The sequence below is a fragment of the Vreelandella maris genome, assembly GCF_013371085.1.
Taxonomy (GTDB): Bacteria; Pseudomonadota; Gammaproteobacteria; order Pseudomonadales; family Halomonadaceae; genus Vreelandella; species Vreelandella maris.
In genome coordinates this window covers 1-57,671 of record NZ_JABWCV010000020.1, presented here as the reverse complement: position 1 = coordinate 57,671, position 57,671 = coordinate 1, and the positions used below count along the sequence as shown (strand labels likewise).

Genomic DNA, 57,671 nt, shown 5'->3' with positions numbered 1-57,671 from the left:
ACCAAAGTTCCCGCCCCCGCCTCGCAGCCCCCAGAATAGGTCGACGTTTTCTGATTCGCTGGCATGTAGCTGTTGGGTTGTCCGTCTGCCGTGATGACATCCACGCCGAGCAGGTTGTCGACGGTCAGGCCGTATTTTCGGCTGAGCCAACCGAAGCCGCCCCCCAGGGTCAGGCCGGCCACCCCGGTGGTGGAGTTGATGCCCAGCGGTGTGGCGAGCCCGTATGCTTGGGCAGCGGTGTCGAATTCAGCGAGGGTACAGCCAGGCTCAACATGGCCTTGATGATGTTGTTGATCGATGTCTACTTTCTTCATCGGTGAGAAATCGATCATCACACCCTCATTGCAGACCGCATTGCCGGCAATGTTGTGCCCACCGCCACGAAGGGAGAAAGGAACACTATGTTGGCGTACGAAGTTTAGGGCGTGAACTACATCGGCAGGTGACGTGCAGCGAGCCACCATGGAAGGCCCGCGATCAATCATGGCATTCCATATCTGGCGCACTTCGTCATATTGAGGATTGTCAGGAAGAAGGACACTTCCTGCGAAACCGGTCTTGAACTCCTTGATTGCGGTTGGCGTAAGCTGGCTCATGACGACCACCATGAAGTGGGTACGGCGGTGCGCAGAAGGCGGGGTAGTGAGGAATACAACCTGGCTGGTGATTTGCCGTATGCCTCACAGTGGCCGCATTAGGGCATTTCTCCAATCTCAAATCACAGTATAGTCACGCCTGTTAATAAGGTCGTTTATTTACCTGGACATGTATATCAGAACGAGGCGGTATCAATCTTCATTGTCGTAATGAATAATCGAGAGCAGTTTGATGGGGACGTCTAACAGTTGCTCCGGCCCATGCGGTACGGCGGCATCGAATGCCAGGCTGTCGCCGGGGCCCATTTCATAAAACTGTTTGCCGTGTCGGTATAGAAGTCGTCCTTCAAGCAGGTAGATAAACTCGTGCCCGGCATGACTGAAGTTCGGGAAAACTTCGCTGGCATCGTCCATAGTGATCAGAAAGGGTTCGTAGCGCTTGATCGGCCCCTGGCGATAGCTGAGCAGATGATAGGTGTGGCCGACTTCGGTACCGGTGCGCACAACTTCCATGCCTTCTCCGGACTTTACGTGTTGCGCCCCCCGGCCGCCGATATCAAAATCGCTGAACAGCTTGGATATCGGCAGGTCGATGGCGTTGCAGAGGCGGCTTAGGGTGTCCAGGCTGGTCGACACTTGGGCGTTTTCGACCTTGCTGATCATCCCTTGGCTGAGTTCTGCAATGCGCGCCACGTCGGATATCTTGTAGCCTTGTGAGATGCGCTTACGTTTCAAAGCTCTGGCGATATGTTGCTCCAGGCTAAGGCGCGTTTCATTCTTGTCGGTGGTAATTTTTTCGCTCATAACCTTACAGGGCAATGTTTGTGCCACATTAGACGTGAATATGAAAAATAAAATACGTATATGAAATTATAAACCACGGAACGAAGCAGTGCCGCTTTATTGCTGACTCACATCCACGCTTTAGCGGCCTTGACATTAACCGGCTATCGAGAAGCTCATGCGCTTGTTTGGTGCGCGCAGCCCTCAGCTGCGCCACACACTGACCTGTATGCCGTGCATTATCAGGCTGGTTTGCTGCGCCTTTCAATGCTGCCCAGCTCGAAGGAAATACGCTCGGCGGTCGCTAATAATTGTTGTTTGAGATCTGTCATATAGGCGTCGCCATCGATCAAGGCGTCAGGGCCTGAAACGTTGATGGCCGCTACAATGCGCCCCTGATAATCCTTTAGCCCGGTGGCGATGGCGGTGGCATAGTCGGAGCGGTGAATGACCCAGCCTGTCGTGCGGTCGTTGGCAATCGCCTGTTTCAGTTCGGGGAGCGTGCGAGGTGCCGGAGCGGGGTAGCCATCCAGGCGCACGTGCTGATAAAGGGCATCGAGTTCGGGTTCGTCAAGATCCGTCAGCAGGACTCTGCCCATGGCGCAACTGTGGCAAGCGATGCGCGTGCCCACGGGCACATTCACGGAAAGCCGCTGCGACGCAAAGGAGCGGTATATATACACCGCATCCTGACCTTCGCGCACACTAAGGTGGCAAGACATCGACACTAAATTGCGCAGAGCATTCAGGTGCGGCATGACGATATCAACGATGTCTCGGCTAGCAAGATAGCTGAAGCCGTGGGAAATGACCTGGGGGCCTAGTTGATAGGTGTTCTTGGCTACTTTCTCTAAGTAGTTCATCTCGGTCAGGGTGGTCACGATACGGTAAATGGATGACGTAGTGACCTCCAGCGCATCGGCAAAATCCTGGGTGGTGAGTATCCGGTGCTGACTGTCGAAGAGTTCGAGGATTTTAAGGCCTCGATAAAGCGCGGGAACCGTATAGTCGATCTCTTTGCTGGAATGTGTCGCCATAGCCGTAATAAGGTTCCTGACTGAATGGATTCGGTGTGTGAACAGCCTGGTGGCTTCCCGTCGCCACCAGGCTGTTCAGCCTGCATTACGCTGGATGATGATGACGCAACGCCATGATATTAAGCTCTTTCCCCTCGAATTCCTGCATCGCATCAAGAAGAATAGGCCAGAAATAACATGCCGAAGCGCTATCCACCAAGAGATAGAGGCAGGAAAGATCCGCTTGGCTGGCGTTGATAATGATGGCATTGGCCCGCGCGACAGAGGTTTGAGCGACGTGGCCCGGGGCAAACGCTTTAGGTGACAAATCAACGCCGCACAGCTTCGCCATTACATCGCTGGCATGGGAGCCGGTCAAGGCAAGCCAAGCGTGCGTATCCTGGCGGGGGAGAAGATAGGCATCAGGCAGACGATGGGCACGCTCGGCCGCCTGCCACGCTAGCTCATCGCGGCTGATGCGCTCGCCGTCATCGGCAAAGCTGCCCAGCAGCAGATATTCGCTGGCGGATAGCTTGGCTACTAGGCTGCCATCTTCTTGGCGTAGCGCTTGATTGGGCGCAGCGGGTAGCTGGTAGTGCTTCTCGCTGAGTATCGTTGCTGCCTTCTTGCCGCGTAACCCGACCCGTGCCAGCGCGGACAGATCCGTTAACCCGCAAGCGGGCGCGACGGTAGTTGGCTCGACCTGTGTTTCATCCTGCCCAGCCTTGATCGCATAGCCGCCCAGGTGTTGCCACCCGGTCGCGTTGGGCTGGTTGGCCTGGTGAAGATGGTAAAGCGGCGTACGCTTGGTGGTGAGAGTGTCTTCCAGAGTCGCCATGGTTTACATCTCCTGTCGGCTGTTGTTGGCATCGTAGAACGGCAGTTTGACGACCTCGGCGTTAACTTCATCGCCGCCTTCAACACGAATGGTGATATGGCTGCCGGGCGTCGCTTTATCGGCGCCAGCGTAAGCCAGGCCGATGATCGCGTCCTGACTAGGTGAGTATTCACAAGAGGTCACGTTGCCGGTGATATCGCTGCCTTCCAGCACAAGGTGGCCTTCCAGCGGCTTGGCGGAGGTTGCCGGTAATCGGAAGCCGACCAGGCGGCGCTTGGCGGGCTGCTCATCGAGAATATCCACGGCACGGCGGCCGACAAAGAACGGCTTTTTGCGATTGACCGCCCAGCTCATGCCGATCTCGGAAGGGTGGCTCATGCCGTCGGTATCCTGGCCAATGATGACATGGCCTTTTTCAAGGCGTAGCAGCCGCTGGGCTTCGACGCCAAAGGGGCGGATACCGAACTCTTCGCCCGCTTTCATCAGCAAGTCCCAGAGGTACTCGCCATAGCGTGACGGCACATGAAGCTCATAGCCCAGCTCGCCGACGAAACCTACCCGCAGCAGGCGCGCTGGCGCTTCACCGGCTTTACCTTCACGCAGCTCCAGGTAGGGGAACGCTTCAGGCGAAAGATCCACCTCGGTGCAGACTTTTTCCAGCACCTTGCGCGATAACGGCCCGGCGACATTCACCGCCGCGTAAGCTGACGTGACATTGGCGATATCCACGTCCAGGCGCCATTGGGCATTCCACTGCAGCATGCTCTGATACACGCGCGCCAAGCCGCTGGTGGTGGCGGTAACGTAAAAGTGATTCTCGCCAAGGCGGCAGGAAACACCGTCATCAACCACGACGCCCTGCTCATTGGCCATGGCGGCGTAACGGGTACGCCCCACCGGCTGCTTGAGGAAGCCGAAGGTGTAGATACGGTTGACGAACTCCGCGGCGTCCGGCCCGCGCACCTCGATGCCGCCCAGAGTGGAAACATCGATCAGGCCGACCTTTTCCCTGACATGAATCGCCTCTTCCTGCATGCAGCGGTCACGATCCAGGTGGCCACTCGTTGCCGAGGGGTAAAAGGCCGGGCGTTGCCAATCGCCCGCTGGCATCATCTTGGCGCCGAGTTGCAGATGGCGCTGGTGCAGTGGCGTGACCCGGAAGGGGTCGAAACTGCGACCGGCCAGGTGGGAAAGGGTTTCAGCGGTGAACGGTGGGCGCGCGGTGGTAACCCCGGTTTCGCTGACGGTGCGGCCCGTGGCGTCGGCGACCAGGCGCGCGGTGGGCAGCGCCGAATGGCGGCCTTGCGAAGGGCCCATGCCGACGGTTGAGAAACGCTTGACTAGCTGCACGTCTCGATAGCCGTGGCGCGTTGCGTTGATGATATCGCGAATTTGCAGATCTTCATCAAAATCGACGAATTCCTTGCCCTTGGGGTGGGCAAAAATGGGCCAGGGAAAGTTTACCTGCTTCGGCGCTCCCACCAGGGGAGCGGCTTCAGTAGCTGGCAGGTCGAGGCTGTGCAGCGCCTGGGTACCGGCGATGACGCCGTCTTGCAGTACCTGGTCAAGATCGTGCAAGCCGTTGACCGAGCCCGCCACGTACAGGTGCTTGGGCAGGTTTGAGAGGGAAAATTCAGCCACATCATCGTTATAGGTCAGCTTGCCACCCGCCTGACACAACAGTTGATACATCGGCATATAGCCAGCGGCCATGCACAGCAAATCGCATTCCAGCGTTAGGCTATCGTCAGCCACCTCGCCACGGCGGGTGATGCGCCGCACATCAACACCGGTCACGTGGTGCAGGGTTTTGTCGTGTAGCGCCTCGAATACGGTGTGCTCAACATGCAGCGGAATACCATGCTGGTTGATTGTTTGGGTGAGGCGGGTGTCGACCGGCCCAGCGCGCATATCCACCAGCGCCGCGACCTCAATTCCCTGTTCGTGCAAGTCGAGTGCTGCTAGGTAGCCATCGTCATTGCCAGTGAGCACGACGGCGCGTTTACCAGGGCGTACCGCGTAATGGCGAATCAGCCGCTGGGCGGCGCTGGCCAGCATGACGCCAGGCAAATCGTTGTTGCGAAAAATCGCCGGTTGATCAAACGCGCCAGCGGCAACGATGCACTCCTGGGCGCGAACCTTGTACATCCGAGTGCCCTGGATCACGGGCAGGAAGTTGTCGGTAAACCAGCCATTGCAGGTGGCTTTGCACAGCACATGAATATTGACATGCGCTTCAACCGCCGGGATCAGCGCTTCGCGTACTTGACCGGCACGCACGCCTGCATCATCGAAGCGGGCGTAGGTTAGCGCGCCACCCAACTGAGATTGCTGTTCAACTAGCAGCACCTTTGCGCCCCCTTCAGCGGCGGTCAAGGCCGCCTTCAGGCCCGCCGGTCCACTGCCGACCACAACCACATCGGCAAACAGGTAGGCCTTGTCGTGATAGCTACCGGTGGCATTAAGATCGTATCTGCCCAGCCCGGCCTTCTTGCGAATCAGCGACTCCCAGAACTTCCAGGCACCTTTAGGCTTATAGAAGGAGCGGTAATAGAAGCCCACCGGCATGAACTTGGAGAACTTGCCCAGCTTCATGTCGCTGTCGTGATCCAGGCTGCCGCTGTAGTTCTGGCCGGTGACGGCCAGGCCTTGGCTGAGCGGGTGCGTATCCGCCAGCACATTGGGCTCGTCGGGTAGCTGAACCAGTGTATTGGCGTCCTGGCCTGCCATGGTCAGCGGGCCACGAGGTCGGTGATACTTGAAGGAGCGCGAGAGCAGGTAGCGGCCATTGGCGATCAGCGCGCTGGCTAGCGTATCTCCTTCTACCCCATGGTAATTCGTGCCTTCGAACTGAAAGGTGATCGGCTGCTGGCGATTGATGAGACTACCCATCGGGGCCGGGAGGCGTGTTGGCATGGTCTGAATATTTTCAGGTGAGACATGGCGGTTCATGAGCGTTTCTCCTCGACGGCAAACTCGATGCGCTCCTGGAAAATTTCCTGGGGATCAAAGGTGCGCAGAATTTCATCGGTGACGGTGTGCCGCTCGGCAAGAAACCAGTAGCTGGAGGCAACATGCATCCACCACTCGGTGATAACGCCCGCGGTGTTGTCGCTGTAAAAAACGTAGTCTGCCCATTCGCGGTCGCTACAGGTGGTGGGGTTCGGCATGGGTTTTAGCTCCCCGCCATGGATGAATTCGCTGATGTTGCGTGGCCCGTTGAGCGGGCAATTCATGATTTTCATTGCGTTTGCCCTCTCGTTAGTGGCTGGCCGCCGTGGCGCCCATTTCATTGACTTGCTGGAAGTTAGCAAAGCGCTCCAGGCGGAACGGTTGAATCAGCTCGGGCACTTTGCCGCCGCTGGCGACCATTTCCGCCATGGTCTTGCCGCAGATGGGCGTCGCCTTGAAGCCCCAGGTGCCCCAGCCGGCGTCCAGGTAATAGTTTTCGATCGGACTCTCGCCCATGATCGGGCTGTAGTCGGGGGTCATGTCGGTAACCCCGCCCCACTGGCGCATTAGCTTGGCCTTGGCCAGAAACGGGAACATCTCGATGCCGCTGGCAATCAGGCTTTCCTTCATTTCCAGCGTGGAGCGCGTGTTGTAGAGGGGGTAGGGGTCTGACCCACCGCCGAAGACCACTTCGCCGCGGCTGGTCTGCTGAACGTAGCAGTGCAGGGCGGAAGAGCTGACCAGCGGGTCCAGAAAAGGCTTTACGGGTTGGGTGACCATCGCCTGCAGGGGATAGCTGATGATGGGTAGCCGGAAACCGGCTTGCTTGGCCAGCACGGAGCTATGGCCAGCAACAGCCTGAACGGCGCAGCCGCACTGAATGGTGCCGCGGTTGGTCTCGACGGCGGTGATACGCCCGCCTTCGATGACCAGGTTACGGACTTCCGTCAGTTGATGAATTTCAACGCCGCGCTTGGCCGCTTCCTTGGCATAGCCCCAGGCCACGGCGTCGTGGCGAGCCGTGGCACCGTCGCGGTGCCAAAGTCCCGCGAGCACGGGCAGGTGGCCAGGGTCGAGGTTCAGCGAGGGCACCAGCTCACGAATCTGCTGGCGGTCAATCATGTCGGTACGCCCACCGAAATGCTTGTTGACCTCGGCCCGCTGGCGGAACGAGCGCACCGTGGCGTCGGTGTGGGCTAGAGTCAGCTGGCCGCGCTCCGAGTACATGACGTTGAAATCGAATTCGTTGGATAGATTCTGGAAAAGTTTGACCGACTCGCTGTAAAACTTGACTCCTTCTGAGGTCAGGTAATTGGAGCGGATCACGGCGGTGTTACGCGCCGTGTTGCCACCGCCAAGATAGGCTTTCTCAAGTACTGCTACATTGGTGATGTTGTGATACTTGGCTAGGTAATAGGCGATCGCGAGGCCGTGGCCGCCGCCACCGATGATCACCACATCGTAGGAGGGCTTGAGCTCCTTGGGTGGCGGCAGATCCACATCAACGGGGTAGTCCGATGACAGGCCATATTTAAGCAGTCCAAAAGGCATGGAGATGCCCTCCTGTATCGTATTAGGTAAGTGCTGGTTGGCCCGCTTGACGGTGCTGCCGCTTGGTCGCTGCGACGGTATTCTGCATCAAGTAGGCAATCGTCATGGGGCCGACACCGCCGGGCACCGGCGTAATGGCTTTCGCTACTTGGCTGGCGCTTGCGAAGTCCACGTCGCCGACCAGGCGGGTCTTGCGCTCCCCTTTATTCTCGCCATCGACCGCCTGCTCAACGCGGTTGATCCCCACATCGATCACCACCGCGCCGGGCTTGAGCCAGCTGGCATCGATCATTTTCGGGCGACCCACCGCGGCGACGACAATATCGGCCTGGCGGGCGATGGCTTTGGGATTGACGCTACGCGAGTGCAGCAGCGTCACCGAGCAGTGGGCGTGCAACAGCAATGAAGCCATGGGTTTGCCAACGATGTTGGAACGCCCCACGATCACGGCGTGCTTGCCAGTTAAATCGCCACAGGTTTCCTGCAGCAGCCGCAGGCAGCCGCTGGGGGTGCAGGGCGTCAGCACATCGCGCCCCTGTACCAGGCCGCCCACGTTGGCGTGATGGAAACCGTCGACGTCCTTCAGCGGGTCTATGGCCTGAATAACGGCTTCTTCGTCGATCGTATCCGGTAGCGGTAGTTGCACCAGAATACCGTTGACCTCGGGGTCTTTGTTTAGCGTGTCGATCAACGACAGCAGTTCGGCTTGGCTCAATGTTGTGTCGAAGCGGTGTTCGAATGAATGAATACCGACCGCTTCCGCCTTGCGAATCTTATTTCTTACGTACACGTGGCTGGCGGGGTCTTCGCCAATCAGCACAACGGCCAAGCCGGGGATGGTGCCTTCGGCCGCCAGGTGTTTAACGCTTTCGGCGACTTCGGCTAGCACCCGCTCGGCACAGGCTTTGCCGTCAATGAGAGTCACAGAGGCTTGGGTCGTTGTGCTCATTGGAAAATCACCGTCTTGTTCTGATCGAGAAAGACACGGTGCTCAAGGTGGTACTTGACCGCACGAGACAGGGCGATGGTTTCGGTGTTGCGGCCAACGGCGACCAGGTCCTGGGGGCGATAGGTATGATCTACGCGCTGAACTTCCTGGTCGATGATCGGCCCTTCGTCGAGATCCGACGTCACGTAGTGAGCGGTAGCACCGATCAGTTTCACGCCTCTCTCATGCGCCTGATGGTATGGCTTGGCGCCTTTGAAGCCCGGCAGGAACGAGTGGTGAATATTGATCGCACGTCCGCTCAGCTTCTGGCACAGGTCATCCGATAGGATTTGCATGTAACGCGCCAGCACGACCAATTCGGTCTGGGTTTCTTCGACGATATCCATGATGGCCGCTTCCTGCTGTGGCTTGGTCTCCTTGGTGACGGGCAGATAGACAAAGCGAATCCCCTCCCGCTCGGCCATGGGGCGAAGATCCAAGTGGTTGGAGACGATGGCGGTGATTTCCATGTCCAGCTCACCCTTTCCATGGCGGTACATCAAGTCACTTAGGCAATGGTCAAACTTGCTCACCATCAGCAAGACACGCATCGGCTGTGAAGAGCTGTGAATCTGCCAGTCCATCTCAAAAGGCTGCGCCACCCCCGCGAAATCATTGCGTAGTGTCTCGATGTCCGGCGTAGTGCCCTCATTGAAGCGAAACTTGGCGCGTAGAAAGAAGCGCTTCAGCTCTTCATCGTCGTATTGGGCCAGTTCACTGATATAACAGTTGTTTTCGCTGAGATATGAGGTTACTGCCGAGATGATGCCGGATGTCGCTGGGCAAGAGACGCGAATAATATAGTTATCATCATGAATGCTCATTTTTTCTCCTATATAAAATAATATATTTATATTTGGATATAATTGTCTTTTTTATCCAAATAAAATAGAAATAAAATCCTTATTTCATAGAGTAGCTTTGTATTTGTGTTTTTGTCGAGATGGTTATCCAAGCGCTCTATCCGTTCTGTTCAGTCATCAAGGCCACGCTGCTCAAGTCATCAAACCCGCTTTCCCAAGCGAGGCCATTGGCGTAATATCAGCGCTTCATTCTTTTAAGGAAATAATAATTCCTTTCAGTAAAGCAAAAAGCTTGCCATGTGCGGGCGTGACCAGGACAAACGGTGCATATCTTGCTTTATTTCATATAAAAAACAATTAATTAATGAATGAATTTTAAGTAAGCAAAAACGGAAATTTTCAGGTTTTATTTTTTATATGTGTTTTATATGTGCGTTTTGTGTTCGTTGTTGGTGCGATTTTTAGATGATGTGCACTGTTACGGCGCGGGATACATAAAAGCGATGGAGCGGAAGTAGAGTCGGCAGGGGTGCTGATAACAAACAATAAAATATTTAATTTTTTATAAACAATCACTTAGGGTTGTCTGATTGCGATGGAGAAGGCGGTGAAATGATATTGGCACACTAAGTGCTTTTCCTTTTGGGAAATATAGTTTCTTGAAAGGAATTATCACGAGGGTAATAATATGTCTCCAGAAGCTGCCGTTAAATTTATCAAAGATAACGATGTGCGCTATTTGCTGGCTCAATTTGTTGATATTCACGGCGCGGCTAAAACCAAGTCAGTGCCGGCGAATTGTTTGATGGACGTGGTAGAAAAAGGTGCTGGTTTTGCAGGCTTCGCTGTTTCTGGCCTAGGTATGGAGCCGCATGGCCCTGATTTTATGGCGAAAGGGGATTTAAACTCGCTTTCGCTGGTGCCGTGGCAGCCTCGCTATGCGCGCATGGCTTGCTGTGGCTATGTCAACGACGAGCCTCATCTGCTTGATAGCCGTGTCGTGTTGCTTAAGCAATTAGAGCGGTTAAGTGACAAGGGATGGACGCTAAACACCGGTTTAGAGCCTGAATTTTCATTGTTTAAACGTGGGGCCGCAGGAGAACTGCTGCCTGTAGACGAGAGTGATACGCTCGCCAAGCCCTGTTACGACTATAAAGGCTTGTCGCGGTCTAGAGAGTTTCTGGAACGCTTGGTGGAAGCACTGCAAAGCGTTGATTTCGATATTTATCAAATCGACCATGAAGATGCCAATGGGCAGTTTGAGATCAACTATACCTACAGCGATGCGCTGACATCCGCTGACCGTTTCACCTTTGTGCGCATGGCCGCCGGTGAGATTGCCAATGAACTGGGCATGGTGTGCTCCTTTATGCCCAAGCCGCATGCCGACCGGCCGGGCAACGGTATGCACTTCCATCTCTCGATTGCCGATCAAGACGGCAAGAACGTCTTTGGCGATGACAGCGATCCGCAGAACCTGGGGCTTTCCCCCACGGCGTATCACTTTCTTGGCGGCCTGCTGCATCACGCGCCAGCGCTGTGTGCCTTCGCGGCACCCACGGTTAACTCTTATAAGCGTCTTGTCTCGGGCGGTTCAAACAGCGGCGCAACGTGGGCACCTGTGTTCATTACCTATGGTGATAACAACCGTTCAGCCATGGTGCGTGTGCCTTATGGTCGTTTGGAGTTTCGTCTGCCGGATGCTGGCTGTAATCCTTATTTGGTGCATGCCGCTCTTATTGCTGCTGGCCTCGATGGCATTGACCGCCAGCTGGATCCCGGCAAAGCACAAAATATCAATTTGTATGAACTGACGCCCGAGCAGTGTCGCGAACAAAAGATCGATATTTTACCCCAGTCACTCACTGAGGCGATTGACGCCCTGGAAGCAGATTCCGTGCTGCGTGAAGGGCTTGGGGAAGCAATTACCGACGAGTTCATCAAGGTCAAACGTGAGGAGTGGGCTGAATACAGCAGCCAGGTCAGCGATTGGGAAATCCAGCGCTACGCGGAATTTTTCTAATGATTGAGTCTTATCGAAACGTAAGACATGCACTGACGAATAAGCCGAGGTAATGCTATGTGTGGAATTGTTGGGCTTTATCTGAAAAACCCTGAACTGGAAAGCCGGCTGGGTGAACTGTTCGAGCCGATGCTTATCGCCATGACAGACCGCGGGCCGGACAGTGCCGGCTTTGCTGTTTACGGTGATGAATATGACGCTGGCGTCAAACTGACGCTGCAAAGCGACGATGCCGATTACGATTGGCAGGCCTTGGCCGACCGCCTGGAGGCTGCCTTTGGTAGCCTGGACTCGTGGTTCCAGAATGCCAACGTGGCCGTGCTTAAACTGGCCAGTGAAGAAAAGCAGGTGCTGAGCTGGGTGGCTGAAAACGCCCCGGACGTCAGGGTGATGAGTGCCGGACAAAGTATCGAGATTTTAAAGGGGGTCGGGCTTCCTACTGAAGTGGCGGCGCGTTATAACCTGAAAAGCATGCGTGGCAGCCATGCGATTGGCCACACGCGCATGGCCACCGAAAGCGCTGTCACGCTACAAGGCAGCCATCCGTTTTCGACCGGGCTGGATCTGTGCCTGGTGCATAACGGCTCGCTTTCCAACCATAACCGCCTGCGCGATAAGCTTAAGCGCCAAGGCATCAGCTTTCAGACCGACAACGACTCGGAAGTGGCTGCTGGCTACTTGACGTGGCGTATGGCCAAGGGTGAAACCCTGAATCAAGCCCTCAAGAGCGCGCTTAAAGATCTGGATGGCTTTTTTACCTTTACTATTGGCACCCGCGATGGTTTTGCCGTGGTACGTGACCCTATCTCCTGCAAACCTGCGGTGATCGCGGAAACCGATGATTACGTCGCGATGGCCTCCGAGTATCGCGCGTTAGCCGATCTGCCAGGCATCAAGGAAGCCAAGGTGTGGGAGCCGGAACCGGCGAAAATTTATGTGTGGGAACGTGATGGTGCAAAGGTGGAGGCCGCCTAATTTATGAAAACATACGACCTTTCAAGCGACAGCCTGCGTGAACTCAACCAGGCACTTCACGATGCGGACATAACTGCCAGCGAGCGTGAATGGCGCGTTGCTAATCCGAACGGGGCGCACAATATTGCCTGCGGATTAAATGATGCTATTAGCGTCGATATTGATGGTCACGCGGGGTATTACTGCGCGGGGATGAACCAGAAGGCCAATGTCACCGTGCATGGCAACGTCGGTGTTGGCGTTGCTGAGAACATGATGTCCGGCATGGTGCATGTTAAAGGCGATGCGTCCCAATCGGCGGGCGCCACGGCTCACGGCGGCCTGCTGGTGGTCGATGGCAACGCGTCGGCGCGCTGCGGCATCTCCATGAAAGGTGTCGATATTGTCGTCAAAGGCAATATCGGGCCCATGAGCGCCTTTATGGGCCAATCGGGATGCTTGGTGGTGTGCGGCGATGCGGGTGAAGCGCTGGGGGATTCGATTTATGAAGCGCATATCTATGTCAAAGGGTCGGTCACTTCCCTGGGCGCTGATTGCATCGAAAAAGAAATGCGCCAAGAGCACTTGGATGAAGTAAGCGACCTGCTTAAGCGTGCCGGAGTTGAGACTGACCCTGCTGCCTTCAAGCGCTATGGGTCGGCACGCCAGCTATACAACTTCAAAGTCGATAACGCCTCGGCCTACTAATCAGGAGCCTGACATGACCGATAAACAGAGTAATCCGGCACTGAGAGAGTCCGCGACCTTTGGTCGAGACGTCATCGCCGAGATCCAGCGCGCCGCCGAAACCGGTATTTACGATATTCGCGGTTGGGGGGCAAAGCGTAAGGTTCCGCATTTTGACGACCTGCTGTTTCTGGGGGCTAGCATGTCGCGCTACCCGCTGGAAGGCTATCGTGAGAAGTGCGGTACTGACGTTACCTTGGGTACTCGCTACGCCAAGAAGCCGATCGTGATTGATACGCCGGTCACCATCGCGGGCATGAGCTTTGGGGCCTTGTCGGCGCAGGCGAAAGAAGCCCTGGGGCGCGGCGCATCCGAGGTAGGCACCTCAACTACCACTGGCGACGGTGGGATGACGGCGGAAGAGCGCGGCCAATCCACCAAACTGGTCTATCAGTATCTGCCATCGCGTTATGGCATGAACCCTGATGACCTACGCAAAGCCGATGCCATTGAGATCGTGCTGGGCCAAGGCGCCAAGCCAGGTGGCGGTGGCATGCTGCTCGGGCAGAAAATCTCGGATCGCGTCGCACAGATGCGCAACCTACCCATGGGTATCGATCAGCGTAGCGCCTGCCGTCACCCTGATTGGACCGGGCCGGACGATCTGGCTATCAAAATCGCTGAGCTGCGAGAGATCACCGATTGGCAGGTACCTATCTACATTAAGGTGGGCGCCACCCGTACCTACTATGACGTCAAACTCGCCGTCAAGGCGGGCGCTGATGTGGTGGTGCTCGACGGTATGCAGGGCGGAACAGCAGCAACCCAGGATGTGTTTATCGAACACGTAGGCATTCCCACCATGGCGGCCATTCCGCAAGCCGCCCAGGCGCTGCAGGAAATGGGGGTTCATCGTGAAGTGCAGTTGATCGTTTCAGGTGGGATTCGTAACGGTGCTGACGTTGCCAAAGCCATTGCTTTGGGGGCTGACGCCGTGGCAATCGGTACCGCGGCATTGATCGCGCTTGGCGATAACCATCCGCGCTACGAAGAAGAGTACCAGAAGCTCGGGTCTGCAGCGGGCTACTATGATGACTTCCAGGAAGGCAAGTGCCCAGCGGGTATTTCCACTCAGGATCCCGAGCTGAGCAAACGTCTGGATCCGGTGGCTGCCGGTAAGCGGTTAGCTAACTATCTGCGAGTAATAACACTAGAAGCGCAGACACTAGCAAGAGCCTGTGGAAAATCTCATCTCCATAACCTGGAGCCGGAAGATTTGGTCGCTTTGAATATCGAAGCTGCAGCGATGGCCAGGGTTCCGCTTGCCGGTACCAACTGGATTCCAGGACAACAATTCTAAGCCATGCGCTTTCACGTACCTGGACAAGGCACCGTTAGATAGCATGTAGCCTTCACCTGTTATGGGTGGAGGCTCTGTAATGTGCTTTTTGCACCAAAAGGTTCTGTCTAAAACCTAAAAATCACTAAAACGGCTCGTGGTTATCATGAGTGGCTTCTACGTGTTTGGCAATCAAGTGTTTTGTTTCTTGGCATGAATAATGCTTCTTGAGTACTGTTTAATAAAATACTGCGTTTGGTAAAAGAGCTGAAATTACACTGGAGCGATTGCTGCTTTTACGAGCTTGCCGCTTAGAAGAAAAGGGGTTAAGTGATTAAGTCCGACCATTTCAACTTACAACTTTAATGATTGCTTAAGGGGAATAAAATGAACGAAATAAGTTTAGAGCTCAGTTATGCGCTTGATACTTTTTATTTTCTTGTCTGTACGGTGTTTGTCATGTTTATGGCCTGCGGCTTTGCCATGTTGGAAGCAGGGCTCGTCAGGTCGAAGAACACCGTTGAAATACTCACCAAGAATGCGATGTTGTATTCGGTGGCCTGTATCGTCTTTCTGATAGTTGGCTATAACGTCATGTATCCCGCTAACCCGATCAGTAGTGTGATCTCTGGCTTGGATTTCATGTTGGGCAGTGATCATAGTTTGTCGGATATTTCCGCTGGGGAGGGGTCGCCTTATTACTCTTCCATGGCCGACTTTATTTTCCAGGCAGTGTTTGCGGCAGCCACCATGTCGATTGTTTCTGGGGCGATTGCTGAACGTATGAAACTGTGGCCGTTTTTGATTTTTGCCTTATTCATGGTGGGGGTGATTTACCCCGTGAATGGCTTTTGGAAGTGGGGCGGTGGCTTCCTTGATGAGATGGGCTTCCAGGATTTTGCCGGGTCTGTCGTGGTACACATGGCGGGCGCCTCTGCCGCGCTGGCTGCTGTCTTGCTGGTTGGCCCGCGCAAGGGGCGGTTTGGCCCCAATGGCGAAGTCAGGGCTATTCCGGGTGCCAACCTGCCCATTGCCATGCTGGGTATGTTCATTCTGTGGATGGGCTGGTTTGGGTTCAATGGTGGTTCAATGCTGAAAATTGCCAGCGTAGACGACGCCAATGCGGTCGCCCGTATCTTCGTCAACACCAATACGGCCGCCGCATCGGGCATGGTGACAGCAGCGCTGCTTTATCGCTTGATGTTTGGCAAAGCGGACATGACCATGGTGATAAACGGCGCCCTGGCCGGGCTGGTGTCGATTACCGCTGAGCCGCTCTTGCCCAACCCAGGAATGGCTGTGGTGATTGGTGCTATTGGTGGAGTTGTAGTGGTGTTCTCTGTATTGGGGCTTGATCGGTTGAAAATCGACGACCCGGTCGGCGCTATTTCGGTGCATGGAAGCGCGGGTATTTGGGGGATTCTGGCCGTAATTTTGACTAATCCAGGTGCGTCATTTATGACCCAGCTGATCGGTGCAGTTGTTGTATTTGCCTGGATGTTTGGGGCTAGTCTGCTGGTGTTGTGGATCATCCGTATGACGATGGGCTTACGCGTCAGCGAACAAGAAGAATTCGAAGGGATGGATATTCACGAATGCGGCATGTCTGCCTATCCGGAATTTGTTTCTTCGAGTACTCAGGAAGCGGGCACGGCGGATAAACGGGATAAGCCTGCTAAAAATAAGTTGTCCGAGATAAGACCAGCTCTGCGCTAATATGTTAAATAACACCAAGAACTCGTGGTAAAGCGCTGTGGGTTCTTGGTTTTTTTGCGCGTATGAATGAAAAGCTTATCGATTTATGAAACTCGGCGTACACCTTCTTATGCCGTCGGTTCTCATCCTTTAGCACCTTTAGTTAAGGAGAATCTGGATTTAATAGGTATGCTTATTATGCGGTCAGATGCAGAAACGTGGAGGGTCTTTTGCCAAGGTGATCACCTTGGTTTGTGAAGACGCACAGATAAGGCAATGCCGCCAAAAGTCAAAAAAGTCCTAAAATCGGAAATTTTATAATCACGGATGTGGCCGCCTTGAAGATAGAGATGGGCATCGGTCGGTGTAAATGGGGATAGAGTGGAAAGAGCTTTAGTGCTTTATGTTTTCGTAAGTATTTGTTTTTTGAAATATAATGGTGTTTGTTATTAGGTTTTTAAGTGGATAACCTCATCAGCAAGGCTTGAAATTAGCCTCCAAAGCCGAGGGACGCAGGTTCAAATCCTGCCGGGCGCGCCAAATTGTAAAAAAAGGGGCCTGCGAGAAATCGCAAGACCCTTTTTTGTGTATGGGGCTTATGAGACCAAATTTTCGTCGGTGGCTGGCCAATAGAAAAATAGCTATTTTTGATCCCGTCCAATAGCCTTTCCATTTTACAAGGGTTGGATGCAGACTCTGAGTGCAACACTCGTTAATGAACAGCGGGTGGATTGTCTTGATGCTTCGCTAACAGCTCACCCAGCACTTCAATCGGACACCTAAAGTCAAATCGCTTCCGAGGTCGCATATTCAGCTGTAGCGCAATAGCATCTAGCTCTTCTTGAGTGTGCCGAGAGAGATCGGTTCCTTTCGGTAAATACTGTCGTATCAGGCCGTTGATATTTTCATTGCTACCCCGTTGCCATGGGCTATGTGGATCACAAAAGTAGATAGCAACGCCCGTTGCCTGGGTGATGTCCGCATGTTTGGCCATTTCCCGCCCCTGGTCGTACGTCATGCTTTTACGCGCCGCTAGCGGCATCCGGTTGAGCGCTGCGCTAAACCCTGCCACCGCCGAGGTGGCCGTTGCATCGTTGAGTTTGGCTAGAATGACGTATCCACTGCTCAGTTCGACTAGCGTGCCAACCGCAGAGGCATTGTTCTTACCTTTGATTAAGTCGCCTTCCCAGTGTCCTGGCATGGCACGCCTTTCGATCTCTGGTGGTCGAAGGTGGATGCTCACCATATCGGGTATTTGCCCACGCCGATCAACCTGGCCACGACGAGGTTTACGCGTTGATTTACCTTGGCGAAGGCAGTGGATCAACTCTTTCTTAAGCTCACCCACAGGTAACGCGTAAATGGCGCTGTAAATCGTCTCGCGACAAACGTAAGCATCTTCAAATCGGGGCATGATCATGCGTCGGAGCTTGCCTGCGATTTGCTCTGGAGACAAGCGGTAGCGGAGCATATACATGACCAGCTCAAAGCGACCCCTGCCCAGAAGCAGCTTGGGCTTAGGGCGGCAAGCAACACGCCTGGCACAACGATGGGTGTGTGCATGACGAGCATGGTAAGTACCGCGCTGAGTTTGATTGCGACGTACTTCGCGGCTGATGGTGGATGGAGATCGTTGCAGCATATTGGCTATTTGTCGGAGGCTCATCTCCTGCCAAAGGCTGACCTGAATGGTGGAACGCTCTTCGATACTGAGTTCTGTATAAGCCATAAATCCAACACCTTACTAAAATTTTAAGGTGTTGCACTCAGTTTCTGCGGCCAAGAGGTGATTCTCAATACGTAACGACCTTTTCCAGTCTTATTATATTTCCATACTTCTTTTGTCTTTTTTTTAAGCACTTTCTGGTCAATTTTTAATAGCTTTCCTTGAGAGTCGATTGATTTTGTCAAAGAATTTTTTTTCATTAATTTATCAACAAGTTAAGTGCCATTATATTTCTTCATTAAAGCTTGTTTTCTCGTTTTGTTCTTCTAAAAACTTAATGCGCAGAATCCAGCTGTAGCTAATATTAACCACCAGTACCTTACCATTATGAATTATCTATCTAATTTTTATTGGCTATTTATGCTGCAGACTATAACCGGCTTCAGCTAGGGATAGTTTTAAGAAAGCGCTTCAGAAGTCCCATCGGAGAAAATAACATTCAATACCTTGAAGCTGACCTTCATATCCTTAAGGTCTGTTCCTAGCATCCATTGGTGTTCTTCCATGAATTGATTGTAGTTGAAACCGATGCCTTCATGAATTGTGCGTTTTCCCGGTTCGAGAGCATCGTTGAGCGTAATGTTTATGCGAAAATTAACCTCTCCGAAGAGGTCGCTTAACTCTAATGCCCTTTGACAGCGCGTGTAGGCTTACTAGCCACAGATAGCGTATAATAGCAATCAAACACAGATGTGATCTTTAAACTTTCCTAGTGCTGAATTCTCTGGATCATAACGCTTATTTTTTACCTCAACAGAGATAAGTTCCTCGGTCGATGACGTTGGTGTGACAGCGCTTTTTCTTTCGATAGCATCGCCACTCTCTAGCCTTGAAATACGTCTCTCTAAATCTTCTAGCCGATGTTCTATGTCCGTCATTTCAAACTCTCGTAGTATTTATGATGCCTGGGTTTAGAGGCTAAAAAGCAGTTTTTATCGCTAATCTATTAGATCTATAAACTCAGGCTTTGAGCTTCAGGTTGCACTTAGTTATTGAGCGTGCAGTATTTAAAAGATTTTTCTCCAGCAATGCGAGTGCTCGTGTTACGAACCCTACTAGAAAACACGCATAGTGAGCCAAAGGCTCCAATCTCATCAAAGACTGTTCAGGGCCGTTTTCAGCCCCATGCTACGTAGTTATACTTCGCCTTCTAGCTTTCGGGTATGAGCCCAGTTCTCTACTAAATTTAGCCTAGCACAAGCTGCTTAAGCTGGCTGAGGCTCTTAAGCAAAAGATTTCAACGCTTAGTAAGAGATAGCTGGAGCTGCATTGGAAAAATTCGCCGAGGTTTGCGTTTAGGACTTATTAGCAATCAGAAACTGTTCAACCTGCCGGGCTTGATAATTGCAACAGGAGCCAGCAATTCCTAGCAGGCCCCTGTTCTGTATCGCCTAATTCTCCGGCTTCAATTCTTCCTGCCTAGGTAGGCTGCCTACCCGTACTTCGCTCAGATCCTCATGGAAGAGGCCGCGGTATAACGTAAATATCTTAATAAACACCAGAATAAACATCGGCAGGCCGACAACGATAATTCCTCCTGCAGTGCGGTGAATCCGGCACATGCCTTCGGAAACGGCCTAGAATTCAGCCCTGCATTTATCTATTGGGCTCTCTGGTTGACAGAAAGGCCCCGCCAAACAAACTATCGAGGAGGGCAAAGGAAAACAGCCTGCCGGTCATATTTTTAAGCAGCTACTGATAGCGCTGACTCATATAGCTATTGCTGGAGACGTCGCGTCCCGTACGTCGCTTGGCTAGCTTGATGGTGTTTAAGCATGCCACCCGAATAGCCGACAAATATATGCAGCTTAATCAGTCTGGCTTTGCTGCCAAAAGCTATCAGTGACGATCAATCAGATGCCATTAACGTAACTCTTTCCGCCAATAGACTGCCTGATCACGGTTTGCTAGCAAGTCCGCTGAAAACTTTAAAAATAGTTATAAATCAAAGTTCTGTGGGTAATTCTGAAGCGGCTAAGACGACTTAAGTGCGCTAGCGAACAGAGGGCCAGCTCAGCATCACCTATCCTAATTGTGTAACCGTTTGTGCAGAAGATTAGCAAACGCGTAACGCGAATTTCGATATTACTAATATACGAACCTCCTATCAACCTCCTAAATATGAGGACGTGTTGGTTTTTTGGATTGAAAAAAGTTCGATGTCCAAGTTCTAAACCTTTTACGCCAGAGCCTATCGGCAACCATCTGACGTAAAAAAACCATGGAATGGCACATCAACAAGGACAAGGAGTAGCAGGGAAAATGAGGATTACCATCTTCGCTTGTGGTTATGTGGGTCTCGTAACGGGCGCCTGCCTAGCCGACGTCGGTCATGACGTTATGTGTGTCGACGTAGACAAGGATAAAGTCTCCCGCCTTAAAGCTGGCGAAATACCGATTTTTGAGCCCGGTTTGGAGCGTCTAGTTAGCGATAATCAGGCCGCTGGTCGTTTAAGTTTCACCACGGATGCCGCCGAGGCGGTCAAATTCGGCTTGCTTCAGTTCATCGCTGTTGGCACCCCGTCCGACGAAGATGGAAGTGCCGATCTCAAGCACGTGCTTAAAGTGGCTGAGACCATTGGCCAGCATATGGACGATTACAAAATTATCGTCGACAAATCGACTGTGCCCGTGGGTACCGCCGCAAAGGTGGAGCGTGCTGTTGCAATCGAGCTTGAGAAGCGGGGTCTTGACCTTGAGTTCGACGTTTGTTCGAACCCGGAATTCCTCAAAGAAGGGGCGGCGATTGAGGACTTCTCGCGCGGCTCTCGGATCATCGTCGGCACCGAATCTGAGCGCGTCAGGGAAGCCATGCGGGAATGTTATGGCCCTTACAACCGCCAGCGCGACAAGATGATGTTCATGGGTGTGCGCAGTGCCGAATTGACCAAATACGCGGCGAATGCGCTGCTGGCGACCAAGATTAGTTTCATCAATGAAGTCGCCAACCTCGCCGAGCATCTCGGCGCGGAGGTTGAAGAGGTTCGTCATGGGATCGGTTCCGACCCGCGTATTGGTTACAGCTTCATCTACCCCGGCTGTGGCTATGGGGGCTCCTGCTTTCCTAAAGACGTCAGAGCGCTCGCCAATACCGCCGAGGAAGTCGGCCATCCCGCTCACATCATTGAGGCGGTGGAACAGGTCAATTTCCGGCAGAAGAACAAGTTGTTCGAAAAGCTTTATCAAGCCTTCGATGGCCAACTGGCAGGCAAAACCATTGCCGTGTGGGGGCTTGCCTTCAAACCTAACACCGATGATATGCGTGAGGCCCCCAGCCGCGCCCTGATGGAAGCCCTATGGGATGCCGGCGCGCGCGTTCAGGCGTTTGATCCAGAGGCCAACAACGAGTGCCGTCGAATCTACGGAGAGCGTGACGACTTGGTGCTCGCTGAACAACGCGAAGACACGCTGGAAGGCGCCCATGCGCTGGTCATCTGCACCGAGTGGAAAGCTTTTCGCACCGTCGACTTCTCGCTGTTACGCAAGACGCTCCTGGAACCCGTGGTTGTCGATGGCCGCAATCTCTTTCATCCCGAAAGCGTCAAGGCGGCAGGGCTTGCCTATTACGCCATCGGCCGCGGTGACTCCGTGCGACCCATCCCGGCTTGAGGCATTCCCATGTTTGCTAAACGCCATAAGCACTCCTCTGCCAGCCGTATGACGGAACTGACCACTTTCCTGTTCGGTTTGGCGCTGCTGATCTTCGTCGTTAGGGAGCTGCCAGCGGATGTGTTTTCGCCCGAGTCGCAGAGCTTCTTTTTCATCATCGGGTGGATCGCCATCTGGCGGTACTCGTGGTGGGCGGTACAGGCCGTTCGCTCGCTCGGGTACAACCGACTTGTCTTTCCGAGCTTGCGTGCCGAAGCCGATGCAGCCGGTAACCACGAGAAGCCGCCTGAGTTGTACGTGCTGTGTACGTCCTTTCGTATCGATCAGCAGGTCAACTTTCAGGTCTACGATGCGCTGATACGTGAAGCCCATCAATACGGTGTGCCGACGACGATTTTTGCCTCTGTGTCGGACCGTACCGACGTGGATATCATCAATCACGTCCTGGACGACAATGGCTGGCCGCAGAATGTCACCGTGCGCTACATGTTTCAGAAGGGGGACGGTAAGCGTTCGGCCATGGCTGAGGTGCTGCGGGCGATCTCCCGGTGCTTGCCCGCGCCGGGATCGCTGCTGATCTCAATGGATGGCGATATCCTCCTTGAGCCAAACACGCTGTCACGCACGCTGCCTTTCTTTATCGCCCAGGAGGACCTGGGGGCGCTGACGACGAACAACCGCGCCAAGGTCACTGGTAATGATGTTACCCGTGAGTGGTACGACCTACGCTATGCACAGCGCCATCTGATGATGAGTTCGATGTCGCTATCGCGTCGCCTGTTGGTTCTCACGGGGCGTTACAGCGTCTTTCGCACCGACCTCGCCATTCAGCCGGATTTCATCGAACTGATCGAGAGCGACCACGTTGATCATTGGCGCTTCGGTAGTTTCAAGTTTCTGTCCGGTGACGATAAGTCATCGTGGTATTGGCTGCTAAAGAACGGCTGGTCGATGCTCTACGTTCCCGATGTCTACGTGACTGGGTTCGAAGAACTGCCCAACCGACATCGCTTCTTCGCCTCGTCCACGGATCTGATGCGGCGCTGGTTTGGCAACATGCTGCGCACCAGCAATCGCGCCATCGCCTTGGGCCCTCGCCCGATGGGAATGTTCACCTGGTGGAGCCTGGTCGACCAGCGAATCTCCATGTGGACGACCCTGGTGGGCCCCACGGTGGTAACCCTGGTGACGCTTTTCATCAGGCCCTCGTTTTTCTTCACCTACGTGCTGTGGGTCATGTTTAGCCGTGGCATTGCGGTGTCTGTTCTGGCTTGGCAACGCGGCCGTTTCAGTCTGCTGTGGATTCCGCTGATTTACTACAACCAGGTGTGGGGCGCAATTCTTAAGACCTATGTCAGCTTTCGCTTCAATCGTCAGCAATGGTCGCGCCAGGGTATCTCCGCTGGCGAACCAGACGATCCAGTGGCGGCACGCAGGCAGCGGCGTATAGGTCATGCGTTGCATAGTTTGGTCTATGGCGTTCTTCTCTTCATCCTGGTTATCTCGACCGGCGACATAATGCCTCCAGACCGGACCACTATGCATATCGCTCTCGATCAGGTTCGGGAGCCTGTCCATGGTTCCCAGCGTCTAGATCGCTCGGTCGACACCAACCATACCGACAAGGCCTGTGAACCGGTCCAGTCACCCCCCGACTATTTTCTGGTGGAAGGTGGCCTGATCAAGGCGCTGTCACAGAGCGCCAGCACGCAGACCCGTCAACAGACCACACTAACGGTGCTCTCAAAGCGCTCTCAAAGACAGTGCAATGAAAGGCTTTGGATCGAGCCTACGCCCCCGCTCGAGGTGTCTACGACTCATCCCTGATGCAAGGAGCAACCTTCGGATGAAAGATGATCATTTAAACGGTGCCCACAAGCGGCATGAACCCACTCTCGACGAAAATCAACAAGGGACGAAAGACGATGCGTCCCCAACGTCAGAAAGTGTCAATCAAGAAAACGAACGCCTGATGCAAGGTAACTCACTGCAGCACGAGCGTCGCGATGAACGTGGCTATATCCGGGTGGCGACCCCATTTCGAGTAACCCTCGCCGATAGCGATACTGAGCTGGACGGCAATGATGTCTCCCTCGGCGGCTTCTCTGCCCACAGCGAACGTGCTTTTGAACCGGGCGAGCGTGTTTCCGCGTCACTGATCATGGCCGCGGGTAACTTTGACGTCATGGTGGCCGTCAACGCCGAATGCCTTGACGCCATTCCCAGAGAGCGTGGCAATGGATATGACGTTAGGTTCAAGATTAATGAGATAGATCCGCAGCACCACGAGTCGCTACGTCAGATCATTCGTAGCGGGTTGAGTGGGCGTTCGCCCAATATCGAAGGCCAAATGGCCAGCGAAGATCCACAGACGCCACGCAAGCGACAGGCAACCAAACCAACGCCTCCTAAGCGCCAACCAAAGCCTATCGGCCGCTACATTCTCCTGTTTCTGGCGATCGGTTTGTTGGTGTTGGTAAGCGCGGCGACGGCCTATCGCAACTTCGTTCTGATTGAGCCCAGCTTCGCCGCTGTGACGGCGCCGCGTATCGATATCCGCGCCCCCAGCCCTGGAATACTTGGCGAGCACGGCTTCACCGCTGGGGACCAAGTCGAGCGCGATCAGTTATTGACCAACGTGATCAATAGCGACCTCGAATCAGACCTGATCCTGGCAGAGGCGGCACTTAGCTATAACGTCCAACTGATAGAGAATCTACGTAACTACCTTGAGGAAGATGACCAAGAGATCAGCTTGGCCAGCTCCGCACAGCCGGCCAGCGGTGACCTCACCACTTTCGAGACGGTCTCGCCAGATATCGCCGAGGCCCGTGTCGAACAGTTCGAGGAAGTGCGCGATTTCGAGAACTCGCGTATCGCCGCCCTCAAAGAACTTCAGGCCAGTAACGAAATATACAGCCCCTGTGACTGCCGTGTGGCCTGGGCGCTAAGTAGTGCCGCCGGGGTCTACATCGACGAGAGCGAGCGGATCATGACCCTGGTCCGTACCGATGAAGGTGACGTGATGGTCGAGGCACTGGTGCACATGGATGACATTAGCCGCATCGAGCCCAATCAGCAGGCCTACGTCACACTGGCCAATGCCACCCAGCCGATTCGCGCCCAGGTGCGCAATGTCGCCCTTGACGTTGAACCACAGCCCCGCGCCGGTTTCCCCAGTTGGGTACGGCAGCAGCAAAACGTGGCCAGTGTACTGCTGTCGCCAGAGGCGCCACTGCCTCCAGAAAGCGTGGGCCAGCCGGTAGATGTTCGCTTTAGCGAAACACCGCTGCTGAGTGCCACCTCGGAAAAAATATGGCAAGGCGCGAACTGGATAAAACAGTCCAGCTATGACCTCTATGACAAAGCCCTGGAGGAAATAAACCACTATAGGAACGGTACCGATGAAACCAGCGATGAAGGGTAAACACCAGCACCCGTGTATCGGGTTACGGCACAAGCGTCTGCTATTGAGCGTGCTAACGCTGCTACCGTTCGCGGTCAGCCATGCCGACAAAGCCGAGGATGCCGTCGTCAGCATTCCACAAGTGGCGCCTTGCTCTCAACGTTATGAGTTGGCCGAAACCCCAAGTCCGGCGCCCGCCGAAGACGCTTATAACGCCGTTCGCCAGGGGTTCGATACCAATCGCCACTGGGGAACCAAAGAGAACGTAGAGCGCTTGGCTGCTAACGATACCGGCATCAATGAAGCTGGGCTGCGTGTCCACTATCCCGCTGGCAGCTCCTCACCCAGTGATGAGCCTCTCGGCGGGGCCGGCTTCTACAGCGAACCCCCTTCGCTCCAGGAAGCCGACCGTGCCTGCCTGAGCTACAAGGTGCGCTTCCCTGCCGATTTTGATTTCGTGAAGGGGGGCAAACTGCCTGGGTTGTACGGAGGTGAAGCCCCCTCCGGCGGCGAGAGCGTCGATGGCGAAAACGGTTTCTCTATGCGCTTGATGTGGCGCAAGGAGGGTGCAGGTGAGCTCTACCCTTACGTGGTTGGTTTCGAGGGAGCCTCAGTTGGTCGCGGCTTCTGGCGCTACCCGACTGGATCATGGGTCACTATTGAACAGGAAATCATGCTTAACGACCCAAAGCGGGAGAACGGTGTCGCCCGGATCTGGATAGACGGCGAGCCTGTGCTGGAACAGCAGAACATTATTTTTCGTACCACGCCGGACATCACCATTGATGGTTTGATGTTTTCCACTTTCTTTGGCGGGACCGGGGAAGGCTGGCGCACGCCACGCGACCAGTACGTGGATTTTGCCGACTTCCGTTTCTATACCTCAAGATCTTGAGCGCTAGTACTTGAGCATAAGTACTCGAATATAAGTACTTGAATATAAGTACTTGAATATAAGTACTTGAACATAAGTACTTGAACATAAGTACTTGAACATAAGTACTTGAACATAAGTACTTGAGCGCAATTGGAGCAATAACGATCATGTCTATTGCCTTAACAAAAGGGCGTTCCGCACGGTTTCTGTTTGCCTTGCCCATTGCCTTATTGGCAATGGGCAGCATCGATCTGTCGGCCGATACGAACTTGGACGACACCCTCTCAAGAGAGGAACGCCAAAAAATTGACCTTTCCAACTATCGTGTCACCGATACGAACGCCAGCTATTTTGACGTAAAAGCGCGCATGGCGCTGCTTGAGCAAACCGATAGCACTATTTTGCTGCAGTTAAGCGACAAGCTCTCGATGGGCCCCAGTTGCCGCCAGAAGACTAACTCGGAGCCCATCACGACGCGGGGGGCGATACCCGGTTTCTACCCCCGTCGCACAGCATGGGAGCTGGCTACCGGGCCATTGTTCGATTTCGAAGATAGCGTATCGAACCTGGCCGGTTCTTTCGTTGCGAGTGGCGACATTTACTATGCCGAATGCCTGGTGCATTACTTGTATCGCTGGGCCGAGGCCGAGGCCCTGACCGACTTTGTCTATGATACGGCGCAACCGCAAGCCTGGTTCGCCTCTGAGTCGATGTTGTTCGCGGCGGCCATGGCCTACTCTATCGTGCGCCCTTTCATTGATGGTCTTGAAGAAGAGCGGGCCGACATTGAACAGTGGCTGCAAGGCTTGGCCTTACAGCACTCGGCAGTTCCTGGTCCGCCGCAGGATAGCTGCTGTAATAACCATTTATATCGTCGCGCGCTTTACGCCACCATGATTGGCGTGCTGGTCGAAGACAACGACCTGTTTCGTTTTGGTGTTAGTGCCATTTACTCGGCCCTGCACGACATGACCGAGGAAGGCGCTCTGCCCCTTGAGATGAGTCGCGGACGACGCGCTACTCACTACCAAAACTACGCACTCAATTACCTCATCACCAATATGCAGGTCATCCATCGCCAAGGCTATGACATCTTCGATCTGGAATATGAAGACAGCAACATCCATGAAGGCGTCGACTACCTGTTCCAGATCCTGGACGACCCCGCCGCTTTAGGCGATTACGCGCCACAGGAACAGTACACCGGTTTCCTGCGTGACCCGCAGTACTTCACATGGATGGAGATCTACCTTTCGCACTTTGACCATCAAAGAATGGCCAGCCTTATTACCCGGGCACGACCCACCTACAGTCGCAGCGCGGGGGGCCATGTCACGCTTTACTTCATGGATCCCGACGCCCAGGAGCACATCTACACGGATGAACGGCGTCAGGAGACCGAAGCCTTTCGGGGCTTGAGCAACTGAACAGTAACTGAGCCACATAAGGAGAGTGGGGAGCATATGAAGAGGACAACGATCAGGACGCTATACACACCCACGCTGCGGCTGACCGCAGCGTTAACCTTGTCAGCATGGCTCGCTGGCTGCGCAACCACTTCTGAAGCACCGCCAGTTGGAGAACATACAGGCCCCGTTCCCGCGCAATACGCTGGCTGGTTCGCCAGCGGTCCGGAGGCCGATACGGATGGGTCAGACTGGGACACGATCAACCTCGCCCAGGAGCGCATCGAAGAGGGCCGTTACAAAGAAGCCATCACGTTCCTGCACCCCTTAATGGACCGCTATGTGCCACCTGCTTTTTATGAGATGGCCAAGCTCTATGAAAAGGGACTCGGCGTCGAACAAGATCTCACCCAAGCAGCACGACTGTATGGCAAGGCTATCAATGAGCCTTCCTCGACACGCGGCCATGCCTCGCTCAACCTCGCCCGGCTCTATCGAGAGGGGCGCGGCGTAAAACGTAACGACGTGCTCGCCTATCATCTACTTTGGCAGGCCAAAGAGGCCAACCTTGGCCGGACAGCAGACGTCGAGCTTGCCAACCTGCTGTCTGAAGGCGGCGAAGGCGTAGAGGCGGACCCCGAACTTGCCCGTCAGCTTTACGAGCAAGCTGCTTCCCAAGACAAGGAACAAGCTCTGCAGGCCCTAGCCGAAGCGCACGCACCCGGCGGTTGGCTGGAAGAGGATGCCGAACAATCGATGGCTTATGCGCAGCGTTACGTCAAACAACTTGAGGCCAACGCAGGACAGGGCGATGTCGGCGCTATGCTTCAATTGGCATCGCTCTATTCCCCTGACGGACTGCTCAGTGACCGGCCCGATCAGCGCATCCAGTGGCTGCAGCAAGCCGCGCAAGCGGGCGACCTAGACGCCCAGGCCCGTGCTGGGCGCGAGTTGGTCAGCGTCGGTGAGTACCGGCTGGGTATGTCTCTGCTGGAAGATGCCGCCCGTCAGGGTCACGTCAAGGCGATGATCTACCTCGGCCAAGCACTGCTGACGCCTGAGAATGAGGGTCAACCGGAAGATCCAAACCGCGCTGAACGGTGGCTGAGCGAGGCCATCCAGGCGGGGTCGGATGATGCCCGGGTCATTCTCGGCCGTGCCCTTGTCGAAGGCCAGGCAGGCCTTGACGACCTACCTCGCGGCATTCGCCTGCTCGAACAAGCGGCAGAGAGCAACCATCCTCTGGCTCTGGCGCAGCTTGGCTCGCTGCTCATGGGCGACGAGCAAGTCGAAAGTCAACCTGCCATTGCTGCCGACTATCTGAAGCGCGGCCATGAACTGGGGCACCCATGGGCGACCCAGCAACTCGGTGCCGCTTATCTAGAGGGCCGTGGCGTGACACAAGACCCCCAACGTGCCGAGGAGCTGCTGCAAAATGCCGCCGCTCAAAACCAGACCGGCGCGATGCGCCTCCTTGGTGAGGCCTATCTGACAGGTGATGCCTTACCCTTAAAGCCTAGTCGCGGCAAAGAGTTGCTGACACAAGCAGCCCAAACCGGAAACACCACCGCCATGACCACCCTCGGCGAAGCCTATTTGGACGGCACGCTGGAGGGCAATCCTTCTCAGGGCATTCGACTCCTCACCCAAGCCGCCGAGCAGGGAGATGACTATGCCATGGTGTTGCTGGGTCGTGCCTATCGAGAAGGCAACGGTGTCAAGCGCGACCTCTATAAGGCCAAGCGGTGGCTGACCCGGGCTCAGGAGGCAGGGCACGCGTCCGCCGCCGATGCGCTTGCCTACGTGCAGCGCGACCTGGGTGCTGAAGGCAATATTGAGGCACTCATCGCTGCAGCAAAAAATGGGCATCCGAGTGCCATGGCCGATCTTGGCCGTGCCTATCTCGACGGTGAGGGCGTTGAGCGTGACCAGCAACAGGCCGAAAGCTGGCTGGAGCAAGCATCCCAGGCGGGACATGCCGGTGCCGCGGCAAGCCTTGGTCGCATGTATCTTGATCGGGGCGACAGTGAGCGCGGCATTGACTACCTGGAGACCGCGGTGTCTAGAGGGCATGCTGGCGCCCGCAATGACTTGGGCGAAGCCTACTTGACCGGCAGACACACCGAACAAGATGTGGAGCGCGGACTTGAACTGCTCAACGCCGCGGCCGAATCAGGCGACCCCCTTGCCGCCTACGTGCTGGGCGATGCCTATCAGCACGGCAAAGGGGTCGGAAAAGATGCCGAGCTGGCCGAGCGCTGGTATCAGCAGGCCAGTGATGCTGGGGCCGTCTATGCGCGTGCCGAACTAGGCATCGCCTTTATGCGTGGCGAAGGCGCGATTGGCCAGGATGTTCAGCGAGGCTACGAGCTGCTCCGGGATGCAGCCAAGCAGGGCCACGCGGGTGCTCAGGCCTCCCTCGGCCGTGAGTACCTGAGCGGGCGTAACATTGAGAAGGATCCCGAGCGTGGTGCGCGCTACCTCTATCAGGCAGCAAGCCAAGGACACCAAAGTGCCCGCCTCGCTTTGGCCAGGGCCTATCTCTTGGCGCGTGGCTACGAGAATCCCAATCAAAAGCAGGCGCTGCTATGGCTTGATAACCTAATCGATAACGAGGGCCGGCTTGCCGTCGAAACGCTGCGCCAACTGCTCACTGATGAGGCCGCTTTTGCCGCTCTCGAGACTGAACTGGAAACAGCCTCTGGAGAATGACACTTCTTGTTCGCCGGGTCGTCAGAAGCGGCCCGGTTCATGGCGCGAAGCTGCTAACGCAGAGGCTTTCATGGTCGAAGTATAACCAGCCATTGAACGGCCACTCTGTGATCGTCGTTGCCACCTGATAGTGTCCTATCTTTAAGAAAGGGAAGCCTTACCGAAGCGATGATGCTCAAACTGCGCTACTGACATTATAGGGAGATATCAATGCCAGTACTTTGTGATGGCCAGCAAAATGCTTTGCTTGGCTTATTGCCGGAAGAAGAACTGAATCAACTGTTGCCTCATTTAGAGGAGGTGACATTGACACTGGGGCAATCGCTGTGTGAATCCGGACAGCCAATGGACTATGCCTACTTTCCGTTAGACTCCATCGTCTCGCTGCTCGGCGTGATTAAGGATGGCTCCTCGACAGAAATTGCCGTGGTGGGCTATGAAGGGGTGTTGGGCGTCTCGTTGTTCATGGGCGGTGAGAGCACCTCCAACCGAGCGATTGTGCAGAGTGGCGGGCAGGCATTACGTCTCAAGGGTCATCTGCTCAAAAAGGAATTCTTCCGCGCTGGCGCGATGCAGCGACTGCTCCTGCGTTATACCCAAGCCTTGCTGACACAGATGGCGCAAACAGCGGTATGCAATCGCCATCACAACCTTGACCAGCAGCTATGTCGCTTGCTACTGCTCAGCATTGACCGACTGCCAAACAACGAATTGATCATGACCCACGAGTTAATTGCCAATATGCTGGGAGTGCGTCGCGAGGGCGTCACCGAGTCGGCGTGTAAGCTCCAGAGAGCAGGGCTGATCTCCTACCACCGTGGCCATATCAAGATTCTTGACCGACAGGGTTTAGAGGAACGGGTCTGCGAGTGCTATGCGGTGGGCAGGGAAGAATATGACCGCTTGCTCAATCGACGTCAGCCTGTTCTCAGTAGCAGTCCGATTTAGCGACCAAGGGTCACTGTTCGGGCTTTACAGCTAGTTATTTAGCGAAGGTATGAGGAGGCCATGCCTTCGCTGCAGGCATGAAATAGCACTTAACCTTACCGGCTTTGTCTCTCAGGCTATTTAGGCGCTGTGTTCTGATTCACAAAAACCACAAGATGATAGTTAGGCGTTTGAAACCATTCGCCGGAGCAATAAAGGCAGCAATAACACCAGTAGCGTGATGCGTAGTAGGTGGTGAGTGGTAACGAAGGCGGGATCGATACCTAAGCTCAGTGCAACCAGACTTAGCTCTGGGGCTCCGCCTGGCATGTAGGCGAGCAGCGCCGCCGCGGCAGAGTAACCGGTGAGTAAATGCCCTGCCCAGGCGGCAATAATCGCCAGCAGTAACAGTACCAGGGCCTGAATGACCGCCATCAGCATGGCCATCCCCACCTCGGCAATCGGGGCACCCGCAAAGCGCACACCAACGGAAATGCCGATGACGACTTGTGCGAGGGCAATGATCACAGGCGGGACGGCAGCATGCGTGAGGCCCGAGAAGTGCAGCGCTGCTGAGACAAGGGCCGGGCCAAATAGCAGCGGGCTAGGTAGGCGAAGGCGCTTACCCAGCCACATGCCGACAATGCCAGCCGCCAGCAGCCACGCGATATCCGTGGAGGAGGGCATCCATAACCACTGCGATAAGGCTGGCGCGGTACTGCTAATGTCGACATGGCCTATAAACTGCAAAACAGGCGGGATGGCCACCAGCAGAACCAATATGCGCACCGCATGGGTAATGCCGATGATCCGCAAATCAGCCCCTGAAGAGAGCGCCATCCCGGTAACGGTGGAAACCCCGCCAGGTACGCCAGCGTAAAGTGCCGTTTCCCAGGAGTGCCCCGCCACGCGGCGGGAAAACCACACCGAGAAAGTCATCATCACCGCCGTGGCGATCAGCATAATCGCCAAGCTGATACCCCACCGTGTTGCATCTCCGGTCATGTCGGCGGTGAACGCTGAACCGAGCATGACCCCAATGACGACCAGCACGCCCTGGCGGCCCTTGCCCGGCGACCTCATCGGTACGCCTGCCAAGGAGGCCACTGTGGTCGCGATCATAGCCCCTAATAGCCAGGGAAGCGGCAATTGTAGCCAATAAGCTAACCCGCCCCCGATAAGCCCGAGTGCCAATGTTGGTAAGAAACGGCCTAAGGGGGCCAAGTGTATTGCTCGCATCGTTTTCAACATCACAGGTTTGCAAATAAAAGCCCTGGCGATCGTTATCACGGCCAGGGCTAGCTATCTATTCATTGTCGGACAAGAAGCGTCGTTAACCAGCGCTTAGCTTGCGGCCAGCCAATAGCTTTGGTACCAACCAGGGAAGCACCAGTAGTAATACCGCCGCCACCCACAGCCCAAGTGAGATACCCGATTGCCATAGGATCCCGACGTCGCCGCCGCTGATAGAGAGTGCCCGGCGCAGGTTCTGCTCCATCAACCCACCCAGTACGTAGCCGAGAATCACTGGCGCCAGGGAGAAGCCCAGCTTACGCAGCAAATATCCAAACACGCCGATGACCAGCATCAAGTAAATAGCAAATAGATCAGAGTGCAACTGATAAACGCCGACGAACGCCAGGATAGCAATAGCGGGCACCAACACCCAGCGTGGAATAGTCAGCACCCGGGCGAATACGCCCGCTAGCGGCAGGTTAAGCATCAACAATACGATGTTGCCAATATAAAGTGACGCGATAAGCCCACCGGCCACTTCAGGCCGCTCGGTAAACATCATTGGCCCAGGGGTGATGTTATAAAGCATCAACGCACCCAGCAGTACCGCTGTCGTACCGGAACCGGGAATGCCTAAGGTTAGCATGGGCACAAAAGAACCTACCGCGGCCGCGTTATTAGCCGACTCCGGTGCAGCCAGCCCGCGCATATCACCGGTGCCAAAGGTGTTGTCCTTGTCGGAAAGACGCTTTTCAGTGGTGTAAGACACGGCACCAGCAACAGAGGCACCGGTACCGGGGAGGACGCCGATGATAAAGCCGATTAGCCCCGAGCGGATAATGGCACCCTTACATACCAGCACTTCCTTGAGGCTAACAAAAACACGCCCCAGCGGCGGCAGCTCGCCATCATTATCGGTGCTGTGGGAATTTTCGAGCATCAGCAGGATTTCGCTGATAGCGAAGAGGCCGATAATCATCACTACAAAGTCGATGCCATCGTAAAGCTCGGGCATGCCGAGGGTATAGCGCAGTACGCCGCTGCCGGAATCAATGCCCACGGTGCCAATCAGGACACCCAGTACGGCACCAATCGCGGTCTTAATTGGGTCCTTGCCCATCATCACCGACATGGAAGAAAACGCGAATATCATGAGCGCAAAGAATTCCGCCGGGCCGAACATCACCGCCACATTTGCCAGGAGCGGTGCAAACAACGTCAGGCCAATAATGGCAATGGTCGCGCCAACGAATGAACTCACTGCTGAAAGCCCTAAGGCGGGGCCCGCGAGTCCTTGCTGCGCCAGCGGGTAGCCATCGAGAGTGGTCATGACCGCACCGGCATCGCCAGGTACATTGAGCAGAATGCTCGACATGCGGCCGCCATATTCGGCGCCGGTGTAAACCGCGGCCAGCAAGATCAGTGATGACTCAGCAGGCAAGCCAAGGGTATAGGCAAGCGGCATCAGAATGGCAATGCCATTGATCGGGCCGATGCCTGGCAAGGCCCCAAATAGGGTGCCGAGCAAGGCGCCAAGGAAAGCCAGCCCCAGGTTGAGAGGGGTCAGCGCAACACCGAACCCATCGATAAGGAAATCGAACATCTTAGCGATCCTTTAAATGAAGGTATCGAACCAGTAGCCAGAAGGCAGGCTGATCCCGAGGGCTGTGGTGAACAGAAAGTAGCCGATAACCGACATGAGGACGCCGGTGAGCAGTGCTTTACCCCAGGTCGCATCAAATAGTCGCGCCAAGGCCGTCACCACTAGCAGCGATGAGACGATGAACCCCAGCTGTGTGAACAAAACGGCAAAGGCCAAAAGCAAAACCAGCACCAGTAACAACTTAAGCGCCAGTGCTTTGTGTGGCCATTGACCGTTGGGGCCCGGTCTGAAAATCATCACCAGTGAGAGTATTGTCAGCAGAATTGACAGCCCTACCGGGAAGGCCTTGGGACCTACAGGTTCGTAGCTAAAGGGCATTTCCAGTTGCACGGCCTGGACGGCGATAAACGCCGCCAGACCGATTAGCGCAATGCCCAGCACTCGGTCGGCGGCGATCTTCATTTGGTCAGACCTACTTCTTCTGCCAGCCCTTTAAACTCAGCGACCTGTCCTTGAACGTAGCGGTCAAAGTCTTCACCGAAGCGAGACATTGGGAACAGGCCCCGCGCCTCACGTAGCTCGGCGAATACCGGATCTTCCGACAGCTGCTGCATGCGTTCGACCCAGGCTTGATAGGCTTCATCGCTGACTTCCGGGCCCATGTAATAACCCCGCCAGATCGGCCACTCCACGTCGTAGCCCTGTTCGGCTGCGGTCGGAATATCGGCGTAGGGGCCACCCATCCGCTCTTCGGAAAGCGCCGCCAGGACGCGGATTTTGCCACCCTCAAGCTGAGACCTAAGTTCTGACAGATCGCCAGTGAACACCTGAATGTGGTCGCCTAGCAGTGCTGCTAGTGCCTCGCCGCCACCCTCGAAGGCCACGTAACGAAGGTCTCTGGGCGACATATCCCCAGATTTGGCGATCAGCGCCGCCTTCATCCAATCCTGACTGCCGACTGTGCCACCGGCACCAAAGGCGATCTCGTTAGGATTTTCTTTCAGGTCGGTCATCAGCTCGTCAAGGCTCTGCCAAGGCGCATCGGCACTGACGACAATCGCGCCATAGTCGACGCCCAGGGCGCCTAGCCAGCGAACCTCATCGGCGTCGTACTCGCCAAACTTGCCTAGCGCCAAGTTCACGGCAGCGCCGGTGCTGGCCGCTACAATAAGGCTGGGATCATCAGCGCGCACACCGTTAACATGGTTATAAGCCACCGCACCAATGCCGCCGGGCATGTAGCTAACCATCATCGGCTTGCTTATCAGGCCCGTATCCTGGAGGCCATTGGCTGCTAGTCGACACGTTAAATCGTAGCCACCGCCGGGTTTGGCGGGTGCGATGCACTCGGTAGACTCGGGAATGGCTTGAGCCTGAGCTTGGCCGATCAGCAATGCGCTGCCCATTAAAGCAAGCCCAGAAGCGTAGCGTAGGGTTGAGTTGATCTTCATGACGAACTCCTGTTCTCTTGTTGTATTCGGGAGCAGGAAGGCCCGAACCCGGTCATGCTGAGATGACCAGCGCAATGTTAGGCAGGCAACCTTTCATCAACCTGTCATTTTTCTTATTACCCCCTGAGACTTTAGTCATATGCGCCTAATCATCGTTGAAGACGATCCGATGATCGCTCGCTCGCTTTACAATGCATTATCACCGCTGGGCAATAGCGTCGACATTTTTGCCCATGTGAGAGACGCGCGAGCGGCGCTACGCAATGACCACTTCGATCTGATGTTGCTTGACCTGGGGCTGCCTGACGGAAATGGTCTTGAGTTGCTGAGTGAATTGCGTGAACGAGGTGATCGGACGCCCGTGTTGATCCTGACCGCTAGGGACGGCATTGAAGACCGGGTACGCGGCCTTGATCTAGGCGCGGATGACTACCTCGCCAAACCGTTTTCACTGGTGGAGCTTGAAGCCCGCGTACGCGCCTTGCTACGGCGCAGCCAGCAGCGTAGCGATAACCGCCTGACGTTGGGCCCTTTGTGCCTTGATCCGACGGCTGGCGCTGCCACTCTCGATGGGGTAACGCTCGAACTACCTCGACGTGAGCTACGCTTGCTTGAAGGGCTCCTGCTACACGCTGGCAATATCGCCCCCCGCGAGATGCTGGAAGGGCGAGTGTTTAGCTTCGGCGAGGTAGGTTCTAACGCGCTTGAAGTTTACGTCAGCCGGTTACGTAAGCGCCTTCAGGGTAGCGGTTTGTGCATCCGCACGTTTCGTGGCCTTGGCTATCGACTCGAGGAAGCGTCGACTTGACCCAAGTAATCGGCACGTTAAAGGCGCGCTTGGCTGTCTGGCTGCTGGTCATGGTGTCTGGACTGGGTACGTTGCTGCTGATGGAAGCTTATTATTCTACTCAGCGCGCGGCCGAGCGTGCTTTTGATAGCCAACTGGAAGCGGCTGCGCTGACGACTGCCGATTCGGTGCAATGGGAAGGTAGCGCCCCCGTCGTCAGGATTCCTCCCGCCGCCCTACAGATTCTAGCCACTTCGCATCAGGAGCGGGTCTTCTACGCCGTGCTCGACCATAATGGACGGCGCATTTCAGCCAATCTTGCTATTTCCATTCCCTCAGCTGGTCGGACAGCAGCGGCCATTGCGCCAACCTGGCTTGACCTGACGCAGGCGGGCACCCGCTGGCGGCTGCATGGCCGCGAATACGACTCGGCGGGATGGGACATTCAAAACCCAGTGCAAATCTGGGTGGGCCATACGATTAGTGGGCGACAGGTATTGGCCAGTGAACTATTTGAACGCGCAATCATTCGTTTTTTTGCCATGGTACTACTAGCGGGCATCCTGATGCTGCTGGCGATGCGGGTGGCACTGAAACCGATGCGCCAGCTGCGCCATCGATTAAGGAAACGCCAAGCTGATGATATGCGGCCACTCAATGCCAGGGTGCCGGAAGAGTTGCGCGAAATGGTCGAGGCGCTGGATACCCTGTTTACCCGACAGCGCGAGAGCCGCGATAACCTGCTGCGCTTTACGGCCGATGCTAGCCATCAGCTCAAAACCCCGCTTGCCGGCCTGCAAAGCACCAGCGAGTTAGCGCTGCAAAGCCGCGACCCCGATGAATGGTATCGTGCCCTTTCCGACGTGCATGATGGCGCAAAGCGCACCAGTCGCTTGGCCGGTCAACTACTCAGCCTTGCGCGGCTTCGCCATGTGGAAGAGGCCGACGAAAGTCTGCCGCTTGATCTAAGAAAGGCGCTGCATGACAGCGTGCTCGAATGGGCCCAGCGCGAGGTGGCCATGCAGCATGACCTGGGGCTGGCCGAACTGCCCGCCGAGCCTATGCTCATACAGGGGCAAGCGTGGGCGCTGCGCGAGCTATTGGGCAACCTGATCGACAACGCACTGCGCTATACCCCTCCGGGTAGTGAAATCACGCTGGGACTAAACGCTATCGGCAATCACATCATGCTTTATATCGAGGATAACGGGCCTGGGGTCGACCCAGAGATACACCCCCGGTTGTTTCAACCCTTCGAACGCGGAGGGCGTCAGGATACCCACGGCTCAGGCCTGGGTCTGGCCATCGTAGCTACCATTGCGCAACGCCACGCGGCTAAGCTTCAGGTCAAAGAACGTCCGCCACATGGGCTTCGCATCGAAGTGCATTTTCAGGCGGCGGGGGAGGAAAGCTGATGCAACGCTTATGGCTAACAAATGCGCTGGTGTTGTGCTTGTTTTCGTCTTCGCAGAGTCTAGCGGCGACGCCCTTGGTGGTAGAAGCCGCCTTGGACCGGCAGGTGGTCGCGCCCCTGTTAGCAGCTTTCGAGCAGGCCCATCCGGGTATTGAACTGAGCTACCGGGACCGTAGCACACTGGAGGTGAACGCCTTGACCGCGGTGGCTGACCCGCCCCCCGACGTAGTGATTAGTTCCGCCATGCCCTGGCAAATGAACCGCGTCAATGAGGGATATGCCCAACGGCTGGATTCTGAACTGGCCAATGAATGGCCCGAATGGGCAAAATGGCGTAACGAGGTGTTTGGGTTTACCTTCGAGCCGATTGTCATGGCTTATCGGCTTGATTTAGCCCGCCATATGTTGCCGCCGCAAACCCATGCGGATCTGCACAAGTTGCTGAGTACCCAACGTGACACTTTACAAGGCAAGGTAACCACCTACTCGCCCTCAAAGAGCGGCATCGGCTACACGCTATTTCAACAAGATGCGCGCTATACAGACAGGTTCTGGGATCTGGTCACCGCATTAGGTGATGCCGATGCCCATCTCGAATCCAATACGCGCGCGATGCTGGAAGGGCTTTCAGAGGGGCGCTATTGGCTGGGTTATAATCTGCTTGGTTCCTATGCCATGGTGTGGGCCCAGGAGCATCCCGAGGTGATCGTGCAGGTGCCTCAGGACTATGCCTTAGTCGTGATGCGAACCGGCTTTATCCACCGTGATGCGCCGCACCCCCGTGCTGCGCAAGCTTTTATGAACTTCCTGCTCAGCCGCGATGGTCAGCGTGTGCTGGCGGCTCAAACCCCGCTTTTCAGTGTGCGGTCGGATATTGTTGGGCCCTACACTGCTCAACGCCTTCGCGACCAAGTCGGCGACCGCCTCTATCCCATCCCGCTTAACGCGTCGGTGCTTGCCTTTGTCGACCCTCAGCGCCGCGATGCTTTCATGGCTCGCTGGCAACGTGAGTTTAATCGTTATCAGGGGGTTAACGATGATTAAACTTTCCAGCATAAAGGATAAATCAATCCCCAAGCGCGCTATATCCTTGTCCATTAGCGCCCGCGTCTTTTCACCTGATACATATGGCTATCTGCATGGCTCAGTAGGGTGTCGGCGTCTTCGCCGTCGGTGGGGTAGCAGGCTACGCCGATGCTGCAGGATGGCATTCTGACGTCGCCGAATTCAGCGCCTAGCGGCGCGTTCATAACGGTGAGGATCTGCTCTACCTTTTCTGTGACAGCGTGCGCCGACTTGATGTCCGTTAACAACACCGTGAACTCATCACCGCCCATGCGGGCCACGGTATCCGTCTCGCGCACACAGCCTTCCAGCCGTCTGGCAACTGTGCAGAGCACACGGTCACCCACCGCATGTCCATAAACGTCATTGATGCCTTTGAAGTCATTAAGATCCAGAAACAGCAGCGCCAGGTTGCTCTGGTAGCGGTGGGCCGTACTCAGACCCAAGGCAAGGCGGTCATAGAAGAGCGCTCGGTTGGTTAGTTTGGTCAGGGAATCATGATGGGCGAGGTAGCGTAACTCCTCTTCGGCCTGCATAAGGGCCGTGACGTTTCGCGCGACACCAACTCGCACGCCCTCTTCCTCGTACCAGCGGGCAGACCACAGGATGTGGACGGTAGCGCCATCTTTACGGATATAGCGGTTGCGGAAATCGACGTGGGGCTTTCCGTTCATCACTCGCACAATGGAGTCCCGTGTGGCCGCTAGATCGTCGGGGTGCATGTAGTGGGTGATCAGGGTGCCCATCAACTCGTGTGGAAGGTAACCGAGCAATGAATTACAGGCGTCACTCACAAAGATGATCTGGTTGTCTTTATCCACCACGAAGACAGTGTCCAGCATCAGGTGAATCAGTTTGGGGTAGAGCGCTTGCAGGTCAATGGCCATAGACTGGGATAATCCGGTTAGCGTTCCTCGACTATAAAACAATCGTGAAAGGGGGCGATAGCCATTATCTCGAAAACGACTACTTAAAAACTACTACTTAAAAACTACTTCGGTAAATGACCGCCCACCTGCATTGCTCATCACGGCGGTTGCTACGACAATGAGCTAGGCGGATTTTTATTTATCCAGCGCGCGGCCGTGGAGGTCTCAGTATGAAAACCTTGTCGAACATGGGGTTTGCCATCTTCGGTGCCGCCTTGGTCGCCATTAGTTATGGGCTGGCGCGCTTTGCATTTGGCCTGTTTGTGCCTTCCATCAGCGCCGAGCTGGCGCTCACGCCCTACCTTATCGGGGTCATCGGGGCGCTGCCGTTTATCAGTTTCGTGCTCGCTACACTGGTTGCGCCGCTTGCCGCGCATCGTCTCGGCGCGCGTAACCTGGCAGTGCTCTCGAGTGGATTCGGGGTTGCTGGCCTGGGGCTGATTAGTCAGGCCTCCGACGCACTCTCGCTCGGGGTGGGGGTGTTTGTCTGCGGGATCTGCACCGGCTTGATGATGCCCGCGCTGACCGCCGCTATGCAGGCACTGGTGAGCCGGACGATGCACGGGCGAGTCAGTTCGATCATGAACGCAGGTACCAGCGTCGGAATTATCGTGGCGGTACCGACGGTCGTTTTCCTGTCTGATGCATGGCGCCTGACCTATGCGCTCTTTGCCGTTCTGACCGGCATGGGAGTGGTGGCGGCATGGTGCTTTATCCCGTCGGTTTCAAGAGTAACGCCAGCCAACGCGGCACCACCGCCGCCAATCACCCGGTTGCAATGGTCGCGGCTCACCCGGCTCTCGTTGTTCGCCTTCGCCATGGGGTTTGTTTCTTCTCCTTACTGGCTTTTCGCGCCTGATCTGGTGGTTACCCTTGGCGCGCTGCCCCCTGGTCACACCGGCTGGCTATGGTTTGCGGTCGGTATCGCCGGGCTCGGTGGTGCCGTAGTGAGTGATCTCGCCGATCGCAATAACCCACCCATCACCCAGGCATTGATGTTGATGATGCTCTCTTCAAGCCTGGTGTTACTGGCCGCTAGCCCAAGCCAGCTAGCGCTGGCGATGTTTTCCGCCATGGTCTTCGGGCTTGCCTATATGAGCTTAACGGGACTGTACTTGATGACAGGAATCCGGTTACTGCCAGGGAGGCTGTCGATGGGGCCGGTGCTGCCCTTTATGGCCTGTGCGCTTGGGCAGGCAGTGGGTTCTCCGGTGGTCGGTGTGCTGGTCGATGGATTGGGCTATGCGGACGCCTTTGCGATCTTCGCCGTGATCGGCATCCTGGTGGCGTTTTTATCGCCACTCTATCCAGGCCACATTGACTACTGGGCCGAGGAGGAAGAGCCGCTACCGGTGGAGGATACCGGCCTTCAGGCCGCCTATGACCACCAATTGCTGGATGAAGATGGCGAACCCATTGAGCCTGGCACAGAAGCAACCGACACCGCCTAATCGTTGCGTTGAGGGCCGTGTGACAAAGCGCGTAGCGAGTTATCACGCAGATAGCGTGCCGGACAACACGGCCTTGGTGCTGAACAGATAATGGTTGAGGACCGTTAATCAACGATTCACCATGCTTATTTAATTTTTATTAATATTTTTATGTTCAAGTAAACGCACTTTCTTTTTCTATCACCCATTGGCATCACGCATTAGTGATGTCATCAATTTCAATTTTCCATACTTTATAAGTTTTTCACTAACACCGCGAAGTTCTCTCTATCCGGTACTAGCGGACTCTCTAGCGCGACTTATCGGTGGAACTGCTTTTCGCGTTCGGGCTGCCAATAAATGGCATCGATACGGAGCCGTGTTTCGGTATTGTTGGGTAATGGCCATTCGATGATGTCGCCCACCTTGAGGCCGATCAAAGCCGCGCCAATGGGCGCCATCACCGAAATGCCGTCCGATACGCTTTCCAGGGAGTGCGGATAAACCAGGGTTCGAATCATCTTAAGCCCACGAGTGAGGTCGGTGAAGCGAACCTGGCTATTCATGCTGACCACGTCATCCGGTATATCTTCGGGGTCGCAGACCTCACCTCGTGATAACTCTTCCTCAAGTAGCTGAGCTACGGCCATATCTTTATCGGATGCATTGTCGATCAAGCGCTGTAGGCGTTCGGCATCAAGACGATTAATAATAATAGCAGGACGTGGTTCCATGATGACTCTCCTTAAAGCAATAAGTTTAAACCAATAAAAAACAGCCCTTCCCCAATAAAGGAAGGACTGCATACTTTTTACAGTATAAGCGATTTATAAAATAAAGACGATCAGGTGACACCTTGTTCAATCATGGCATCAGCCACCTTTCTGAAGCCTGCAATATTGGCGCCTAGTACCAAATTGGTTTTATCACCAAATTCGTCGGCTGTGTCAGCGCACTGACGGTGGATATTGGTCATAATCTGTTTTAATTTCTGGTCAACTTTTTCTAGAGACCACTGCTCCATACTGCTGTTTTGCGCCATTTCTAACTGGCTGGTAGCGACACCACCTGCATTGGCGGCTTTGCCAGGTCCATAGGCGATTTTAGCGTTTAGAAACAGGTCGACGGCCTCTTTGGTAGAGGGCATGTTGGCCCCTTCACTAATACACGTTACGCCATTAGCGAGCAGGGTTTCCGCATCACTTGCGGTCAGCTCATTCTGTGTCGCGCAAGGGAAGGCTGCATCGGCTTGAATATGCCATACGGCATGCCCGCCCAGGGGATAGTCACGTACAGAAATGTAGTGCGCGTCAGGGTACTCCTGCAGGTAGTCTTCTAAAGAGGTGCGCTGCACTTCTTTGAGCCGTTTGAGTAAGCCTAAATCAATGCCGTTTTTATCGTGGATAGTGCCACGTGAATCGCTGCAGGTGATCGGTTTAGCGCCCAGCTCGTACAGCTTCTCAATGGTATAAATCGCTACATTGCCCGCGCCGGAAACGAGGCAGGTTTTGCTACGAAGCTCATCTCCACGGGCAGCCAGCATGTTTTGCGCAAAGTACACCGCCCCGTAGCCGGTGGCCTCTTTACGGCCCAGCGAGCCTCCCCAGTTAAGCCCTTTGCCTGTTAGCACGCCTTCATAGTGGCCGGTGAGCCGCTTGTACTGGCCAAAGAGAAAGCCAATCTCCCGCGTACCGACGCCGATGTCACCAGCAGGCACATCGCAGTTGGGGCCAATATGACGGTATAGCTCGCTCATGAATGCCTGGCAAAAGCGCATAATCTCGTTATCTGATTTTCCTTTTGGGTCAAAATCAGAGCCGCCTTTCCCACCGCCGATTGGCAAACCGGTTAACGCATTTTTGAAGATTTGCTCAAAGCCGAGAAATTTTATGGTGCCTGAGGTAACACTGGGGTGGAAGCGTAAGCCGCCCTTATAAGGGCCAAGGGCAGAGTTGAACTGTACGCGATAGCCTTTGTTGACCTGTACACTTCCGGCATCATCTACCCAGCTTATGCGGAACATAATTTGCCGTTCGGGCTCGACTATCCGCTCAATAATGCTGTGTTGGTGGTAGTAATCACTCTGCTCGATTAGCGGACGTAGGCATTCGAGCACTTCTTCGGTGGCTTGATAAAATTCTGACTGTGCAGGGCTGCTTTTATTAAGTCGTGTTAACGTATCGTGAACGTAGGGCATAGGGGCATATCATCATCGTTATACAACAGAGTATTGGCTGGCCAGAGCGTTGGAATATTTAACTGGCAGCACTCTTCTGTGCATAGCCTATGCGTGTTCTGTATATGAGAAAATTATATAAAAATAAGACTAAAGTTTAGTAGCGACTGGTTTTAAGCGCTAATTTCCCAATAGCTGTTAAACGGTTATTAAACGATTTGTGGTATCTTTTTAATTAAAATACTATGCAGAAAGCTAGAAGTGTTGAATTTAATAAAATAATATTTGAGTTTGTAAAAATGTAAAAAATTATAAGTGGCCGTAATGTATTAAGCGAAGCATTAAAACTAATGAGTGTTGTTTTATGAATATAAGTTGATGTTGTCAATATTGCTTTCTTGGAAAATGGCGGTCTCAATAATCAAGTGAAGACTTCAGTTTGATAAATGTCCAATGGCACTTCCTGGGTAATTTTGAACAGATCCATAAATACTTTTAAAGGTGCCGTGGAGCCTAGCGGACACAAAGGTTTTCTCAAGAACCTAAAGCCAAAAGCCCAGGCAATCGCCAACGATCGCGCGGGTTTGGCCACGCCGCCCTTGGATGCAGAGTCGGCCGATTCGACCATCTGCCCTATGGTCGTGTCTCGTTGGAGCAGCACCGGCGGTTTAAAAATGACGGCAATCGTGGTGAGCATGGCGGTGTTCCTCAGAGCGGGTCGTTAGATCCCGCTCAGGGCTTTGTTCGGGAAGCAGCGCTCAAGCGGGTCTGATATTCTGGTTGATACGAAAGAGATTTTCCGGGTCGTACTGCTTCTTAATTGCCACCAGTCGCTCATAGCTTGCGCCATAGGCGAAGGCAATGCGGTCGGTCTCGTCCTCGGTCAGGAAGTTGACGTAGGCGCCGCCACTGGCAAAGGGCTGTGAGCGAGCAAAGAAGTCCCGCGCCCAGGTAATGCAACGGGCGTCATCCGCCGCTGTTTCCCAGCGCGCATGTACGTTCAGCACATAATTGGCATCCCGGCTCGAATAGGCCATTGCTTGCGGGTCTACGCGGCTCGCCTGCCCACCTAGCGTGGCGATGAATATCTCGCACTGCGGAGACGGTAGCGTACTGGCATAGTCGATGATGGTATCGATTACCCCTTCATCAAGCGTCAAGAAGTTATGGGATTTCCAATAGTTCCGGGCTCCTGGCGTCAACAGCGGGTCGAAGGCCTGCTGCCACTCTGTGTAAGGTTGCACACCGATATGCTCGCCATATGCGGTGCCGAACCCTCTTAGCGGCTCGATAAGTTTCTCGCCTTCAGCGGGGTCGCCTGCGTAGCACAGGGCGCATGCCACGATCTCTTTGCCATGCACTTCCTCGGGCAGGAAGGGCAAGGGAGGTGCCTTGCGAGTGACCATCCACACGTTGAGTTCGTCGGGCATGGTTTCGGTAAAGCGGGCGAACTGGGTGATGACCGATTTTGCCTGTTCGAAGGGAAAAACGATAAGACCGCACAGCACGTTCGGGCCTACGGGATGTAGCTGAAACGTGAAGCGGGTCACGATACCAAAGTTCCCGCCCCCGCCACGCAGCCCCCAGAAAAGGTCGGCATTTTCCGATTCGCTGGCGTGCAGCTGTTGACCATCTGCCGTGACAATGTCCATGCTGAGTAGGTTGTCGACGGTCAGGCCGTATTTTCGGCTGAGCCAACCGAAGCCGCCCCCCAGGGTCAGGCCGGCAACCCCGGTGGTGGAGTTGATGCCCAGCGGTGTGGCGAGCCCGTATGCTTGGGCAGCAGTGTCGAATTCAGCGAGGGTACACCCAGGCTCAACATGGCCTTGATGATGTTGTTGATCGATGTCTACTTTCTTCATCGGTGAGAGGTCGATCATCACGCCCTCATCGCAGACCGCATTGCCAGCAATGTTGTGCCCACCACCACGAAGGGAGAAAGGCACGTTGTGCTGGCGTACGAAGTTCAGGGCGTGAACGACATCGGCAGGTGACGTGCAGCGAGCTACCATGGAAGGCCTGCGATCAATCATGGCGTTCCATATCTGGCGCACTTCGTCATATTGAGGGTGGTCAGGAAGAAGAACACTTCCTGCGAAACCGGTCTTGAACTCCTTGATTGCGGTTGACGTAAGCTGGCTCATGACGACCACCATTCAGTGGGTTCGGCGGTGCGCAGAAGGTACCGCCGAACGGGATAGTGAGGAATACAACCTGGCTGGGGATTAGCCATATGCCTCACACTGGCCGCATTAGGATATTTCTCCAGTCTTAATTCACAGTATAGTCACGCCTGTCAATAAGGCCGTTTATTTATTTGGTCATGTTTATCCAGACATGTATATATGAGCAAAGCGACATTCCCCTTCATTATCGTAAAGAATTAAAAGAATTATCGAGAGCAGTTTGAGGGTGCTTCTAGCCGTTGCTCCGGCTCATGCGGTACGGCGGCATCGAGTGTCAGGTTCAGAGCCCCTAATTTATACCACCTAATCCTCCGGCTTTAGCTCTTCCTGCTTGGGTGGAGTGCCTACCTTAATTTCGCTCAGATCCTCATGGGAGAGGCCGCGATACAGGGCGAACATCATGATAAACACCAGAATAAACATCGGCAGGCCGACGACGGTGATCACCTCCTGCAGTGCGGTCAGCCCGGCATCGCCTGCCAGCACGATAAGCATGGCGGCCAGCATGCCTTCGGAGACGCCCCAGAAAACGCGCTGATGCCATGGGCCTGGGTCTGCGCTGCCGGTACATAGCATATCGACGACCAGAGAGGCGGAGTCCGATGAAGTGGCAAAGAAGATGGCGACGATCACCACCGCCAAGCCTTGTATAAAGGTAGCGGCAGGGAAGTTTTCGAAAAACGCGAACATGGCGAGTGGGATACTCTCGGCCACGGCGGCGGACAAAATACCGGCTTGATCACCTAGAGCTGCCCGCGCCTCGGGGCCAATTCCGTCAATCTCCATGGCTGACCAGCCGAAGATCGCAAACCAGATCAGCGTAAAGATAGAAGGGGCGAACAGCACGCCGAGCACGAACTCTCGGATAGTCCGGCCGCGGGAAATGCGCGCTACGAATATGCCTATGAACGGCGACCAGGTAACGGTCCAGGCCCAATAGAAAACTGTCCAGCTGCCTTGCCACCCCCAGGCGCCGCCTTCGCTGGAGTAGCGTGCTAGCGTGTCATTCCAAAACGCCATGGGCAGTAGGTTGGTTATATACAGGCCAAAGGTTTCGACAACGGCACGTAACAGGAAAACGGTTGAGCCGGTAAACAGCACAAACAGCAGCAAGCCAACGGCCATTCCGATATTGATATTAGAGAGCCGCTTCACCCCTGAATCCAGGCCCGCGATGATCGACCCCACGGCCACCGTGGTGAGAACGATGATGATCAGCACTTTCGTCAACACGGCATCTGGCACACCGAATAATTCCGTTAACCCCGCGTTAATTTGTTGGGTGCCCAGTCCGACAGACACCGCCACGCCAAACAGGGTGCCGAGGACGGCAAAGATATCCAGGGTTTTGCCGATAGGGCCGTGAATGCGCTCGCCTAACAGTGGAAAGAACACCGAGCTGAAACGCATCGGTAAGTTGTAACGATAGATGAAGTACGCGAATGCCAACCCCGGCATGGCGAAAATCGCCCAGGTATGCAGGCCCAAGTGATAGATTGAAAAGCTCATGGCATCGTCGGCGGCGGCCACAGAAAAAGGCTCGACATCCGGCCTTGGGGGCGTAGCGAAGTGGGAAATCGGCTCGGCCACGCCCCAGAACATTAGTACCGTGCCGATACCGCCAGCGAACAGCATGGCGAACCAGGAGGCGTTGGTATAGGCCGGTTTCGCATCATTGCCACCTAAGCGTATTGCCCCGAAACGGCTTATTGCCACCCACAGCAGAAACGCCACCCAGCTTGTTACCCCAAAAATAAAAAACCAGCCAAGGTTAGTAACGATCCATTGCCGCCCCGCGCCGAAGGCTTCCCCTATAGGGCCAGGCGCAATCAGCAGCGCCACAAGGAAAAGGATCATGATCCCTGCCGATGTGAAAAAAATAGTGGGATCCGTCTTGAGGCCCAGCTTTCGCGCAAGTGCATCCATCGTTACGTCTCCCGGTGTCTTTACAGCCTGTTTTTATAAGCGGTTCTTATAAACGGTTCTTATAAACAGTTTTTATAACCGGTTTTACAACCAGTCCTTAAAACAACGTAGGAGTTGTCGGTCGATTACGCCAAGCTGGGCGAAGTAGAGTGCCTCTTCTCCATAGGCTGCCGTTCGGCAGTGCAGGTGTTTTGCAACATGTTTCATCCGCGCTGATCAAAGCACCCAAGAGAATTGATATCGGCCGATTTCAGAGAATCACAGGAGTGTGTCTAACTGGTGCTGAGCGGGCCATCTCAGTTACTCTACACTTGGTGTTTGCGTTTCATGAATGAAGGATAGCCGTATCAATGTTGGGATTCCTGCAGGGATTTTCCTATGGCCTGTTTATGACCTGCCTGCCCTGGCTATTGGTCGGCCTTTTCAACCCTGGTCTGGCGCTTCCGGTGCTGGCTCCCAGCCGTCTGCAGGTCATCTTCCGCTATTGCTTGCTGGTTCCTTTTATCAGCATGCTGCTGTGGCTAACCTCTCTATGGGGCGGTTTCAGCCCCAGCCTGTTTGGCTGGCTGGCGGGTATTGTCGCTATTCCTGTGGCGCTGCCAGTCGAGCGAACACTGCGCGGCTGGCTGGCCCGCCGCCGCGAGCGCCGCCAGGAAGCTCAACGAGTGGCCGCGGTACGCAAGCGGCGTGCCCAAGAGGAGCGCAAGGCCTATGAGGCCGGCGTGTCGGTACTCGACCCTGGTCGGCCGCCAGAGGGGGCCGATGATCTTGTACTCGCCATGTGCCGGGCCAAGCAGAGCCTGCTCGACGTGCATCGCCCCGATCTCGCCATTCAGGCGGATCGCCTCTATAGCCGCTATCGGCATGTGATGGACGTGCTGAGCGGCCGATTCCACACAGGCGAGTTGGCTTTCGAGCGCTCGCGTGGCTTGGTCACGCAGGTTTGTCTCGGCGCGGTGGATACGCTGATATCTATGGCGTCCCAGGCGCGAGGGGTGGTTAGCGTAGACGGTAATTACGTGCGTAGTCGCCTGACCCAAGAGGGCAAACAGTTGGGCGAGGAGGAGCGCGCCGCCCTGGTGCGGCGCCTGGATCTACTGGTAGAGACCGAGCATCGGCTGAATAAACTTACCGCCCGTATTGAATCGGCCCTGACCGTGCTCGACGATACTGCTGTTTCCATGGCGCGTATCGAAACAGCGCGCCCACAGGCGTCGGTTACCACCGAGAAGGCACTGGAGGATCTACGCCGCTTCGTCGAAGGCGCGGATCGTTATACGCGCAAGGATTAATTAATCCAGCTGACGGTGCTGCTGTGCCGTAAGTTCTGGGTAAATGGTTCTGTGTTAATGGTTCAGTGCCAATGGTGCCATGCGGTCTTCACAACGGTTTCTTTCAATAGCTCAGGAGATGTTTATGGCTCAGCAACCCGATGACAAGCGTCGCCTCTCCCTGCCGCCGGTGGCCGAGATTGCCAGTCAGCTGGGGGCTAACCGGGAAGATTCGGTCGACCCCGATGAGCGTGCCATCGACCCTGAGCTTGAGGCGATGGCTGGCCGCTTTGTCGAGGATATCCTTTCCGAGAATGACGAGGCATCCATCGCTCGCCAGCGCCGGGCCGTAGACGAGATGGGGCTTGAGTTGCAGCAGCAGGCCGCGCATCGTAGTGCCATGTTGCAAACACCGCTTCGTCAGTTGGCTCATCAGGGCGATGAAGGCGGGCCAGTAGCCAAGGCGCTGGTTGATCTGCGCGGGCGCATGGAAGGCCTTGATCCCGCTCGCCATCGCCTAGCGCCGAGCGCGCTGGATCGTGTTATGGCGCTCATTCCTGGCGTCGACAGCCGCCTGCAACGCTACTTTCAGAAGTTCGAAAATGCTCAACAGGCGCTAGACGCGATTATCGAGGAGTTGAAAGGCGGTCGCGATATGCTACATCGTGACAACGTTACCCTGAGCGACGACCAGCAGGCTTTAAATAAAATCCTTGCTGAGTTGAACCGCCAAATTGCGCTGGGCCGTTTGATTGATAGCCGCCTGCAGGACGAGATCGCCGCTCGCGATGCCGATGATCCGCGGCGTCACTTCCTTGAGGAAGAGCTGCTCTTTCCCCTGCGCCAGCGTATTGTCGACCTCCAACAGCAACTGGCAGTGAGTCAGCAGGGCGTGCTGGCGCTAGAAGTCATCATCCGCAATAACCGGGAATTGATGCGTGGCGTAGACAGAGCCATTAACGTCACTGTTTCAGCCCTTACCGTGGCGGTGACCGTCGCCATGGCGATGGCCAATCAGCGCCTGGTGCTGGACCGCATCGAAGCCCTTAACACCACCACCTCACAGATGATTGGCGGAACCGCCAAGGCACTGCGCCAGCAAGGGGTCGATATCCAGAAGCGCGCATCCGGAGCGATGCTTGATATGCAAGTGCTTGAGGAAGCTTTCAGCGAGGTGATGGGCGCGATTGATGATCTCTCAAGCTATCGACAGGAGGCTTTGCCGCGGCTGGATGAACAAATCGACCGCCTGGCGACCTTGGCGAAGCAGGGAAACGCCTCCATCGAGCGCCTCCGCGAGGGGAACGAATCACAGTAAGTTGGTAGCGATAAGCGTAAACGTGGCGCCGAAAATAACAAACGCCAATAGGGCGAGTAACCCGTCGTGGACCACCAGTGAAAGCCCTAGTGCCAGCAAAGCCAGCCCGGCAGCCGAAGAAGAAAAGGGCACCAGTTCCATAATCGGCATACTCAGGCCGACGATGACGCACAGTACGGCAATGCCATAACTGCCCCCTCTATGTACTAGGAACGTTAAGCGTGGTTTAAGAACGCGGTCGATGCCCCGTGCTGGCTTGCTGAGCCAGTCGAGCGCTTTCTGCAGTTTGTTATGCTCAATTGAGCGGTCGAGAATGAAATGGGGCAACCAAAATTTTTGCCGACCGATCAGCATCTGTACGGCTACCAGCAATACGAACAACCCCATGAAGAACGACATGCCCGGTACACCACTGAGCGGCGAAAATAGCGTGATGCCAATCAGCATCAACAGCGGCCCAAAAGAACGGCTGCCAATCGATTCGACGACCATCTCGATTGAGACGCGATCGTTATGACGTGACAACTCGCCTACTCGATCAAGCAGTTGTTCGAGGTTTTGCAACGGCTGGTTCATCCCTGGTCTCCGCGTAATGAGCCTTAAAATCAACCCTTCCTATTTAACGGTAATGTTGTTTTCCACCGTCTTCACCTGCTCTTGTTCATTTGCGATGGCTTCTGCCCGGTCACGCTGCTGTGACGTTTCAACAAAACCGCTCAGAACGGCTCGATCACCTTTCAGATCCACATCGATAGCCGAGCCAGCCAGCTCCGTTGCTTCGAGAAGCCTAGCCTTGATTTGAACCGCTGCGAGAGAGTCTTGCTGCTCAAGTCTTGCTGATTCATTGACCGGCGAGCCTGCACAGCCAGCCAGCAATAAGATTAACAGCAGACAGCCCAATAGCCTGCTATTGAACCAGTAGTATGGGCGCATTATTCCATATCTCCCTCTTGAATGGCGTCACGAGAACGGCTAATTAACCCTTGGCAATATTGCATCTCAGGGCCCGTGCCCACCTCCAGTAGTGGTAAGAGGGCGGTCAGCGGGCTAGCCAGGGCAGCGAGTGCTGCGCTTGCCCCCGCGCGCCTGATCAGCCCTTGGCGGTGCACGCTAGTCTCAATATGATTGAACGTGCCCCCCAAGTGAAGCGGGGAGCGGCCAACCAACGCGCTGGGATCTTTGGGGTGGGCGATAATGCTGATATCGAGACGCTCGTTATTTAAATTCACCTGGCCGCCAGCGGTGAAGGTAGTGTCGCGGGTATCCACAACGAACGTATCCAGGTGCGTTAGACCATCTCTTGCCTGAAGGTCGGCGTAAGCGCAATCAACGGGAATGGGGTTGCGGTCACGTAGCCAGCTTGCCAATGTTTGGCCAGCATCCAATCCTGCCATCTCGACAAGCAGGGCATCCAGCCGTCCGCCGGTCATCAACAGAACGACGCCGCCATCGGCAGAAGCCAGCATTTCCGCAATTGAGGCACCTTCGATCCAGAGCTTGCCGCGCCCCCGATGGTGCCGGTACTCTCGTCAGCCAGCGCCCAGTGACGCAGTGCGTCGTCAAGGTTCACCCCTTGCACTTCCACCTGAAGCGTGCCGCTGGGTGGGGTAGTGACGGTATTTAGTTCAAGGTTGAGGTCGACACTGCCCGCGCCTACGCCAAAACTCAGCGGCTCGAAGCGCCCCCGGCCATCTTGAAGCGCAAAATCGATAACCACATTATTCAAGGGAACCTCCCCTGCGCGCACGGATTGGCCTTGGTAGCTTATATCCGCCGCGACACCTTGCCATGCCTGGGTAATGATCGCTGTGTCGGGCAGTATGAAACGGTCGTCGGTGGTGTTTTCTGGGGTTTCACCCGCTAGAAAGCCCAGGTCCTCAATGTTGAGATGAGTCGAGCGTAACGCCCCCGTCACTTTAGGCGGGCTGACGCCGGTATCGAGAGACAAACGCCCGTGGAGATCGCTGCCACCGATGACGCCCTGCAGTTCAGTAAACGCCCAGCGCTGGTCGTTTAGATCCAGCTCTCCCGTGATCGAGTAGGCAGGCAGTGAGGGTAGGCCGATGCCAAGCAAGCGGCTCAGGCACTTCGGATTGGGTCCTTCAAACGCAAGCTGTAAGCTCAGACCTTGCAATGCCAGAGGGCGCCGCAGCGTGCCATCTAGACTGATATACGTATCGACAATGTCAGCTTCTAAATCCACTGCATAAGCGCGGTCGGGGTCGCGCGCGTTGAGCAAGGGGTCGCCTTGTAGCGAGAGAGTGGCTGGCGCGCCGTCATAGCGGCCCTCACCATCTAGATTGAAAGTTTGGGTGCCTGCCGTGCTGGTTAGGGTTTCCAGGGTAAACGTCAGCTCAGTGCCAGACTGTGGGTCACTGAAATGCAGCACCGAGGGCTCAAACGCCAGCCGACCCAGGTACGGCCATCGCCACTCATCGCGCCTATCACTGGGAAGCGCTTCGTCGATTTCCAGGTGGAGTTCTCCTGATGCGCGGCCAAGGCGATCTTCGAGGGGCGTGAAGGTGTCGCCGAGCCTGGATAGGGCGATATTATCCACATCGATATCAAGATGCCCCGACGCAGGTGGCTGCGCCGCATCCAGCGCTAAGCTGGTGCTAAGCGAACCGTCACCCAGGCGAAATCGAACCGGCTCGGCTTCCAGCTGGCCTGCTTCCAGGTTGGCAGCGAGCGTCAAGTCGTTCAGGGCCAAGCCGTTGGGTAATACTAGCGTATTGGCGTTAAGCGACAATTGCCCATCGAAGGTTCGCAGTGGCGCCAGGAAAGATTCATTCTCTGCCTCTTCGCTCTCGGTGGGGGTCGTCCTTTCAATCAGTTGCGCCAGGTGGATCCGCCCGGCTTCAAGATCCACCTCGACCAACGGCCGCTCACCGCTGAGTACTTCGATACTGCCGTTCACCTGGGTGGAGCCAATGCGTCCTTCAAGGCCCGTGGCGCTCCACTGATCATGATCGCGTACCAACTCGCCGGTAAGCCTAAAGCCAGGCAGTGGAGGCAGCACCGGCCCGAACCAGTTTTCCAACTGCTGGACACTGTCGGCGGTTAGGGTCATGTCGGCGGCAAACGTTTGGGGCGATAGTAGCGATGCCAAGGTGGTATCCGCCTGCGCCCGCACAGCGTTGGAGGTGGCGTCGATGTGCAGCGGGTAATCGTGCCGCAATGTGTTGTTTTCCAAGTTCAACAAGCGCGTTAACGGGGCTCCCTGGGCCGCTAATTGAAGTGGCTTGTCGCGCCAAGTGCCGTTGACGTTGAGTTGGAGCTCAGGCGGGGTTTGTTCGCTGCTGGTAGCGAGGGTGCCTGCAAGATGGGTGTTGGCGTTTTGATGCCGATAATCAAATCGCGCGTGGCCGATGTGCAGGTGGGTAAACAGGGTCTCTAAGGCTAGCGTAGGGCGCTGTTCCATGGGTTGAAGCGCAAGGGAGATATCAGCGTTTAGAAGATTACCCGGCGGCAGCGCTTGATCGATTTGCGAAAGATCAAGTTGCGATAAGGCTATCTGGGCGTCTGCTTGTACGCTATCGGGGCTGCTGGTGAGCGCGATATCTGCTTGGGCATGGCCGCCCGCGATGTCAAAGGTGAGCGGGGTGAGGGCGACTGAGTGCTCAGCGAGTTCGAGTGCCCCTTGCAGGTTATGCAGCGTTGCTTGTTCGAAGATTAGGCGGTCGGCGGCGATCGATACATTTCCGCGCACGGCCGGTAACACGGGTATTGAGAGGCCCTGCTTTTCCCCGCTTTTGGGTAAGGCTGACCGTAAAGCAGCCACATTAACTGTCGATGCATGCAAACGGCCGTCAAGGGAGGGCACTTTACCGGACGTATCTAACGCCAGGTCACCGCTGAGCTGGCTTTCGGCCGTGGCGATATCCACGTTGCTTAATCGCCACTGATTGCCTTGGCGCGTTAGATCAGCCGCTATTTCAAGATTTTCAAGCGCGATATGAGGCAGTTCGAGCCATTCTGCCCAATCGTGGAGTTGATGTAAGCTTAGCTCACCAGTCGCTTCAAAGCGTTGTAATGAGGGTGACTGAGGAAGCTCGAACGTTGTGGTCAGTTGACTCTCACCAGCGCTGAGAGAAATATCCCCGCTGAACGCCTTGGTTTCATCCAAGAATGCAGCGACGGGACCCGTTTGGGCTTTCAGCTTAATGTCTCGCTGTTGAACATTTAAGGTCGCCTGTGTGCGTAACGTCTTATCCCCTGCCTGCGTTTGAAGCGATGAAACAGCTACTGATAGTGGGCTGTCAGCATTAGCCCGCCAATAACGCACCGTTGAGTCAGAGACAGCCAGAGAGGGCAGTGAGAAAGAAAAGGAAGGGTTCTCTGCCGACGCTGATTGAGTGGTTTGCTCATCGCCCACAACCCAGTTTGCGGGTGCGTTGGCGCGTTGCTCCAGGTTAAGCGTCGAACCAGAAAAATTCAGCTTCTCCAGCGTCAATTCGCCTTGCAGCAAATCGATGAGAGAGGGCTTGAACGTGACCTGTTCGGCGTTCAGCAAGGTGTCAACAGTAGCCCAGTCAGGGTTGCTTATTTCCAATTGATGGAGCGCAAGCTGAGGATGTGGAACCAGGCTTATTTCCACATCACCGTGGATCGCCACTGAGCGCCTCGTTGCCTGCTCGATACGGTCAGTGATAACAGGCTTTAAAAAATTCCAAGGCATTAACGCTAAGGTCACGATGATAAGCACGATACCGATGAGTGGCGCCATCCACCATCGCTTTAGGCGTTTGGAATCCCGATGCGGCATTATATTGGCTACCTTTTTATACGCTAAATACGCAACAATGTACTGAATACACTCTTTGCTCTTAAGGTTGTTAATATAGTCGCTAGGGCAAGCGCTTGCATTTGCGTTATGTGGTTAACTTTGATTTAAGTTTTTTTTATTAAACGGCTAATAAAAAATTTAAAGCAAGATGAAAGAGTGGGGTTTATTTAATAACTTTTTTTAAAAAAATAGTCTGGCCAGTGTTGGCGTGTATACGAAAAAAAAGGTGAATATATTTTTTGTTTACTTTAAAATCATTTAATATCAGTTACTTATTATCAGTTTGAGAGGTAGGGTTAAGTTGCTGCGGTTCGCTAACGCTTAAGTCAGTATGCTTTACAGAGATAGCGCTCTTTTCTAACGTAAAAACACACTAACAGACGGGAGATAGGAAATGGCGATCAAACGGAATGTGTGTGTCACCACGTTAGCAGTAACGGCCACCGCTGCCGCTTTACAAGCGAATGCTCAGCAAACCCAGTCTCAAGAGGAGAGCGTAAAGCCCCTGGGAGATTGGAACTATGAAGAGATATATCAATCGGGCGGTATTAAAGCCGATAACCTCTTAGATGCTGAGGTCTTTGGTGAAGATGAGGATGAGATCGGCAGTGTCGAAAATGTGTTAGTGACCCAGGACAATAAGATTGCCGCTATCATCGCCCAGGTAGGCGGCTTCTGGGACATTGGTGATACCCACGTGCTAGTACCTTGGGAAGAGGTTGAGCTGCATGAGGATGGCGTAAGGGTACCTGTCACTGAAGACAACGCCGATGAGTATGGGCTATTTGAGGCTGAAGAGTATATTTCTCAGCAAGACCTTAGCCGAACCCAGCAAGTTGAAGATGATGTTGAAGCTGGAACGGGTGTCTGGAAGCTGACGGACTTGCTTGACGACTACGCAACGGTCGGGGATGGCATTGGCTACGGCTATATCGACAACATTCTCTTTTCGCGTGAAGGCGACGTGCAAGCAGTCATTGTCGAGACAGGCGCTGATTTTGGTGCTGGCACCTACGCATACCCGTTTTATGGCTATGGCTATGGCTATGGCTGGAACCCAGGCCAGACAGCTTACTATACGCAGTATAATGAAGATGAAGTAGGCGACATGGAGTCTTTCGATTTCGACCAATATGAAGGTTTATTGGATGATTAATTGTTAGTAGCTTCATTAATTCTTGAGAGCGAATACGAAAATAGAAGTGCCGGTTTCTTAACGAGTGTTTGGGTAGGCTACCGAGGCACCGTTAAGGAACCGGCTTGTAAGGTGCATAAGACTATCGAAACGTCATTCAAGAAACAGGTGGCTTGCGATGAATACAGCTAATTTATCTCGCATCATGTTAATCGTGATGGCTTCCCTCCTGCCGATGCACGCCTATGCAAACATTGATGGTTCACCCTCTCAACAGCAAACCGATCCAAATAATCCAAGCCAGACACAGCATGGTCAAGCCACTCGGCCGCTCAATGAATGGGATTACAGTGCTCTTTATGAGCAGAGTGGGTTTCGGGCAGACGCATTATTAGAGGCAGCGGCTTTCTCTCCCCAAGAAGATGAAATAGGAGAAATAGTCAACATCGTGCTAGACCAGCAGAACCAAATTGTCACTTTAATCGCCGAAGTAGGCGGGATGTGGGATAGCGGAGACAGGCATGTTGCCATCCCCTGGGATGAAGTCGAGCTGTTTGAAGCAGGTATTAAAGTGCCTGTACAGCAGGATAACGTCGAGGAGTACGACCTGTTTACGAATGTTACGATAGATGAAGCCTATATTTATAAGCAAGAAATGGAGCGAGTGAGCACTGTAGAAGAAGACTTTGCGACGGGGCCACAAACATGGAAAATATCCGACATCATCGATGATTACGCCAGCATAGAAAGTGAAGAAGGCTATGGTTATATTACAGACGCCCTATTTACAAATAATGGCATTATGCAGGCTATTATTATTAAACCATCGAGGGAGGAGTTTGGCTCAGGCCCCCGCGCATTCCCCTTTTACGGTTATCCTGAAGGCTGGCGGCCTGGCAGTTCTTACTATCAGCTTCCTTACGCTAGTGATGAGGTTAAAGAGCTTCCTGTTTTTGACTATGACAACTACGAGAACGTATTGGATTAAAACGCATTTATCAGTGTTGTTCTTATCAATCGTCTCTATGAAGCGCTATCGGGCACTCTGTGATAGCCATTAGCACCTCTCTCACCCATTACAATCCGCCGGTGTAGTAGCGCGATAGGTTGCCACGGCTTCTTCCATGGCTTGCTGTAATGCCGTAATGCGCGACTCATGGGCGGGATGCGTAGAGAGAAAATCAGGAGGCTGACCGCCACCAGCCGCCGCCATGTTGCGCCACAGTGCCACGCTTTCTTGCGGGTTGAACCCTGCTTGCGCCATGATCGCCAGGCCCATTAGATCGGCTTCTTCTTCGTGGGCGCGGCTAAATGGCAGGGTGATGCCGAGCTGGGCGCCGAGGCCCAATGCCTGCGTTAACTGCTGCTGCCCCATGTCTCCCTCGCCTAACAATCCTACCACTAGCATCCCGGCCTTAATGCCAAGCTGCTGAGTAAGGCGTTCATTGCCATGGTCAGCCAGCACATGACCAACTTCATGGCCGATCACCGCCGCCAGTTGGCCAGGCGTTTCGGCGACTTGGAGTAGGCCGGTATGCACGCCGATGCGTCCGCCTGGTAGGGCGAAAGCGTTGGGGGAATCATCCTCAAAGACGACAACTTCCCAGGCCGCCGGTAACTCGTCAGCCGGATAGATGGCCTCGGTGGCGGCTATTATTTCCTGAGCCACGCACGCTACCTGGCGGTTAGCGGCTGCATCACGTGACACCGGCTGGTCACGGCGTAGTTGGTCGAAGGTATCCTCGCCCATCTGTGTCATTAATTGTTCAGGAACCAATGTCAGTTGGGTGCGCCCGGTCGGCGTTTCATCGCAGCCGGTTAGCAGTACAGAGGGAGCAGCAATAATAATCGCAACAGGAGTCGTGGGCGCATCGCATCTCTCATCAATAAATTAAGCGAGTATACCTCGGCCTTAGCCAAGGGGAGAATCAAACCTCAATGCTGAAAGAGCTAGGAGTCTGCGCGGCAGAAACGTTTTGAGCCCTCGTTTCCGCCAGACCGGATCATTGTCTGGCCGGAAGGAGTGTTCGCGATATCGGATCGGCTCCATCATCGCTTTCGATCCAGCCA

The 57,671-nt window shown here is 54.8% G+C and carries 46 protein-coding genes (1 of these 46 running past the window's edge); 20 read left to right on the top strand and 26 right to left on the bottom strand.

Annotated elements, in window-relative coordinates; translation table 11 throughout:
* The 9 genes from HUO07_RS15895 to purU all read right to left on the bottom strand — a co-directional run.
* Positions 1-596 carry the 5' portion of an FAD-binding oxidoreductase gene (locus HUO07_RS15895; protein ID WP_217908929.1) on the bottom strand. 7 nt of this gene lie to the left of the window's left edge, so only the first 596 of its 603 coding nucleotides appear in the window; the start codon lies at positions 594-596; its stop codon lies beyond the left edge, outside the window.
* Between the two features lie 192 nt (positions 597-788).
* The gene (locus HUO07_RS15890) at positions 789-1,400 is read right to left on the bottom strand and encodes a helix-turn-helix domain-containing protein (protein ID WP_176304372.1); all 612 of its coding nucleotides are present in this window, start codon (positions 1,398-1,400) and stop codon (positions 789-791) included.
* Between the two features lie 221 nt (positions 1,401-1,621).
* A complete protein-coding gene (locus HUO07_RS15885; protein ID WP_176304371.1) occupies positions 1,622-2,416 on the bottom strand; it encodes an IclR family transcriptional regulator in 795 nt (264 codons plus the stop codon).
* Positions 2,417-2,501: 85 nt separating this feature from the next.
* On the bottom strand, positions 2,502-3,233 hold the full coding sequence (locus HUO07_RS15880) for an aminomethyltransferase family protein (protein WP_176304370.1): 732 nt from the start codon (positions 3,231-3,233) through the stop codon (positions 2,502-2,504).
* A gap of 3 nt (positions 3,234-3,236) precedes the next feature.
* On the bottom strand, positions 3,237-6,185 hold the full coding sequence (locus HUO07_RS22050; protein ID WP_281362662.1) for a 2Fe-2S iron-sulfur cluster-binding protein: 2,949 nt from the start codon (positions 6,183-6,185) through the stop codon (positions 3,237-3,239).
* Positions 6,182-6,478: a sarcosine oxidase subunit delta gene (locus HUO07_RS15870; protein WP_027957677.1), complete on the bottom strand. Its 297-nt coding sequence runs from the start codon at positions 6,476-6,478 to the stop codon at positions 6,182-6,184. Before HUO07_RS15870 ends, HUO07_RS22050 begins: the two co-directional genes overlap by 4 nt.
* 16 nt (positions 6,479-6,494) lie before the next feature.
* Positions 6,495-7,736, bottom strand: coding sequence for an FAD-dependent oxidoreductase (locus HUO07_RS15865; protein ID WP_176304369.1), 1,242 nt, complete (start codon positions 7,734-7,736; stop codon positions 6,495-6,497).
* 22 nt (positions 7,737-7,758) lie between these two features.
* On the bottom strand, positions 7,759-8,685 hold the full coding sequence (gene folD / locus HUO07_RS15860; protein ID WP_176304368.1) for a bifunctional methylenetetrahydrofolate dehydrogenase/methenyltetrahydrofolate cyclohydrolase FolD: 927 nt from the start codon (positions 8,683-8,685) through the stop codon (positions 7,759-7,761).
* Entirely contained in the window at positions 8,682-9,548 is an 867-nt protein-coding gene (purU, locus tag HUO07_RS15855; RefSeq protein WP_176304367.1) for a formyltetrahydrofolate deformylase, read from the bottom strand. Before purU ends, folD begins: the two co-directional genes overlap by 4 nt.
* Positions 9,549-10,215: 667 nt before the next feature.
* Here purU and glnT point away from each other — a divergent pair.
* The 5 genes from glnT (at position 10,216) to HUO07_RS15830 (ending at position 16,246) form a co-directional block, all read left to right on the top strand.
* The gene (gene glnT, locus HUO07_RS15850; RefSeq protein WP_176304366.1) at positions 10,216-11,550 is read left to right on the top strand and encodes a type III glutamate--ammonia ligase; all 1,335 of its coding nucleotides are present in this window, start codon (positions 10,216-10,218) and stop codon (positions 11,548-11,550) included.
* A gap of 57 nt (positions 11,551-11,607) precedes the next feature.
* Entirely contained in the window at positions 11,608-12,525 is a 918-nt protein-coding gene (locus HUO07_RS15845; protein WP_176304365.1) for a class II glutamine amidotransferase, read from the top strand.
* Positions 12,526-12,528: 3 nt separating this feature from the next.
* Complete coding sequence (locus HUO07_RS15840; protein ID WP_176304364.1) at positions 12,529-13,212, top strand: GltB/FmdC/FwdC-like GXGXG domain-containing protein; 684 nt, start codon at positions 12,529-12,531, stop codon at positions 13,210-13,212.
* Between the two features lie 13 nt (positions 13,213-13,225).
* Complete coding sequence (locus HUO07_RS15835) at positions 13,226-14,551, top strand: FMN-binding glutamate synthase family protein (RefSeq protein WP_176304363.1); 1,326 nt, start codon at positions 13,226-13,228, stop codon at positions 14,549-14,551.
* 366 nt (positions 14,552-14,917) lie between these two features.
* Complete coding sequence (locus tag HUO07_RS15830; protein ID WP_176304362.1) at positions 14,918-16,246, top strand: ammonium transporter; 1,329 nt, start codon at positions 14,918-14,920, stop codon at positions 16,244-16,246.
* Positions 16,247-16,937: 691 nt separating this feature from the next.
* Here the strand turns inward: HUO07_RS15830 and HUO07_RS15825 are convergent.
* Positions 16,938-17,954: an IS30 family transposase gene (locus HUO07_RS15825; protein WP_176304361.1), complete on the bottom strand. Its 1,017-nt coding sequence runs from the start codon at positions 17,952-17,954 to the stop codon at positions 16,938-16,940.
* Between the two features lie 677 nt (positions 17,955-18,631).
* On the bottom strand, positions 18,632-18,829 hold the full coding sequence (locus HUO07_RS15820) for a hypothetical protein (protein WP_176304360.1): 198 nt from the start codon (positions 18,827-18,829) through the stop codon (positions 18,632-18,634).
* Positions 18,830-20,213: 1,384 nt separating this feature from the next.
* Here HUO07_RS15820 and HUO07_RS15815 point away from each other — a divergent pair.
* From HUO07_RS15815 to HUO07_RS15785, 7 genes are all read left to right on the top strand, one after another.
* Complete coding sequence (locus HUO07_RS15815) at positions 20,214-21,560, top strand: UDP-glucose dehydrogenase family protein (RefSeq protein ID WP_176304359.1); 1,347 nt, start codon at positions 20,214-20,216, stop codon at positions 21,558-21,560.
* Positions 21,561-21,569: 9 nt separating this feature from the next.
* Positions 21,570-23,387 carry a glycosyltransferase gene (locus HUO07_RS15810; protein WP_176304358.1) on the top strand — a complete coding sequence of 606 codons (1,818 nt, stop codon included), beginning with the start codon at positions 21,570-21,572 and terminating at the stop codon, positions 23,385-23,387.
* Between the two features lie 19 nt (positions 23,388-23,406).
* The gene (locus tag HUO07_RS15805; RefSeq protein ID WP_176304357.1) at positions 23,407-24,987 is read left to right on the top strand and encodes a PilZ domain-containing protein; all 1,581 of its coding nucleotides are present in this window, start codon (positions 23,407-23,409) and stop codon (positions 24,985-24,987) included.
* Positions 24,965-25,861 (top strand): polysaccharide lyase, encoded by an 897-nt coding sequence (locus HUO07_RS15800; RefSeq protein ID WP_246286725.1) that lies wholly within the window; start codon positions 24,965-24,967, stop codon positions 25,859-25,861. Before HUO07_RS15805 ends, HUO07_RS15800 begins: the two co-directional genes overlap by 23 nt.
* A 149-nt stretch (positions 25,862-26,010) precedes the next feature.
* Positions 26,011-27,270, top strand: a complete 1,260-nt coding sequence (locus HUO07_RS15795; RefSeq protein WP_176304356.1) for an alginate lyase family protein — start codon at positions 26,011-26,013, stop codon at positions 27,268-27,270.
* A 36-nt stretch (positions 27,271-27,306) separates the two neighbouring features.
* Positions 27,307-29,961, top strand: coding sequence for an SEL1-like repeat protein (locus HUO07_RS15790; RefSeq protein ID WP_176304355.1), 2,655 nt, complete (start codon positions 27,307-27,309; stop codon positions 29,959-29,961).
* Positions 29,962-30,171: 210 nt separating this feature from the next.
* Complete coding sequence (locus HUO07_RS15785) at positions 30,172-30,909, top strand: Crp/Fnr family transcriptional regulator (RefSeq protein ID WP_176304354.1); 738 nt, start codon at positions 30,172-30,174, stop codon at positions 30,907-30,909.
* 162 nt (positions 30,910-31,071) lie between these two features.
* Here the strand turns inward: HUO07_RS15785 and HUO07_RS15780 are convergent, their stop codons facing one another.
* From HUO07_RS15780 to HUO07_RS15765, 4 genes are all read right to left on the bottom strand, one after another.
* Positions 31,072-32,127, bottom strand: a complete 1,056-nt coding sequence (locus HUO07_RS15780) for an AbrB family transcriptional regulator (RefSeq protein WP_246286723.1) — start codon at positions 32,125-32,127, stop codon at positions 31,072-31,074.
* A gap of 94 nt (positions 32,128-32,221) precedes the next feature.
* Entirely contained in the window at positions 32,222-33,727 is a 1,506-nt protein-coding gene (locus HUO07_RS15775; protein ID WP_176304352.1) for a tripartite tricarboxylate transporter permease, read from the bottom strand.
* 12 nt (positions 33,728-33,739) lie between these two features.
* Positions 33,740-34,189: a tripartite tricarboxylate transporter TctB family protein gene (locus tag HUO07_RS15770; RefSeq protein ID WP_176304351.1), complete on the bottom strand. Its 450-nt coding sequence runs from the start codon at positions 34,187-34,189 to the stop codon at positions 33,740-33,742.
* Complete coding sequence (locus tag HUO07_RS15765; RefSeq protein ID WP_176304350.1) at positions 34,186-35,178, bottom strand: Bug family tripartite tricarboxylate transporter substrate binding protein; 993 nt, start codon at positions 35,176-35,178, stop codon at positions 34,186-34,188. The genes HUO07_RS15770 and HUO07_RS15765 overlap by 4 nt, the downstream gene beginning before the upstream one ends.
* A gap of 139 nt (positions 35,179-35,317) precedes the next feature.
* Here HUO07_RS15765 and HUO07_RS15760 point away from each other — a divergent pair, with 139 nt between their 5' ends.
* The 3 genes from HUO07_RS15760 to HUO07_RS15750 are packed head-to-tail and all read left to right on the top strand — an operon-like array spanning position 35,318 to position 38,423.
* Positions 35,318-35,986, top strand: coding sequence for a response regulator (locus HUO07_RS15760; protein ID WP_176304349.1), 669 nt, complete (start codon positions 35,318-35,320; stop codon positions 35,984-35,986).
* Positions 35,983-37,380: a sensor histidine kinase gene (locus HUO07_RS15755; protein WP_176304348.1), complete on the top strand. Its 1,398-nt coding sequence runs from the start codon at positions 35,983-35,985 to the stop codon at positions 37,378-37,380. The genes HUO07_RS15760 and HUO07_RS15755 overlap by 4 nt, the downstream gene beginning before the upstream one ends.
* On the top strand, positions 37,380-38,423 hold the full coding sequence (locus HUO07_RS15750) for an ABC transporter substrate-binding protein (RefSeq protein ID WP_176304347.1): 1,044 nt from the start codon (positions 37,380-37,382) through the stop codon (positions 38,421-38,423). The genes HUO07_RS15755 and HUO07_RS15750 overlap by 1 nt, the downstream gene beginning before the upstream one ends.
* 53 nt (positions 38,424-38,476) lie before the next feature.
* Here the strand turns inward: HUO07_RS15750 and HUO07_RS15745 are convergent, their stop codons facing one another.
* Positions 38,477-39,331, bottom strand: a complete 855-nt coding sequence (locus HUO07_RS15745; protein WP_176304346.1) for a sensor domain-containing diguanylate cyclase — start codon at positions 39,329-39,331, stop codon at positions 38,477-38,479.
* 212 nt (positions 39,332-39,543) lie between these two features.
* Here HUO07_RS15745 and HUO07_RS15740 point away from each other — a divergent pair, with 212 nt between their 5' ends.
* Positions 39,544-40,824 (top strand): MFS transporter, encoded by a 1,281-nt coding sequence (locus HUO07_RS15740; protein ID WP_176304345.1) that lies wholly within the window; start codon positions 39,544-39,546, stop codon positions 40,822-40,824.
* Between the two features lie 299 nt (positions 40,825-41,123).
* Here the strand turns inward: HUO07_RS15740 and rnk are convergent, their stop codons facing one another.
* From rnk to HUO07_RS15715, 5 genes are all read right to left on the bottom strand, one after another.
* A complete protein-coding gene (gene rnk, locus HUO07_RS15735; RefSeq protein ID WP_176304344.1) occupies positions 41,124-41,537 on the bottom strand; it encodes a nucleoside diphosphate kinase regulator in 414 nt (137 codons plus the stop codon).
* 110 nt (positions 41,538-41,647) lie between these two features.
* On the bottom strand, positions 41,648-43,000 hold the full coding sequence (gene gdhA / locus HUO07_RS15730; RefSeq protein ID WP_176304343.1) for an NADP-specific glutamate dehydrogenase: 1,353 nt from the start codon (positions 42,998-43,000) through the stop codon (positions 41,648-41,650).
* Between the two features lie 400 nt (positions 43,001-43,400).
* Entirely contained in the window at positions 43,401-43,676 is a 276-nt protein-coding gene (locus HUO07_RS15725; protein ID WP_176304342.1) for a hypothetical protein, read from the bottom strand.
* A gap of 61 nt (positions 43,677-43,737) precedes the next feature.
* Positions 43,738-45,123 carry an FAD-binding oxidoreductase gene (locus tag HUO07_RS15720; RefSeq protein ID WP_176304341.1) on the bottom strand — a complete coding sequence of 462 codons (1,386 nt, stop codon included), beginning with the start codon at positions 45,121-45,123 and terminating at the stop codon, positions 43,738-43,740.
* Between the two features lie 345 nt (positions 45,124-45,468).
* The gene (locus tag HUO07_RS15715; protein ID WP_176304340.1) at positions 45,469-47,091 is read right to left on the bottom strand and encodes a BCCT family transporter; all 1,623 of its coding nucleotides are present in this window, start codon (positions 47,089-47,091) and stop codon (positions 45,469-45,471) included.
* A 350-nt stretch (positions 47,092-47,441) separates the two neighbouring features.
* Between HUO07_RS15715 and HUO07_RS15710 the strand changes: the two genes are divergently transcribed.
* Complete coding sequence (locus tag HUO07_RS15710) at positions 47,442-48,383, top strand: cobyrinic acid a,c-diamide synthase (RefSeq protein ID WP_176304339.1); 942 nt, start codon at positions 47,442-47,444, stop codon at positions 48,381-48,383.
* A gap of 124 nt (positions 48,384-48,507) precedes the next feature.
* A complete protein-coding gene (locus HUO07_RS15705; protein ID WP_176304338.1) occupies positions 48,508-49,680 on the top strand; it encodes a toxic anion resistance protein in 1,173 nt (390 codons plus the stop codon).
* On the opposite strand, the gene HUO07_RS15700 is transcribed toward HUO07_RS15705, so the two are convergent.
* From HUO07_RS15700 to HUO07_RS15685, 4 genes are read right to left on the bottom strand one after another with little or no spacing between them, the layout of a single operon-like run.
* Entirely contained in the window at positions 49,672-50,256 is a 585-nt protein-coding gene (locus tag HUO07_RS15700; protein WP_176304337.1) for an exopolysaccharide biosynthesis protein, read from the bottom strand. The genes HUO07_RS15705 and HUO07_RS15700 overlap by 9 nt on opposite strands.
* 39 nt (positions 50,257-50,295) lie before the next feature.
* A complete protein-coding gene (locus HUO07_RS15695) occupies positions 50,296-50,613 on the bottom strand; it encodes a BON domain-containing protein (RefSeq protein ID WP_176304336.1) in 318 nt (105 codons plus the stop codon).
* Positions 50,613-51,146 (bottom strand): hypothetical protein, encoded by a 534-nt coding sequence (locus tag HUO07_RS15690; RefSeq protein ID WP_176304335.1) that lies wholly within the window; start codon positions 51,144-51,146, stop codon positions 50,613-50,615. The genes HUO07_RS15695 and HUO07_RS15690 overlap by 1 nt, the downstream gene beginning before the upstream one ends.
* Positions 51,110-54,406: an AsmA family protein gene (locus HUO07_RS15685; protein WP_176304334.1), complete on the bottom strand. Its 3,297-nt coding sequence runs from the start codon at positions 54,404-54,406 to the stop codon at positions 51,110-51,112. The genes HUO07_RS15690 and HUO07_RS15685 overlap by 37 nt, the downstream gene beginning before the upstream one ends.
* Before the next feature lie 454 nt (positions 54,407-54,860).
* Between HUO07_RS15685 and HUO07_RS15680 the strand changes: the two genes are divergently transcribed.
* Both HUO07_RS15680 and HUO07_RS15675 read left to right on the top strand, forming a co-directional pair.
* A complete protein-coding gene (locus tag HUO07_RS15680) occupies positions 54,861-55,622 on the top strand; it encodes a PRC-barrel domain-containing protein (RefSeq protein WP_176304333.1) in 762 nt (253 codons plus the stop codon).
* A gap of 157 nt (positions 55,623-55,779) precedes the next feature.
* Positions 55,780-56,589 (top strand): PRC-barrel domain-containing protein, encoded by an 810-nt coding sequence (locus HUO07_RS15675; protein ID WP_246286721.1) that lies wholly within the window; start codon positions 55,780-55,782, stop codon positions 56,587-56,589.
* A gap of 81 nt (positions 56,590-56,670) precedes the next feature.
* On the opposite strand, the gene HUO07_RS15670 is transcribed toward HUO07_RS15675, so the two are convergent.
* A complete protein-coding gene (locus tag HUO07_RS15670; RefSeq protein WP_246286720.1) occupies positions 56,671-57,360 on the bottom strand; it encodes a M48 family metallopeptidase in 690 nt (229 codons plus the stop codon).
* Positions 57,361-57,671 lie beyond the last annotated feature (311 nt).

Bases quoted from the DNA above. Each gene is read 5' to 3' on its own strand.
- HUO07_RS15810 (WP_176304358.1), top strand. From the start codon at position 21,570: ATGTTTGCTAAACGCCATAAGCACTCCTCTGCCAGCCGTATGACGGAA.
- HUO07_RS15760 (WP_176304349.1), top strand. From the start codon at position 35,318: ATGCGCCTAATCATCGTTGAAGACGATCCGATGATCGCTCGCTCGCTT.
- glnT (WP_176304366.1), top strand. From the start codon at position 10,216: ATGTCTCCAGAAGCTGCCGTTAAATTTATCAAAGATAACGATGTGCGC.
- HUO07_RS15685 (WP_176304334.1), bottom strand. From the start codon at position 54,406: ATGGCGCCACTCATCGGTATCGTGCTTATCATCGTGACCTTAGCGTTA.
- HUO07_RS15795 (WP_176304356.1), top strand. From the start codon at position 26,011: ATGTCTATTGCCTTAACAAAAGGGCGTTCCGCACGGTTTCTGTTTGCC.
- folD (WP_176304368.1), bottom strand. From the start codon at position 8,685: ATGAGCACAACGACCCAAGCCTCTGTGACTCTCATTGACGGCAAAGCC.
- HUO07_RS15780 (WP_246286723.1), bottom strand. From the start codon at position 32,127: ATGCGAGCAATACACTTGGCCCCCTTAGGCCGTTTCTTACCAACATTG.
- HUO07_RS15840 (WP_176304364.1), top strand. From the start codon at position 12,529: ATGAAAACATACGACCTTTCAAGCGACAGCCTGCGTGAACTCAACCAG.
- HUO07_RS22050 (WP_281362662.1), bottom strand. From the start codon at position 6,185: ATGAACCGCCATGTCTCACCTGAAAATATTCAGACCATGCCAACACGC.
- HUO07_RS15890 (WP_176304372.1), bottom strand. From the start codon at position 1,400: ATGAGCGAAAAAATTACCACCGACAAGAATGAAACGCGCCTTAGCCTG.
- HUO07_RS15740 (WP_176304345.1), top strand. From the start codon at position 39,544: ATGAAAACCTTGTCGAACATGGGGTTTGCCATCTTCGGTGCCGCCTTG.
- HUO07_RS15790 (WP_176304355.1), top strand. From the start codon at position 27,307: ATGAAGAGGACAACGATCAGGACGCTATACACACCCACGCTGCGGCTG.
- HUO07_RS15710 (WP_176304339.1), top strand. From the start codon at position 47,442: ATGTTGGGATTCCTGCAGGGATTTTCCTATGGCCTGTTTATGACCTGC.
- HUO07_RS15720 (WP_176304341.1), bottom strand. From the start codon at position 45,123: ATGAGCCAGCTTACGTCAACCGCAATCAAGGAGTTCAAGACCGGTTTC.
- HUO07_RS15785 (WP_176304354.1), top strand. From the start codon at position 30,172: ATGCCAGTACTTTGTGATGGCCAGCAAAATGCTTTGCTTGGCTTATTG.
- HUO07_RS15670 (WP_246286720.1), bottom strand. From the start codon at position 57,360: ATGACACAGATGGGCGAGGATACCTTCGACCAACTACGCCGTGACCAG.
- HUO07_RS15805 (WP_176304357.1), top strand. From the start codon at position 23,407: ATGAAAGATGATCATTTAAACGGTGCCCACAAGCGGCATGAACCCACT.
- HUO07_RS15700 (WP_176304337.1), bottom strand. From the start codon at position 50,256: ATGAACCAGCCGTTGCAAAACCTCGAACAACTGCTTGATCGAGTAGGC.
- HUO07_RS15750 (WP_176304347.1), top strand. From the start codon at position 37,380: ATGCAACGCTTATGGCTAACAAATGCGCTGGTGTTGTGCTTGTTTTCG.
- HUO07_RS15835 (WP_176304363.1), top strand. From the start codon at position 13,226: ATGACCGATAAACAGAGTAATCCGGCACTGAGAGAGTCCGCGACCTTT.
- HUO07_RS15680 (WP_176304333.1), top strand. From the start codon at position 54,861: ATGGCGATCAAACGGAATGTGTGTGTCACCACGTTAGCAGTAACGGCC.
- HUO07_RS15705 (WP_176304338.1), top strand. From the start codon at position 48,508: ATGGCTCAGCAACCCGATGACAAGCGTCGCCTCTCCCTGCCGCCGGTG.
- HUO07_RS15745 (WP_176304346.1), bottom strand. From the start codon at position 39,331: ATGGCCATTGACCTGCAAGCGCTCTACCCCAAACTGATTCACCTGATG.
- HUO07_RS15770 (WP_176304351.1), bottom strand. From the start codon at position 34,189: ATGAAGATCGCCGCCGACCGAGTGCTGGGCATTGCGCTAATCGGTCTG.
- HUO07_RS15880 (WP_176304370.1), bottom strand. From the start codon at position 3,233: ATGGCGACTCTGGAAGACACTCTCACCACCAAGCGTACGCCGCTTTAC.
- HUO07_RS15695 (WP_176304336.1), bottom strand. From the start codon at position 50,613: ATGCGCCCATACTACTGGTTCAATAGCAGGCTATTGGGCTGTCTGCTG.
- HUO07_RS15815 (WP_176304359.1), top strand. From the start codon at position 20,214: ATGAGGATTACCATCTTCGCTTGTGGTTATGTGGGTCTCGTAACGGGC.
- HUO07_RS15825 (WP_176304361.1), bottom strand. From the start codon at position 17,954: ATGGCTTATACAGAACTCAGTATCGAAGAGCGTTCCACCATTCAGGTC.
- HUO07_RS15865 (WP_176304369.1), bottom strand. From the start codon at position 7,736: ATGCCTTTTGGACTGCTTAAATATGGCCTGTCATCGGACTACCCCGTT.
- HUO07_RS15765 (WP_176304350.1), bottom strand. From the start codon at position 35,178: ATGAAGATCAACTCAACCCTACGCTACGCTTCTGGGCTTGCTTTAATG.
- HUO07_RS15775 (WP_176304352.1), bottom strand. From the start codon at position 33,727: ATGTTCGATTTCCTTATCGATGGGTTCGGTGTTGCGCTGACCCCTCTC.
- HUO07_RS15885 (WP_176304371.1), bottom strand. From the start codon at position 2,416: ATGGCGACACATTCCAGCAAAGAGATCGACTATACGGTTCCCGCGCTT.
- HUO07_RS15690 (WP_176304335.1), bottom strand. From the start codon at position 51,146: ATGCTGGCTTCTGCCGATGGCGGCGTCGTTCTGTTGATGACCGGCGGA.
- HUO07_RS15725 (WP_176304342.1), bottom strand. From the start codon at position 43,676: ATGCTCACCACGATTGCCGTCATTTTTAAACCGCCGGTGCTGCTCCAA.
- purU (WP_176304367.1), bottom strand. From the start codon at position 9,548: ATGAGCATTCATGATGATAACTATATTATTCGCGTCTCTTGCCCAGCG.
- HUO07_RS15845 (WP_176304365.1), top strand. From the start codon at position 11,608: ATGTGTGGAATTGTTGGGCTTTATCTGAAAAACCCTGAACTGGAAAGC.
- rnk (WP_176304344.1), bottom strand. From the start codon at position 41,537: ATGGAACCACGTCCTGCTATTATTATTAATCGTCTTGATGCCGAACGC.
- gdhA (WP_176304343.1), bottom strand. From the start codon at position 43,000: ATGCCCTACGTTCACGATACGTTAACACGACTTAATAAAAGCAGCCCT.
- HUO07_RS15800 (WP_246286725.1), top strand. From the start codon at position 24,965: ATGAAACCAGCGATGAAGGGTAAACACCAGCACCCGTGTATCGGGTTA.
- HUO07_RS15820 (WP_176304360.1), bottom strand. From the start codon at position 18,829: ATGACGGACATAGAACATCGGCTAGAAGATTTAGAGAGACGTATTTCA.
- HUO07_RS15715 (WP_176304340.1), bottom strand. From the start codon at position 47,091: ATGGATGCACTTGCGCGAAAGCTGGGCCTCAAGACGGATCCCACTATT.
- HUO07_RS15870 (WP_027957677.1), bottom strand. From the start codon at position 6,478: ATGAAAATCATGAATTGCCCGCTCAACGGGCCACGCAACATCAGCGAA.
- HUO07_RS15830 (WP_176304362.1), top strand. From the start codon at position 14,918: ATGAACGAAATAAGTTTAGAGCTCAGTTATGCGCTTGATACTTTTTAT.
- HUO07_RS15675 (WP_246286721.1), top strand. From the start codon at position 55,780: ATGAATACAGCTAATTTATCTCGCATCATGTTAATCGTGATGGCTTCC.